The organism is Segatella asaccharophila, from assembly GCF_054687055.1.
In genome coordinates this window covers 1-57,671 of sequence record NZ_BAACAN010000016.1, presented here as the reverse complement: position 1 = coordinate 57,671, position 57,671 = coordinate 1, and the positions used below count along the sequence as shown (strand labels likewise).

Below are 57,671 nucleotides of genomic sequence, written 5' to 3'. Positions count from 1 at the left end.
GAGGTTTTGAAAGCCTCATCCTCATCAAACTGACTCTTAGGGTTTTCATCCAAAGAACAAGCGGAAAGACAGAAAACGGATGAAACCAAAGCTATACTTAATATTATATGTTTATTCATAGTTGCTTTACTTTTTAAATCCCAACACATTAGAAACGAACAGATACGTTAAAAGAGAACGTACGTGTAAGCGGATAGATCCGTTTATCGTCAACACCCAGAGTCCCATACGTTGTCGTACCCTCCGACTGTTGTATGAGAGAAGCAGAATTGATCATTGGGGTCAAGCCTTTATAGCCGGTAATCGTACAGACATTATTAACGGAGAAAGCAAGTCGGAGACTCTGCAGCCATTTGGCTTTCAATTGTTTTTTCGTAAAATTATAACCCAGCGTCAGATATTCAAAGTTCACATAGTCACCGTTTTCCAACCAGTAATCAGAAATCTGTATATCATGAATCCCCTTTGCAGGAGCATTGGCCAGAACATTGTAAGTCGGGAAATTGCTCATATTGCTATAAGTCATTCCTGTGCCATTATAGATTTTAAAGTCAAAAGCGCCATTGAACTGTGTGGTCAGATCCCAATTTTTATATTTAAAAGTAAAATTCCAGTTCAAGTATGTCTTTGGGATGGCATTGCCACAAACCTGCCGATCACCGGAATCGCCCGTATCAATTGTTCCATCATGATTCAAATCAGAAATGATATACTGCCCATTCTTGTCTATTCCTTCACAATGAGGAAGATAGAATACTCCAACAGGTTGGCCTACAATCAAATAGGCAACTCCATAATTCTGTGTCAGACCAGCAGCATTAACTCGTGAAACCATGATATGTTTGCTGGTTGTCAGTTTTTGTCCTTTATAGGTTCCATCCAGAGAGATCAACTTATTTCTCTGAAAGCTCAAGTTAGCACTAGAACTGAAAGTAAAATCTTTAGTACGTATAATATCACCATTCACGCCAAATTCCAAGCCGTCATTTGACATCTGCCCCATATTTGCCAATAAAGTATCATAAGTGAATGGTGGGACCGGGACGGTATAAGTATAGAGAAGATCTTTGGTCTTGGACTTATACCAGTCTATTGTTATATTCAAACGATCGTCGAAGGCCGAGAAATCCAGACCAGCATCAAAAGTATGTTTAACCTCCCATTTCAAATCCGGATTACTATTACTCTGAATGGCGAAAGTTGTTGTGTTCGTACCATTTATCGTAGAAACGCCATTAGGTCCGTAGAGAGAAAGAGAATTATAAGGCTCAATGGCGTCCTGGTTACCGGTAGTACCATATCCGGCACGGATTTTCAAGTTGTCAATCCATCGGATATTCCTCATGAAGGGTTCCTGAGAGAGAACCCACGCGACAGAGGCCGATGGGAACCAGCCCCATTTATGTCCTGCACCCAACTTGGAAGAACCGTCCGTGCGCAGGTTTGCCGTAACAATATAACGGTTTGCATACATATAATTGACACGAGCCATATAAGAACTTAACGTATAATCGGAAGCATTACTCTGATTATCTCCCCAGGCCACATTGGCACCAGCTTCCAGATTATTATATTTAAAATAATTGGTCTGATAGCCTTTGCTCTGCTCAGAATTCATAAATGTCCGATAAGTCTGCCCTTCCATCAATGCAAGGGCATCGATATGATGTTTGCCAAAATCCCTGGTAAAAGTCAGTTGGATATTCCCCATCAAGTCCTTATAGGTCATATTCTGAATATAAGCCCATCCATTTCCATTAAGTTGTCCTTGACGAATATCATTAGGAATATAGAACTTATGATCAAGGTCCAATTTCGTATAACTCCCGAAAGCGCTTAAAGAAAGCCCATTAATGATTCTCCACGTAACCTTACCATGAGTATTCAAGGATCCCACATTGTATTTGTCAACGATTTCCAACTGTCCCAGTGGGTTATAAATCTCATTGGCCAGCATATCCTCATCCCATTCTCCTGTCGTTGTGTTCCTATAGTTTGGATAAGTCGGATTATAGGCTGCGGCAGAATAAAACATTTTCTGCATATCATATTGAGGACGACCATCACGTTCACTGCCGAACACGCCAAGATCAAGCTTTAATCTATTGTTAAAAGCAAACTGTGTTGCATCCAGTTTGACGGTATAATTCTGCATCTGAGAATTCCTCAAAGCACCCTGTCGGTTTACATAACCAAGACTTGCGCGATAATTGCCATTGGCATTCCCCGAAGAAAAGGCCACATTCTGAGTCGTCGTGATACCTCCGGACCGCTCAACCTCATCCAGCCAGTTGGTATTTGCACCCAAGTCAGTAAAGGTTAATCCCAGATCCTTGGCTGTCTGCCGATAAGCGGCAGCATCCAGCATCTTGATATTCTTAAAGACAGAATTGACACCGAAAGTACCGTTATATGTAATATCCGAACGACCATTCTTGCCATGTGTTGTGGTAACTACAATCACACCGGCAGCTCCACGCGAACCATATTGAGCTGTTTCAGAAGCATCCTTCAAGATCGTCATACTCTCGATGTCTCCAGGCTGCAAGGCATTGAACAAGTTCATATCTGCATAAACCCCGTCAATGATAACCAGTGGCTCATTTCCACCAGAGAGAGAAGCAGTACCCCGGATACGGATGTTCGTAGTCCCCATAGGGTCACCTCCACTCTGACTAATCACAACGCCACTGACCTTACCTTTTAAGGCATCCGCGGCACTCGTCACCACACCTTTATTCATATCTTCTTGACCGACCCGTTCTACAGCACCGGACACGGTACGCTTTGTACCGACAGCATAGCCTACAACGACCACCTCATCAAGTTGTTTATTATCTATTGACAACGTCACATTCAGGTTTGTCCTGTCCCCGATCTGAACTTCCTTATTCATATAGCCGATATAAGAGAAAATTAATGTGGCGCCCTTATCTACATTCTTAAGAACGTATTTTCCATCCAGATCAGTAACGGTTCCAGAAGACTTATTCCCTTTTACCACAACACTTGCTCCGATAACAGGCTCTCCCGTATCATCTTTCACGATGCCGGAAATCATGTTTTGTGCAAAAGAAGGCACAGCCAGCATAGACAGAAAGCATATCATGTACACTTTCAGAAAATGTTTAGGGTTTATTAGTTTCATAAAGTTAGTTATTAAAAGAATTGTTGTTTAACTTGGTTTTAGATTCACTGCATAGGCAGTTGATCATCTATAAAGATTCCAAAAGGCATTAAAATCACTTATCCTATAAAGATACTGTCAAGCAATCATTTTGTTTCCATAAAAAGGATTCACTATCGAATATCAGAATCCTCAGTAATGAGAGAAAAAATGATGGTATCCTTTTATTCCAGATGACACCTCATTTTAGAACGTCAATGTCTTCCCATAATAAAGGGAAGTAACAAAATCACAATGTTTTCAAATCATTTCTTCATACGCATTTTTCAAGATCTTTGGTATTCTTTTACATTATTCAACACAAAATTATCTTTTCTCAATAAGATACAACACTTATTTTAAGTTAAAAGTATCCATTAATGAATGTAAACGGTTACACAATCATCCGATTTAAAAGATAAGACAAGGAATTTGTCCCCATCAAACAATATTGCCGGCAAGATCAGATAACAGGAATCATAACCTTAAAGAACAGGGAAGTCTTCCATGACAGTGGGAAAACCATTGATACAGCAAGGGAAAGCAGTCCGTTCCCTTGCTGCCTATGGTTATTAACTGATGTCAGGATAAGACAAATACTTTATTCGGCAAACAGCGATACGGCGAAGCCACCTCCCCTGACCTCCTTGAGTTTTAGAGTATCACCCTTTTTGACAATCCTATGTGTGATCGTATAAGCTTCAGGGTTTTTCTCGTAATCTGCATCCGGTGCATCCGCATAGATCGTGCACTTATATTTCCGGCCCTTATCCAGGAAATTGAGTTTAACGGTACACTTGTGCCCGTCCTGATCACATTTTCCACCAATGAACCAGTTGTTGCTGTTCTTTGCTTTTCTGGCTACTGTAATATATTTTGCAGGTTCAGCTTCCAGGTATTTGGAATCCGCCCAGTCCAAAGGCACATCACGAATAAACTGCAAAGCATCATCATACTTTGCATAATTTTCGGGCGTATCAGCCACCATCTGCAACGGACTGTACATCACCATATAAAGAGCCAGTTGCCCTACAAGAGTCGTATGGACATAATTCGGATTCTTGCTCCATGTACTCAACCGCGTCTCCAGGATTCCCGGCGTATAGTCCATCGGTCCCCCTTGCAGGCGAGTAAAGGGAAGAATAACCGTATGATAAGGAGCATTCCCGCCAAAAGCTTCATACTCTGTCCCTCTGGCGCTTTCATTTGCCACCAGGTTAGGATAGGTACGGCACAGACCCGTAGGCCGGACGGCCTCATGAGCATCTACCATAATATGATGCTTTGCAGCCTCCTTGACGCAATACAAATAATGATTATTGATAAACTGATCATAATGGTGGTCACCGCGAGGGATAATATCCCCGACATAACCACTCTTCACGGCATCATAACCATATTTATTCATCAGATTATATGCCGCATCCAGATGGCGTTCATAATTTCTTACCGAGGCACTGGTCTCATGGTGCATCATAAGTTTCACACCCTTCGAATGAGCATAATCATTCAATGCCTTAATATCAAAATCCGGATAAGGGGTCACAAAATCAAACACATTATCCTTGCTATGCCCGAACCAGTCTTCCCAGCCTTCGTCCCAGCCTTCCACGAGCACCTCATCAAGATGGTTCTTAGCAGCAAAATCGATGTATTTACGAACCTCAGCATTATTGGCCCCATGAGTACCATTCGGCTTGCACTTCGAATAATCCGTAACACCCAGCCGGACGGAAGGCAAATCATCAGTATAATTCCATGTTTTTTTACCCACGATCATTTCCCACCATACGCCACAGAATTTAATCGGGTGGATCCAGGAAGTATCTTTCAATTTACAAGGTTCATTCAAATTCAGGATCAGTTTGCAGGACAGCATATCCCGTGCATCATCACTGACCAGCACTGTACGCCAGGGAGTATTGAAAGGAGTCTGTATATATCCTTTCAGTCCCTGGGCATCAGGAGTCAGCCATGACTCGAAGATAAAATTCTTATCGTCAAGATTCAGGCTCATCGTCGGATAATTCACACAGGCAGCCTCATGGATATTAATATACAAACCATCATCCGTTTTCATTTGAAGAGCCGTCTGCACCCCTGTCGGCGAGAACGGAGTCTGAGAAGCATTTGGAGTAATGGCAGCTTTCATCCGGCTCCTGATCTGAGAGAGCCGGCAGATCTGAGTCTCATACTCCTCCGTATCATAATCACCGGGGATCCAGTAAGCCAGATGATCACCTGTCATAGCAAACTGAGTATGTTCCTCCTTGATGATAAAATAATTCAAGTCTTTCTGCTGAGGAAATTCATAACGAAGTCCCATCCCGTAATCATAGACGCGAAAACGGATCACGATATGCCGGTTACTTGACTGCTGATAGAGATCGACCGCCATTTCATTATAATGGTTACGAATAGTAGAAGTTTCTCCCCATACCGGCTTCCAGGTCTCGTCAAATGTCGAATCATGAACAGACGTCTCCGCAAAGCCATCCATAAGGCTCGTCTCATTCATTCCCTTTGAAGCATGTTTGTCCTTTGCCAGTTCCAGACCCAGATGACTTGGTTTGATGACGGTCTTATGCTTATAGAACATTTCATAAGTCGGGATTCCGTTACCAGTAAGTGAAAACTTCACTTGTACATTCCCGTTCGGTGATTTCACTGTCTGGGCACAGAGGCATGCCGGCAGTGAAATCAGAAGAACCATAATGGTCTTAATTATTTTTCTCATATCCTAATTTATAACTACTTTTATTATTTCTCAATCACTACCATAGTCCAGTATTTCAAGGAGGGAACCGTAAATACGACATGATCACCTTGCTGTTTGAACTGAAGTTGCTGAGGCGCCCCACCATAATAATCAGGAGAAGCTACCCATACCTTCTTGACCGAAGAGGCACGTACCCCGAGGGACAAAGGGTGGATGGTTTCCGGTTCGGGCATGGAACCATCGAGATCCCGCCAGCTTAAGCTATTTGCATTTACGAAGTTCAGAAGACTGATCACTTGCTTATTCTTCACTTCCTTACTATATGCCGTAACTGTTTCCAACCTAGGAGGCCAGTTGTTGATATAGATACTACTGTTCCCACTATATATCCCGTCATAATTCTGAGTACCTCCATCCCGAAGCAGATTCTCATAAGCCGTAAAGAAATCATAATAATGGACGATCGCTGTCTTCAAGGAATCACTCATCGTCAAATGGCTGTCCGGAAAATACTCATTATACAGCATGTGATCACCTAATTCCAGATGATCGGCTCCAATGGCAAACATCACAGCATCCGTCAGCAGGACACCAGGAGCATTAAATTCCGACTTCGTGCTATTATAGTCCATGTAAGCAGCATAGACCTGGCCGAGATTATTATTATAAGACTGATTGGTTTTCAGGATGGAAAGCAAGTCACTGAATTGGGACTCATCACTCCACAACTCAGAATACAGGAAGTCAACGTCACTCGTACCGGCAATCTGCTCCGATCCAAAGTTGGATACAGCATTCATCACGAGACTCTTATCGGGCTGACGGGTTTTCATCTTTTTAATGAAAGAAGCAAATCCCACGGGAAGATTCAATTTGCTGCCATAATAGTCATAAACTGTTCCCCGGTCTCCGACCTGGTCAATATGATAGCCATCGAAATCCAGACTGGCATACACATCATCATTCCGGCCAGCAATATAGTCCTGCCAGTCCTCATTTGCAGGATCCATCAGATAGATATTGCTTTTCCACCCCGTCGGCATTGAAAGTTTATCCATGGTAGCATGTCCTGCATCCGTATAAATATGCCACTTATCATTGACCCCATCTTCCGTGGCATCATCAAGTGCGCCATAGCAAAGATTATAGAACATCGATTTCATGCCATAAGTATGCTGGGTAGCAATATAGTCCTTAATAACACTGGTGTAAACAGTACGGTTAGCAATATCCGTATAGCTGTCCATCGGGTTGCCCCGTGTGCCCCCAAGAGGCCAGTGATGCTTATATTCCCAGTCATAAAATTGTATACCATTGATATGGCAACGGTTCAGGAAAGCCATCTCATCCTGAACGACCGCAGGAGTTTTACTGCCGTCGTATGTAGCTACAAAACCATAACGCGGATACTTGGCCCAGGTGCTGGACACATCAACGCCAATGGTTCCATAAACCGTTTCAGCAGAATCACCATCCTGTGTATAGACATCAGCCAGATAGCCTGTATGATCCGTCGAAGGAGCTGTCCAGGTCCACGTACTGCCATTCAAGGAGGCCGTACCAATGACATCGGCTCCGCAGCGATAGCGGACCTTTGCCCCGGAAGGGATTGCCCCGGCAGCCGTGAAGGTGATTTTATCACCTGGCCTGTAAAGCGCCTTGTCCGTATTCAAGTTCAGATTCAAGTCAGATGTAATATGGACTGCAGGCTGCAAAGTCTCTATATGGGAACTGTCAAAAACGGTATTATCACTGCTGCAAGACAGGCATAACAGTGGAAGGGCCATCAATATAGAAAACATTTTCATATTCATTATCATTAATTTTGTACTGTAAACTACTGTTTGACGATAGAAACCGTCTCCTCGAGTTGATTAAGCGTAATCTTATACGTTCCGGAAGTGGTAATTTTCCATTTCTGGTCAATGCCGGAAATATCCACATCCTTATATTCAGCTTTCAGATAATCATCACTTTTATCGATAAAGAGGGCCTTTTCCGTCTGCCCGGTGGGTTCAATGTCATTACCGTTACCGCACAGGAACCAGGCTCCCATCCAGTCACTCTGCTTATCACAGGAGAACTTCAATTCACCAGCATTAAGTGTCCCTGTCCAAGTGAAGATGTAAGGACTGTCTGTAGCTGTCATTGCCGTAGCATTGTCCAGATCCCACCCGCTGGGAGCAGCATCACCGACCAGGTAAATCATGCTATAAGGAGTAAACTCCCGCATCATCATGCGCTCTTTACCCGTCCTGATGTCCACGCAAATTTTATAGGCCTTACCCGTCTCACTGTTCGTAAGATTCCATTTATAATCTGGATCATACCCGGAAACCAACTGCATGGAAGTGTCTGTATAAGGAGCATTATCCTGAGTAGCCTTGTACATATTTTCCCAACTGTCTTTAGCAGTACCAAACTTGAACTCACCGCCCTGGTCAAAATAGTGTCCATAGCGGAAGAGGAAATTATCCAGTGGATCCTGGGACATATTCGCAAAGCTCCAATTCGTCATAGCACCCACAAAATAAAGATAGTCATAAGCAGGTTGATTACCTTCTTCCTGAGCAATAGTCACTGCACCAGTAAGGATATTTGCCGTCACTTTATAGTAATGATCCTCCGTAATCTGCCATTGGCCATCAGGCTGGTCATCGCTGGTACGCAACACCGCAAGTCCTTTATCATTCTCATTGTATGAAGGCAAGAACTTTCCAAGTGTTGTAATAAACTTCAGATTACCCGTTTTGAGAGTGCCTTCCCACGTAAAAATGCCGTTATCAGTACGTGTCATCGCCGTAGCATTATCTGCGCTCCACCCGTTGGGAGTTGCATCGCCGATAAAATAGAGAGTCGTGGTGACAGGTTGGTAAGGAGTCATCTTAAAGGTCAGAGAATCCGTCTGAACCTTATCTACTCCCGGCACAATAGCACTGATACGTGCGTCAATAGATGTTGGCAGACCGGCTGTCCCACCAAACTTATCAAGAACCAGATTATTGAGGTTCTCCTCATTAATGCTCCAGGTATATGCCTGAGCCTCATCACTCAAGGCTGTATAAGGGTCTGCAAAACCTGTACCAGCCTTGGCCAATTCCAGTTTATAATAGATTTTATTTCCCGTCCCTGCATTATTTCCTGTGGTCCAATCAAAGGTGATAGCAGTGCTGGCATGATTGATTTCATTCAATGTATCAACATCCTGACTGGCAGTCAGAGCGAGAGTATTCGAGCCCTTATCAAGTTGTTCGTAATCCTGGTCGGTACAGGCTGAAAGGGCAAAAATTCCCAGCAGTATCCCGACAAGACCAAAAATATATTTTTTCATGATGTGTCTTAATTTATTAATAACCTGGATTCTGTTTCATGAGAGGATTGGCGTCGATCTCTGTCTGAGGAATAGGGAACAATAGCCGATCCTTAGTCACATTCGTCTTTCCTATAGACTTGAGGAACTTTATGGCATAGTTGCCATGGTCCAGACGGATCATATCAAACCACCGGTATCCCTCAAATGCAAACTCCATACGGCGCTCATGGATGATCTTGTCCCGCATTTCCGACTGGTTAAGACCAGATACGGCATCCAGTCCAGCGCGTTTCCGTACAATATTAAGAGGTATTGCAGCCTGATCCGTCTCTCCCAGTTCGTTAAGGGCTTCAGCCTTCATCAGCAGCACATCGGCATAACGGTAGATGACAAAATTTGCCGGTGATGTGTTGTATTCAGGGGAAACACTCTTGGGTACCAGAAATTTCCTCACATTATAACCTGTATAGGAATACGAACTCTTGTACTCTTTCCCGTCAAAGTCAGGACATCCTGCATACAGGACCGTCAGGTCCTTACGCTTATCCCCTTCTTCCCACTGATCCATAAACTCCTGTGTGGGTTGGTTCCAGCCATAGCCGCCTGCCACGAAATCCGAATTACGCGGCCCCATAAAAGTGGACAGCCAACTGGACTGTGGATTATTCCCCCAGAAATCATATTCAGTGTCCCCACTGTATTGTACTTCAAAGATAGACTCTGGCCCATTATTGACCGTTGCATCAAAATTAGTAGTAAAATCACATTTGCTCAGATCATATCCCAAGGCCGTAACGGAATCACAAAGATTGACAACATGCTGATAGTATTCCGGATGATCCGGTGCCAGCGTCAGATAGATGTCTGCCATCATGGTCATCGCAGCATCCTTGGAAGCCCGGCCCACATTCTTGCTGTCATACTCACTCTTGGCTGGAAGAATATCTATCGCCTTCTGACAGTCCGAGCGAATCTGCCCATACACTTCATCTACGGAAGAACGGGCAATGGCTGTGGGTTCACCAGGATTATAAGGAGCCAGCCGGAGTGGAACCCCACCATAAAGACGCACGAGGATATAATAATAGTGGGCACGAAGGAAATAAGCCTCTCCCAGACAGCGTTTTTGCAGGGCATCCACCGTCTTCCCTTCAAGATCCTGGATCAGGATATTGCACTGACCGATACCTACCCAGGGGGATCGCCACATGTAAAGGGCCATACCGTTATCACTTCCTTCCGTAAAATTGGATGCCTGGACGGTCTCCAGGCCGTCAGTACCACCACCTGCACCGACAATACTATTCCCTGCCACAATATCCAGCGTCCACAGACGCTGATTGTACATATTTGAAGATTGGAGCGTTCTATAGCAACCATTCGCCATGGCTACTGCCACGGAATCGGTGACACTGGTTTCAGGATCTACCGTATTCTTTGGTTCCTTATCCAGAAAATTATCTCCACAAGAGGTAATAGTCAAGGCGGTCAGGAACACTATATTGAAAATCGATAACTTTTTCATGATTTCCTATTAGAAATTAATATTTAAACCAATATTGAATGTTCTGGAAACAGGATAATTGGACAAGTCAATGCCATTAATGCCTACTTCCGGGTCAAATCCGGAATAACCGGTAATCGTAGCCACGTTTTCACAGGAAAGGGTCATTCGTGCACTTTCTATGGAAAGAGTTCTCAGCCACAATGAAGGGAGATCATAAGAGAGTGAAATAGTTTTCAAGCGAAGATAAGAACCATTTTCGACAAACCGGTCTGAAACTCGATTGTTCCCGTTCGGATCACCATAGACTGCACGGGGCATAACATTGCTTGTGCCCTCACCATGCCAGCGTGAAAGGACATCTGTCAACTGATTATAAGCTGCTGACATTCCGGTAAGATCTATCTTATTGGCATTAAAAATCTTGTTCCCGGCAACTCCTTGCAAATAGATATTCAGTTCAAAGCCTTTCCAGGTCAGGATGTTGCTCATTGAAAACAGGTGACTGGGATTCGGATTGCCTATTACGGTGCGATCTTCATCATTGATTACCCCATCATGATTCAAATCCTTGAAACGAATGTCACCCGGTTCTGCCCCAGCCTGATAGGCATGGTCCTGAACTTCCTTCTCATTTTGAAAAATGCCGTCGGTGACATAACCATAGAACACATTGATAGGATAACCCTTCGCCAGCATAGTAACGTAAGAATTATTAATCTGGTTGACATAATAGGGTGTAGCACTATTCAGGTCGTTAATCTTATTCCGGTTATAGGTATAAGACAAGGACGTTTCCCAACCCAGGATTCCTTTCAGGTTGATGGTGTGCAAAGTCAGTTCTACTCCTTTATTGGTTACCTTTCCGGCATTGGTATAAGTTGTACTGGTATCTTCAAAACCGGAAGTAATGGGAATTGAAGCCTTGACGAGCATATCACTGGTTTTCTTGATATAAGCATCGAAGGTAAGGTTGACACGGGAATGGAACAGGGTTGCATCAAATCCGATATTTGTCTGAGCCACCTGCTCCCAATGGATGTTCGGATTGGCAAGAGTAGTAGAAATCAAGGCTGTCTGCTCATTTTCTGATGTACCCAAAGGATAGACACTGGTATTCCAGGTAGCCATATAACTGTAATTACTGACACTGGCCTGACTACCGGTAACGCCATATCCCATACGGATCTTCAAGTCATTCAGAAACTCATTCTGTTTATACCAGGGTTCTTCCGTGAGACGCCATGCCAAGGACAACGAGGGGAAAGTCCCCCAGCGGTGATTCCGTCCGAAACGGCTGGAGCCGTCCTTACGGATTGTTGCGGTTACTAAATACCGGTTACAGTAATCATAATTGGCCCGGGCCATATAAGAGAACAAGGCCCATTGTGTCTCGTTTCCACCAATGGAATACATTTTCTCGCCGTTGTCCATCTCATGGACATTCTCGAAAGCAAAGACATTTTTCTGCGCATTCAGGTAATCATCATCATTCCACTGTGCAGAGGTACCGGCCATCAGGGACAAGTGATGCTTCTCTGCAAAGGTATGATCATAGAGGAAATAATTATCCCACAGATATGTGAATGACTTATTATCACTCTTGTACCTGGAACTTTCTTCCACAGGGGTCGGCTTCCAGTCATAAGCGGGGGTCCAATTGTCTATATACCAGAATTTCGCATCCAGCCCTAAAGTACTCTTGAACTTTAACCCTTTTAAGAGGCTGACTTCCCCGGTAATGTTTCCCAGCAGATTATAACCATTAGTCTTGTCCTGATCTGTTTCCGTCGGTCCGACTGGGTTTCTTGTTGATCCATACCAGAGGGCATTCCCCTCAGGACCACTCCAGTTACCATCTGCATCTTTAAGGGAAAAGACGGGTAACGCACGATAAGTACTTCCCAGATCATAGCTGCCCTGCTTCTTCACATCTGCACTTAAAGTGAGGTTGTGCGTGAATTTCAGCCATTTCAACACCTGGGAATCACCATTAATCTGAAATGTATAGCGCCGATAACTGACACTTCTGACTGTTCCGGTCTGATTCAGATACCCTCCGGATATATAGTAATGGGCCTTATCCGATCCTCCGGAATAACTTAATGTATAATTCTGCATATATCCGGTACGGAAGACTTCATCGACCCAGTCTGTACCTTTTCCAAGCGAAGAAGGGTCAGTCCATAGAGGATTCTCTTCATAACCGGCTGCAGCCATCATCTCGTTGCTCAATGCCGCATATTGAGAAGCATTAAGCAGTGATGGCTTTTTCGTGGCATTCTGAAATGAACCGTTCATACTCAAAGAAAGTCTGCCTTCACCGGCTTTCCCTTTCTTTGTAGTGATCATAATTACGCCATTAGCTCCACGAGACCCGTAAATAGCTGTCGCGGATGCATCTTTCAACACATCCAGACGCTCCACATCAGCCATATTCAGATTATTCAGTCCCAGGTCTGTAGGAACTCCGTCTATGACCACAAGAGGATCACAATTATTGATAGAACCAAGTCCTCTGATTTTAATGGACACATTGTCACCGGGTTTGCCCGCATCCACGACTTGAAGACCGGCCACCTTACCTTGCAGGGCTTCACCGATATTCGAGACCGGCTGATCCCTCAGGCTCTTGCCATCAACTGATCCTATGGCACCTGTCAGGTCACTCTTCCGCATGGTTCCATAGCCAATTACCACTACTTCATTCAACTGTTTGCTCTTCTGGGCAAGGTTGATGGAAAGGGTCTGATTTCCATTGACTGCAACGTCTTTCGTATTATATCCTAAATAAGATATTGAAAGTGTACTGCTGGCAGGAACACTTATAGTGAAGTTGCCGTCTAGATCAGTGACTGCTGCATTTGTAGTACCTTTCTGGATAACGGATGCTCCAATGACAGGTTCTCCGGTTTCGTCCTTGACGATTCCATGAACCTTGATATTCTGGGCAAGAAGACTTAGAGGTATCAGAAAGCCGACTGTACAGAACAGAATTCTTTTCACAAATTGTTTGAAGATGTTCATAATAAAGATATGTTTACATATTTTTAGGTTTCGGTTACAAAATTAGTCCTTAATTCATCTGATTACCCTTGAAAGTAGAATAGAAGTAGAAAATAATATCTGATATAAAGTATAATCATTTGATTTATAATGATTTATTACAGCAATAAAAAAAATAGAAGTAGATAAAGGCAATTATATAATTTTTTCTTATATTTGCAGAAAACCTTTCAAAGAAATGAAAATAACCGTTTTATCCTTATTGCTCAACCTGCTGATCACCCTTCCGGTCATGGCTGTAAACCAGGAAAGTCTACCACATCTTGATGACATCCTCTCTCATCGGAAAGAATATGATAATGCCAAGGAACAGCATATCAGTATTCTCAAAGATTGTATCGTGAAATATAGTTCAAAGGAAGAAAGACTGAAAATTTACGAATTGCTGTATCAAGAATATTATGTCTACAAATTTGATTCCGCACAGTTATATGTAGACAAGGCTCTCTGCCTTTCAAGACAAATTCATAACCATTATCACACGGCACTGAACCTAATTTATAAGGCCCGACTTTTTTCTATCGGAGGACTCTACAGTGAAGCAGCCTCAATGCTGGACTCCATAGACATCAGCAATATTGATAAAGAACTGCGCTTTCAGTATTATACGACTTACTTCACCCTATATTCTTATCGAAGTGATTATTGTAATGACAAATATTATAAACCTTTATACCGTTCCCTTGCGGCGTCCTGCCTCCGCAAGGCGATGAAATACCTGACCCGTGATATGCCTGAATACAATTTTTATCACGGAGAATACTACATCTATGCAAAGCCTGACGACCGGCTGGCTCTCAAATATTATTTCAAGACTCTCCACGAACAAAAAAAAGCTTCACGCTATTATGCCATGGCTTGTTTTGCCATTGCCAACAACTACAAGAATCACAATGATCTTAGGCGATATGAAGATTATCTGATCAAAGCCAGTATCAGTGATGTCCTTTGCAGCACTCGTGAGAATCTCGCCTTACAAGAATTGGCCACACTTCTTTTCGAAGGGGGAAAAGACAATATTGCCCGTGCTGACAGATATATCAGTATAGCCCTTGAAGATGCGAAATTTTATAACAACCGACTCCGCATCCTGGAAATATCCCAAAAACTGCCCACTATTGTGTCTGCCTATGAGAACATGATAAAAACGAATAATAAGAAACTGAAATCAGCTCTCTTCCTGATTTCCCTGCTTATCATCATCAGCCTGGTATCCCTCACCTTCATCTTCCGTCAGAACAAGCAACTAACTTTAAGACGCAAACAACTGTCAGAGAACAACGATCAACTTACCCAACTTAATGCCCGCCTGAACATCCTCAATGCTGCATTGCTCGACACGAATCATAAACGGGAAGGATTGGCCAAACTTTACATTGACCTCTGTGCTAAATACATCGACAGATTAAACAAATACAAAAATCTGGTAAGACGCAAGATCAAGGCACATCAGGTAAATGAACTCCTCAGCAACATCTCTTCATCACGGCTGTCAGAAGAGGATGCTGCCACGTTCATAACCAGATTTGACAAAGCTTTTCTGGACCTTTATCCTACATTCATTGAAGAATTCAACAATCTCCTGGAGGTCCCTCAGACAGGAAAGACAAAACATCCTCATGCCATGACTCCGGAGCAACGTATCTATGCTCTTATCCGCTTAGGTGTAAAAGAAAGTTCAGAAATTGCTTCTCTGCTTTTCTATTCACCTCAAACTATTTATAATTACCGGTCTGCCGTTAAGGCTAAAGCCAAGAACAAAAACACATTTGAAGATGATGTAATAAACCTCTGCACCGTCATCAAATGAATCACCCTTATTCAGAACTCATATCTGCAATCACCTGCCGGTAATCTGCCAGCATCTTCGTCCTGCTGATATATCCCATCAGGCGATTATTAACGTCTATGACCGGTAGCTGTGCAGCATCTGTCGCATCAAATTCTCTCATCACTTCCCGCATGGACTCATTGTAGAGTAAACGGGCACTCGGCTGGATCATCAGTTGCCGTACAGTAAACTTGTTGTAAAGTTCTGTCCTGAAAATAATGTGACGGATTCTCGTAATATCAATAACCCCCAGCAACTTATCTCCATCATCAAGCACCGGAATAAAATTGTTATTGCTCCTGCTGATTTCCTGCACCAGTTCCCCCATTGACAGATCAGGACTCACGGGGTGATAGTCTTTTTCGATCAATTCATCCATGTTCATCAGTGTCAAAGCAGAATGGTCGGTATGGTGGGTCAAGAGTTTTCCTTCTCTTGCCAGACGAAGAGCATAGATGCTATTAGTCTCAAAAATATTTGTGGTCAGATAACTGCTGATACAGACAATCATTAATGGCATAAATAAATCATAACCTCGCGTAAGTTCAGCTATCAGGAAAATTCCGGTGAGAGGTGCATGCATGACGCCCGTCATCACACCAGCCATACCCAGTAAGGTATAATTATTTTCCGGAATGTAAACCCCAAATTGCTCCAGATTCCATAAACGGGAGAACAGGAATCCTCCGAAGCCGCCGACGAACAAAGCCGGAGCGAAAGTTCCGCCACAACCACCTGATCCGGTAGTGGCTGACGTGGCAAATGTCTTGCTGAAAGTAACCAGAGCGACATACAGTAATAGCAAACTCTGATGTCCGGCGAAGACACTGCCATTCATCACCTGCCCCCAGTCTGCCATCGAATGACCACTCAACAGGACATTAACGGCAGAATATCCTTCTCCATAAAGTGAGGGGAAGAAAAAGATGAGGCCACTCAGCGACACCCCTCCCAGAATCAGTTTGGCCAGCGGACGGTCAGACAACTTTGCAAACACTTTCTCACAAAACCCCAGCGAACGGATGAAATAAAGACTTATCAATCCACAACAGACCCCTAAAAGGATACAGGCAGGAATCCGTTGTACGCCCCATGCCGAGGATAACACAAAACTAAACAGAGGTTTCTGGCCTGTGAAGATATAGGAGAATACCGTAGCTGTAACACTTGAAATCAGGATAGGTAAAAGTGAAGCCATGGTCAGGTCCACCATCAGAATCTCCAGCGTGAAGACCAGACCGGCAATCGGGGCTTTAAAGATCGCGGAAATACCTGCGGAGGCTCCACAACCCACAAGTACCATCAGCGTCTTGTTATCCCGTTTGAAAAGTTGTCCAAGGTTCGAACCGATGGCTGAACCGGTGAGAACGATCGGGGCTTCCCCTCCTACTGATCCTCCAAAACCAATGGTAATACTGGAAGCGATCACACTTGTCCAGCAGTTATGAACTTTTAATCGGGAGCGTTTTGTTGCCAGAGCATAGAGAACACGGGTGATACCGTGAGAGATATTATCCCTCACGACATATTTCACGAACAGTACAGTCAAGGCTATGCCGACAATAGGAAAGATCAGATAAAGCCAATTTGATCCTCCTGTCTGGAATCCTTCTGTGAGAAGCAACTGTATCTGTCTGATGATCCAATGCAAGATAAAAGTAGCCACCGCAGCCAGAAAACCTACTACGAAGGAAAGAGCTACCATCATCTGCCGATCAGACAAATGCTGCTGAGTCCAGTCCACAATGTTTTCAAATAATGATCTTGGCTGTAAAACCTGCTTCACGACCATTGGTTATACCTTTTATTAAAAGACAAAACTAAAGTTAATCTTTTAGAGTTCAAAATTATTTACTTATGTTTGTTATCAACTCCGCAGAGTGTAAGGATCATTCTCCTTCCACTCTATTTTGCGACCTGCGAAAGTTGACGGTTGCCGTTGACGAAATCTGCTGCATTCATTCTCCGTTTGCCTGCCGGCTGCAACTCGAGTATTTCTACCCACAGGTCATTTCCTGCAGCATAAAGATGTTTGCCATCCACGAACAAACTCCCAGGTTGATCACCACTTACGGGAATATCCGTAAGCCTGGCCTGGAAGATTTTCATCATCTGGCCATCCACTGTCGTCCAGGCTCCAGGCACGGGAGACAATCCACGGACAAAATCATGGATGTGCTTTGCCGTCTGATGCCAGTCAATCCGACAGGTGTCCTTATGGATCTTCGGAGCAGCTTTTAGCGGTCCGACTGTTTTCAGCATCTCACTTTGAGGAATACTTTCGGCTTTTCCGTTACCACGCAAAATTTTCTGAATGGTTTCAAGAGCCGTCTCAGCACCAAGTTTTTCCAGTCCGTCGTAGACTTTTTCCACATTATCATCCACACCAATAGGAAGATGTTTCTGAAGGATGATACGGCCTGTATCAATTTTCTTGTCGATGAAGAAAGTGGTAACCCCTGTTTCTGTCTCTCCATTGATGACGGCCCAGTTTATTGGCGCAGCGCCACGGTACTGAGGTAATAGAGCGGCATGGACATTGAAAGTGCCATATTCGGGCATCGCCCACACCTCTTCCGGAAGCATACGAAAAGCCACCACGATCTGCAGATTGGCATTGAAAGCAGCCAGCTGACCCAGGAACTCCGGGTTTTTCAACTTCTCTGGCTGCAGGACAGGAAGATGATGAGCCTCGGCATAAACTTTTACAGCTGGCGCCTGAAGCCGGTCCTGATGCCGTCCCACGGGCCTGTCCGGACCAGTTACCACCGCAACGACCGGATAACCTTCTTCCACAAGACTTTGCAGCGTCCCTACTGCAAATTCCGGTGTCCCCATAAAGACAATACGTAAGTCTTTCTTATCCATATAAATCCTTGTCTCCTGTATATTTAATCGGATTATTTTCTGATAATACAGACCTTTCCGTCTTCTGAGAGTTTGATGATGCTGCTTGGTGTATGTGGCTTATGCTCCTGGCGACGGCTTTCACAGACATAATCTACGGTCTGGAGAAGATCTGGATCAATATCACAATAGTTGGCAGCGGCAGGTTGCCCGCTGATATTCGCACTCGTACTCACGATAGGTTTCTCCATCCTGTAACACAGCGCATGAGAGAAGGCCTCTTTCGTGATCCTCATAGCGATGGAGCCATCATCAGCAATCAGATTAGCAGCCAGATTGACAGCATTGTCCAGAATCACGGTGGTCGGCTTCCCCCCCTCCGCGATAGTATCAAAAAGATCCCATGCCACAGCAGGTATATTCCTGATATAACGCTGTAGTCTGTCATCACTGTCCACCAGGCAAATCAGAGCCTTCGAATCATCACGATGCTTGATGGCATACACCTTGGCTACGGCATCCGCATTGGTTGCATCACAACCTATCCCCCAGACTGTATCCGTCGGATAGAGAATCACACCGCCCTTGCGCATACATTCTACAGCATTCTTAATATCGTCTTCCTGTTTCATCTTTTTATACTTCTTTATGCTAACAAAAATAATCTTTACACCTGGCTCCTAAAAATAAATTCGCACAAAGATAATTGATTTTTCGTTAAACTCAAAATTTTGAGCCACCTTTTGTGTTCTCACTCAAGATAAAAAAAGGAAAGGAGAAATAAAAAGAAAGAAGTCCAGAGGTGGCGGAAACCAACTCTCAACTTCTTTCCATATCGATCAATCAATCATTCAGTTATACATTTCCCGGGGGCATCCGCACAGCTCTTATTTTTTTGCATCTTCTGTTCCTGCCAACACACCCAATATAGCAGAAATGACGGTGACAACAATTTTCAAGACAAGTTTTAATTCCGTAAGTTGCATTTTCTTTTATCTTTTTTAATCATTCAAACTGCATGTAACGATAAAGGTGCGGGCCTTTCAGCCCGGCACCAGTAGAAGAGAGATCAGTGGTCATTCATCACGCGGCAGGAGTAGCCGTACCACCCTTCTTTACAGGTTTGGCATACCCTTTCATCTCCTGATATTTACAACCATCCAGCAAGGGGTCAATATACTTCTTGTTGGAAATCGTATATACAGGATGGAAGATCACATGAGCAGACTGGATATTTTTCTGGGCAGAGAAGTCCTTTACCACAGCCACACACTCTTGCTCTTAATGCCGACCCTGAAAGATCCAAGACGGTCAATTTTGATACAGTGGCCGTCAAGCAGCCCATTCCGTAATCTCATCAACCAAAGCTGATATTACGGCCAGAATATCCGGAAGGGTGACCGTACAACGTTTCTGAATATGGCTGGCCAAATCATCCGTATTCAAGACACCGACAATGATCGGACGTGCATACCATCTTCCATCCACTGCCGGAATTTTTTTGTTTTGTGCTTGACAAAGTTTGTAAGTTACTGCCATAATAAATTAAGGTTTTAAAGGTTAAACAATATGTGAAATGATCAGTGCACTGTTCTCTTTTTCATCCGTCCGACCTTCAGCAACTTCTATGTTCTGAGGGATCGGTTCCATTGACAGTCGCAAAAATACGGCGGGATAAACCCGTTGTCAACCTTCTCTGTTAAAGTTCTTGCACAAGTCCTTTGATAAGTCTGATTGAGAGGAAAGGCTAACCTATTGAAAGAACGGATAGATTCAAAAAAAGGGCCTTCGCTGATTCTTGATCAGCCGAAGGTCCTGATTACCGGTAACGTTCTCTAATATCCTGTGATGAAGACTGGAGCGGGGAAAGAGATTTCTCCCTTCTATTCTTTGAATAAGAGGCGTTCTCCTAAAGTTTGAGCCAGTTGCTCATAATGGCCTTTCCCTGGGGGGTCAGCACACTTTCAGGGTGAAACTGGATACCATGGATAGCGTATAACTTATGCTTCAATCCCATGATATTCCCATCATCACTCTCAGCCGTAATTTCAAGACAGTCAGGGAACCCCTGGCGGTCTACCACCCAACTGTGATAGCGTCCCACCTCTATCCTGCGTGGCAGCCCTTCAAATATCGGGTCATTGCCAAGCAGTGTGCAGGGTGTCGCCACTCCGTGATAGACTTCTTTAAGATTGACGAGTTGGCCTCCAAAAGCTTCTGCTATGGCCTGGTGGCCGAGACATACCCCCAGCATGGGTTTCTTTCCCGCATAGGCAGTGATGACCTTCAGCAGCAAACCGGCTTCGGAAGGAATACCCGGTCCGGGACTGAGGATGATCTTATCAAAAGGTTCCAGTTGGTCCAGAGCGAACTGGTCATTTCTCCATACCGTACACTCAGCCCCCAGTTCCTTTACCAGATGGGCCAGATTATAGGTAAAGGAATCATAATTATCAATAATAACTACTTTCATTTTTCTAACGAATAAAAGACTTTATCCGATACCGGATCATGCAAGAATCAGGTTAACGGATAAAGAATCAGCAATTTACAATTTTTCCGCAATATGGATCGCTTTGACTAAGGCTGCAAGTTTGTTATTGCTCTCATTAAGTTCGTATTGATCGTTACTCTTTGCCACGATACCACTGCCAGCCTGGAACCAGAGTTCATTATTACGACTGATAAACGTACGGATCACGATCGCCTGGTTCAAGTCTCCGTTAAGTCCGATATATCCGATACATCCTCCGTATGCGCCACGGTTATGCGGTTCCAGTTCACTGATAATCTGCATAGCGCGCACCTTCGGTGCTCCACTAAGTGTTCCTGCGGGAAAAGTATCGAAAAACTCCCGGATAGAATCTGCTTTCTTTTCAAGTATGCCACTCACGCGGCTCACCAGATGAATGACATGACTATAATACTGCAGGTCCTTATAGAAATCAACCTTCACCCGATGACAATTACGAGACAGGTCATTCCTGGCCAGATCGACCAGCATGACATGCTCAGCATTCTCCTTAGGATCCGTCCGCAGGAATTCGGCTGCCTGATGGTCTTTTTCCGGATCACCCGTACGTCTCGTCGTTCCGGCAATAGGGTCAATATAAGCCATGTTCCCTTCCACACGGTTATGGGTCTCAGGTGAAGAGCCGAATATCCGGAACCCTCCGAAATCGAAATAAAACAGATAAGGTGAAGGGTTGACGGATCTCAAAGCCCGATAGAGTTTAAAATCATCCCCTTCATATTTCTGGCAGAAACGACGTGAGATCACGATCTGGAAGACATCTCCGCGCAGACAGTGAGCCACACAACGGCGGATATTCGCTTTATGCTGCTCATCCGTCAGCGTACTGTAATATTCACCCACCGGATGAAAGTCGTATGGTTTCACAGAAGCCTTATTGATCCCTCTCATGAGTTGTCCGAGACGCACCTTTCCTTCGTCAGCAGGCTTATTCTCCTCCACCAGGGCTATCATCTCCATCTGATTATTAAAATGATCGAAAACGATGACGTTCTCATAAAAGATATAAAGGATGTCAGGTGCGTCATTCTTCATCATCGTCGTATCCTTGACAGGGATATTCTCGAAATAGCGTACCGCATTGAAAGCCGTATACCCATACACGCCACAGAAATGACTGCCCTCACCTTCAACCTTGATACATCCCAGGAAATCATCGAAAGCCTTGGCGATTGTCTCTTTAGGCAGATCTTTTAACGTACGTGCGTTCTCAGCAGCTTTCTTTTCCCTATCCTTTTCCTCCGGTTCCGGGCCATCATATCCAGGAATTCCCCGTACTTCCTTCGTGCCATCCGGAAAAGTCATCTCTACCCGGCCGTGACCGACCGCAATGCTCGCTACAGGATGAATGCCGATGAAAGAGCGACTGTTCTCCCGGCCATGATAGTCGGAACTCTCCATGAGTGCAGACTGTGGATAAAGATCCCGCAAACGCATATATACGGCTACCGGCGTATAGAGATCTGCCAGAATGGTATGTGTCACCGTATGATAATGAAAAGTCTTCATATATTGTATCATCAAAAATTAGAGATCATTTCCGTTAAAAATTTCCATATTCCTTTGCCATGGCCTTGTTCTTCAGGTAGGTCTCGACATCCTTGTCACCACGACCGCTCACGGTGAGCACGACCACGTCATCCGGCTTGAAGGTCAGTTTTTTCAAGGTTGCCAGAGCATGGGCACTCTCAATGGCCGGGATAATGCCTTCCATACGGGTCAGTTCATACCCTGCATAGATAGCCTCATCATCATTGATGGCAAGCACCTTTTCCCGGCCCTTCTTTGCCAGGTCAGCATGCATAGGACCGATACCCGGATAGTCCAGACCTGCACTGATCGTAAAAGCCTCTTCTATCTGACCGTCATCCGTCTGCATCACGAGTGTACGAGCCCCGTGGATGATCCCTTCACTGCCACAGTGGATCGTTGCTGCCGTATAGGGGGTGTCTACTCCCTTGCCCCCCGCTTCGGCAAGCACGATCTTCACGCGGTCGTCATCAATATAATGATAGATGGTGCCGGCAGCATTCGACCCACCTCCGATGCAGGCAATCAGATAGTCCGGATAATCCCGGCCGATCTTCTCCTGCAACTGCCATTTGATCTCCTCACTGATGACGCTCTGCATCTTTGCCACAATATCAGGATACGGATGTGGGCCCATCGTAGAGCCTACCAGATAATAGGTATCTTCGGGATTGCAGCACCAGTCACGGATAGCGGCAGAACAGGCATCACTCAGGGTCATGTTCCCTGTAGTCACGGGATGTACCTGGGCTCCGAGCATCTTCATCCTCTCCACATTCGTATGCTGACGCTCTACATCTGTCTTCCCCATGAAAATCTCACACTTCATGTTCATCAGGGCACAGACCGTGGCCGTGGCTACGCCATGCTGTCCGGCACCGGTCTCAGCGATCACACGCGTCTTCCCCATCTTACGAGCCAGGAGAATCTGGCCGACCGTATTATTGATCTTATGAGCCCCAGTATGGTTAAGGTCCTCACGCTTGAGGTAAAGTTGGCAACCATATTTCTCACTCATGCGTCTGGCATAATAAAGAGGTGAAGGGCGTCCTACGTAGTCTTTCAGCAGGACTTCATATTCTTTCTTGAATTCCTCACTCTCCATAATGGGCCGGTAGGCTTTCTGCAGATCGGTCACACACTTATACAGGATCTCCGGCACATAGGCTCCTCCGAATCTGCCGAAGAAACCATTCTCATCAACTTGATATTTCTTTACCATAATCGTCTTCTTTATTAATGTTTCAAAGCATCATATAACTGATCCATTGCCTGGTCCGGATCACCGGTATCATTGAGCAGGGTCACGAATTTGGACCCGATGATTGCACCGGCGGCATTGTTCTGCGCACTTTCCAGAGTCTGTTTATTGCTGATACCGAATCCGATCATGCGGGGATTCTTCAGGTCCATCATATTGATCCGGTTGAAATAAGCCAGTTTGGCATCTCCGAAACTACTCTGGGCTCCGGTGATGCTCGCACTGGAAACCATATAGATGAACCCTTCAGTATGGTCATCAATGAAACGGATCCGATCTGTACTGGTCTCCGGAGAAATCATCATGATGACCCGTACATCATACCGGTCAGCGATCGGTTTGACATCTTCCATATAATCCTTGAATGGTAGATCCGGGATAATGCAGCCGCTGACACCACATTCCACACAACTCTTGAAAAAATTCTCGAAACCATAATGCATGATAACGTTGAGGTATCCCATCATGACCAGGGGTATCTTTACCTGATCCTTGATGGCTTTCAACTGCCCGAAGAGTTTTTTCAGTGTCATTCCATTCTTCAAGGCTACCGTCCCTGCTGACTGAATGACAGGACCATCGGCGAGCGGATCACTGAAGGGTATCCCCACTTCTATCATGTCGATGCCCCGGCGTTGCAAGGTCAGGATGACCTCTCCGGTCATATCCAGTTTCGGGCAACCGGCACAGAAATACAAGGAGAGCAATTTCCGGTCTCCTCTGTCTTGAAACAATTTATTAATCCTGTTCATATTTCTTAGATTTTAAAATTCACATTCTTTCCCCTGACCACTCGTCGGGGTTCCTCCGGGCTGACGATGATCAACCTCGGATATGACGGATGAAAGCACGTAACTTCTCCACGTCCTTTAAAGCCGGAGAGATTTCAAAACGGCTGTTCAGATCAATGCCGGCAAGTCTCGGATGACTGAAAGACTTGACTCTTGCGACATCATCTGGTCCTATCCCTCCACTGAGGAAAAAAGGGGTATCTCCATCATAACGGTCCAAAACAGACCAGTCAAACTGTTTGCCGCTTCCTCCGGCAGTAGGACATCGTGTATCAAAAAGGAAACTGTCGACCGCTCCTTCATAGGCCTTATAACGGTCTACATTTGACGGTTCCTTGATGGACAAAGCCTTGATGATCTTCACACCAGGACAGATGTCCGGATCAAGGGTAAGCCTCAGGTTCTCACAAAACTCACGTGTCTCTTTTCCATGCAACTGGATAACGTGGAGGCCATAGTAATAAGCAGCAGTAATGATATTTTGAGGCATCTCATCGACGAATACCCCTACCTTCTCAGGCATCCTGCAGGTCCCGCCCATAGTCTTAAGCTGCATCCTCTCCGCGAACCCCGGGTCCTCCAGTACATACCGCGGACTTTTCGGAAAAAAGACGAATCCCATAAGATCAATATCCAACTGGGCCACGGCGCGGATATTCTCCGCATCACGCATGCCACAAACTTTTATTTTTAATTTATTCATCCGACCTTCTGATTAAAGACACCCCTGTCCATTCAACACTGTGCGATAAAATCTCCTAATGCCCTTCCGGGGTCAGCCTCTTTCATGAAGCATTCTCCCATCAGGAAACCGTTGAAACCAATCTCACGGAGACGCCTAACGGTTCCGGCATCCTGGATGCCACTCTCACTGATTTTACAACCTTGGACAGGAAGATGCTTCACCAGTTTGAAACTATTCTTCACGTCCGTATGGAACGTTCCGAGGTGGCGATTGTTGATCCCATACATATCCGGCTCCAGATCGACATAGTCAAAATCCTGTTTCCGGTGCATCTCCAGCAACACCTCCAGTCCCAGTTCATGAGCAGTATGCAGCAATGTCCTGCATTCCTCTTTTTTCAGGTCAGCAGCAATAAGCAATACCGCAGAAGCGCCACAGAGACGCGCCTGGAAGAGTTGGTATTCATCCACGATAAAATTTTTATAAAGGATGGGAATGGTCACTCCTACGGCCCTGGCCTGACGGATAAACTCATCATCCCCCCCGAAATATTCCATATCGGTGAGAACACTCAATGCCGATGCCCCGTTATTCTGATAGGCAATCGTCACCTCTGCCGGCTTCGCATCACGGTGGATCCAGCCCTTACTGGGGGACTTACGCTTGAACTCACTGATGATCCCGGTTTTCGACTCCATCAATGCCCTTCGCATGGAAGTGGCAGGACCGGCATATTTCTCTATTTCCGGCATCCTCTGCTCCACCATATTATAAAGGTTCACCGGGGTCACAAATTTCTTGAATTCCTCCACTTCCTGCCGCTTATGTACCACGATCTCTTCTAAAATATCACTCATATCTCAAGAGTTGAAAATGATCACTGATTGAGTTCTTTAAACTTCCGGAAGGCGGCAAGAGCCTTGCCGCTCTCAATACTGTCACGGGCAATCTCTATGCACTCGGCAATGCCCTTCTTCCCTCTCTCCAGGGTCTGGATACCAAAGGCAGCATTGATGATGACCACATTCTTCTGCCCTGGCAGGGCCTTGTTTTCCAGGACATGATCAAAGATCTGAGCAGCCTCTTCCTGCGTTGCACCTGCAACCAGTTCTTCAGGTTTGGTCAGTTCAAAACCGAAATCAGCAGGCTTGAACACTTTCTCATAGTGATTGGTGGCAACCTTGAAATCACCGGTCAGACTGATTTCATCGTAGTTATCGATACTGTTAACAATGGCAAAATCTATCCCCAACTTCTGGTAAACCTGCTGGTAAAGGCGCATCTGATCCAGATTAGCCACTCCCAGGACCTGGCATTTCGGCTGACTCGGATTCACAAGTGGACCGAGCAGATTGAATACTGTCGGAAATTGCAGAGCCTTACGCAGCGGACCCACAAATTTCATAGCCTTGGCAAAGAGTTGGGCATGAAGGTAGACGATCCCTGCCTCCTTCAGACTCCGGTTGAGTTTGCCGCTGTCAGCCGTAAAGACGATTCCATGATTTTTGATCACATTAGAAGCGCCACTCACAGAAGTAGCCGCGAAGTTACCATGTTTGGCCACCTTATATCCTGCACCGGCAATGACGAAACAAGATGTTGTAGAGATATTAAATGTATTTTTCTGGTCTCCCCCTGTACCGACCACATCCACATAGCGGTCACAATCCAGTTTGACGGGAACACCTGTGGCCAGGATGCCATCCCGGAAGCCGAGCAGTTCATCTACACTCACCCCACGCATCTGCAGCCCGGTGAGCAAAGCGGCTATCTGGACTTCAGGATAGGTTCCTTTGGTGATGCCGATAATAATGTTCTTGGTCTCCTCACGAGTCAGCTCCTCGTGATTGAGCATCTTGCTTAAAATGTCTTTCATTTCCATTGTACAGTTCTCCATTATTTTGATGATTAATATTTTTTTCCACTCATCCCAGAAATCTTTCATTTTATCCCTCCTGAACTGCCTTCCCGTTCTTTATGCTTTCCGGAGAAGGCCAGAAACGAAAAAAGGCCTGTCGTAAGAACGACAGGCCTTTTTTATTTCTTGGAAGATTTCCACACGGCGACTCGACTCACGACTGATTTGATCTTGAGTTACGCCACCACCATGCTAAAGATAGAATAGACTTCTTCATTTTCTTCCTGTTTTTCTGATTTTGCCATTTCGTTCCACTTGTCATCTTCATGATCCCGCTTCACTCTATGGACTGACTTTATTGTCTGCAAATATATTACTTTTATTTCACACCGCCAACAATTTGGAAGAAAAATTACCAATAAATATAACTTTTTTCATATTATCATGCCTTCCGGTTACAGTTCACCTTATTATATATGACTTTCATAAACCCGTTGTCTCCCCTTTCTCCCTGCTGGCGCTTTCCATTTCTGTCGTTCATGCCTGTCCCCGGCACTTAATCTTTCTCCCAGGATAATAATGTTCCGTTCACTCCCGTTTAATACATATAGTACATGAATGAAAGGAAATGCTTATGAAAACGTCAATACCCGAAGATGCCCTGAAAGAACAGCAAGAAGGGCCAAATCCTTCCGAAAAGACATTAAACCTGATCCGGCAAATCGCCTATACTTATCATCGGATCAGTTTAAACGGCCGGAATGTGATTTCCTGTCTAAACTGAGCTAACCTGTTATTCCCAAAGAAGAAATGAAATGAAAACAATGGTATCTCCCTCCCTTCTCTCAGCAAACTTTCTCAACCTGAAAGGGGAAGTAGAAATGATTAACCGCAGTGAGGCTGACTGGCTGCACATGGATGTCATGGACGGTGTCTTCGTGCCGAATATCTCTTTCGGATTCCCTGTCATCAAGGCAGTAAGCAGCATCTGCAGAAAACCCCTTGACGTACATTACATGATCGTGCATCCAGAGCATTATATCCAGCAGACTGCTGACGCCGGCGCAATGATGATGAATGTACATTATGAAGCCTGCACACACCTGAGCCGCATCGTCCAGCAGATTCATACTGCCGGAATGAAAGCTGGCGTGACACTGAACCCGGCTACGCCTGTGGAAATGCTCGAAGATATTGTCGGAGATGTGGACATGGTTCTTCTCATGGGAGTCAACCCGGGATTCGGAGGACAGAAATTCATCGGAAACACCCTGAAGAAAGTTGTCAGGCTAAAACACTTGATCGAAATGTCTAATAGTCATGCTCTCATAGAAGTTGACGGTGGAGTCTCGGCTGCAACAGCTCCCTTGCTGGTCAATTCGGGAGTGAATATCCTCGTCAGCGGGAGCTATATATTCAGGAATGCTGATCCTGCCCGCATCATTCACAACCTGAAAGCACTAAGACCGGATACTGAAAAAGAATTTTAATCCGGCAGATCACATCGGTAAAACGACAGCACATTTCACGATAGAACCGGTATGTAACCTGATGGATCACTTCAGCTGGAGTTCCAGATGGTGCTCTCTGATCATCTTCCTCAGATTTACCAGAGCATATCGCATGCGCCCCAGACTGGTATTGATGCTGACATTCGTAAGGATAGAGATCTGCTTGAAAGTCAGTTTCTGATAATAGCGCAAGAAGACCACCTCCCGTTGGGAAGGGGGCAGGAGTTCAATCATGCTTCTGATGTCATGCATCACCTGATGATGAACCATATCATTCTCTATGTTGTCGGAAACCATCGTGTCCCCCACGAAATTGGAAAAATCATACCCTCCCGGCGTTTCTACGATCTTCCGCGTCTTCTTCCTGCGGTACCAGTCTATGATCACGTTATGTGCAATCCTTATGCACCAGGCACCAAACTTTCCCGAGGATGAATATTTACCCTCATGCAACTTCCGGATCACCTTGACAAAAGTTTCCTGAAAAACATCATTTGCAATGTCCTGGTCTCCTACTAACAGCAGAATATAGGAGAAAAGATTCGACTGATTGCGTGAAAGCAACAAATCGAAAGCTCTATTATTTCCTGCAATGTAAGACATCGCCAGCTCTTCGTCACTCATGTCTTCGAGGTTCTTCATCGTTGATTGGCTTTGGTCCAACGTTAATATGACTTTAGATTTTCTTTTCTCAATGGATTGGTCTTCAGATACCAAGATATTACTGCAAATATAGGAGTTTTTTCCATTTTGACCAAATTTCAAACGGATATTTTGAAGATTTACAAAGATCCCGCGTGGTTGCCTCTTCTCTCTTTCACGATTGAAAGAATCATCGTTTTCAATGCAGGCTGTAGTCATATCCGTCCGTAATCCCCAGGAATCCCATATAGAGTCCCCTGTACCCAAACACCATCAGAACCTTGCCATAGTTTTCAGGATGGTCCACCAGGTTCACGTCACTCTTGATATATTTGCCTTTCAGGGCCACAGCGATCATCTTATCGGTATCTTTCTCTCCAGGACAACTGGCCAGAAGTACGGAGGTCTTCCCCGTGAAGTTGCCCGGCGAGAGATATACCCGTTTTTTATAAGCACAACCCACAATGTACCCATGCACATAGACACCACCGTTGATCTTGCACTTAATAAACTGGTTCACGGTGACCGTATCACCGGTCTGAAAGGTAGTCTGGTCACCGCCTGAAGACGGCTCACTTCCACCATTCTCATCAGGGTCCTTAGGGACAACCACCGTAGTGTCTGTCGTCCCGCCCGGCACATTCGTGGTATCTGGAGGATCCACTTCTGCCGTATCGTTTTTTTCAGACCGGTCTTTATCAGAAAGATTCGGTTTCTCACAAGATGAAAGGAGGAGAACGCTGATCAGACAGCATCCCCATAAAACTGGTGTTTTCATAGATTTATAAAATTATTATCAGATGGTCACAGCATCAACCGATGAGGCAGAAACAATTTTTGTCCCTTGATGAGCCGCATCGTTTTTATAGTATTGTACAGCAAAGATAAGAAATGTTTTTTATATCACCAATATTTATGACAAAAAAGGGGAACCTTGACGCCTGATTCAGGACGGTATAGTCATGGGGAAGCAATATGAACCATTTTGGGGTACCATAATGCACCATTTTTGGGGGTCAAAATGCACCATATCGGTCACAATTGGCTATCGTCGTGAGAATCAGTGACTATGATTCTTTCTTATCGTTAAAAAAACAACAATATTATTTGAACCAAAAAAGGAGGTTGGCGCAGGGTGCAGCCAACCTCGAATAACGATTTCGCTAAAATTCGCGAAATCTAAAAAACGTATGACAAATATAATTGTTATCTCCTGTACTTCCAAATATTTTTGTTTAAAAGTGATCATTTTCTCATTATTCATCCATTTTTTTAAAATTATTTTGTATATTTGGGCCAAGATGAAAGGGTTTACCTTTAAACTAACAAACTACTAAAGACGAATTCCGGACAAGTCAGTCCTCTGAAAAAAAAGATGCGCTATGCTCCTCCGGTAAGATCTGAAAACATTTACAAATCATGAAGCACATCAAGATTCTGTTACTATGTGCCGTGCTGCTTCCGTTGTACGTGCACGCCCAGGCATGGGATGAAAATGAATACCGGCAGATTGAACATCAGATTCATCTCCCGGCAATTCCTTCACGCAGCCTCTCTATTACTGCTTTCGGTGCCAGGACAGATGCCCCGGCTGCCATCAATCAGAAAGCCATCAACAAGGCCATCAGCCTGATTGCGGCTAGAGGTGGCGGACGGGTAGTCGTCCCTGAAGGGATCTGGAATACGGGGGCAGTCCGACTCAGAAGTCATGTGAATCTGGTCATTGAGAAGGGGGCTACCCTCCATTTTGCCTTCGACCCCGGACTTTACCCTCTGGTCCTGACCTCCTGGGAAGGCCTCGCCTGCTGGAATTACAGTCCTTGCATCTATGCTTTCCAGGCAACGGACGTAGCCATTACCGGCAATGGAACGATCGACGGGGGCGGGAGCAATCAGACCTGGTGGCAATGGACGGGAAATCCCAGATTCGGCTATCAACCAGGAATCACTCGAGAGAACCAGCGAGCGGGCTCACGGGCTCGACTTGAGAAGATGGGAGAGGATGACATCCCCGTCAATCAACGTAAATTCGGTATGGGACAAGGACTACGGCCTCAACTGATCCATTTCAACCGTTGTGAACGGGTTCTTATCCAGGGTGTCCAACTCCTCAACTCTCCCTTCTGGGTCATCCATCCCCTCCTCAGCAAGAGCATTACCGTGGACGGGGTGCGGGTCTATAATGACGGCCCTAACGGGGATGGCTGTGACCCTGAGGCGTGTGACGGCGTGCTCATACAGAACTGTTTCTTTCATACCGGAGATGACTGTATTGCTATCAAGAGCGGACGTAATAATGACGGACGGTTGTGGGGACAGCCTTCCCGGAACATCATCATCCGGAATTGTAAAATGGCCGACGGACATGGCGGCATCGTCATCGGCAGTGAGGTCTCCGGTGGCTGCGAAAATGTGTATGCAGAAAACTGCCAGATGGACTCTCCGCATCTGCAACGGGTGCTGCGTATCAAGACCAACAACTGCCGGGGAGGGGTAATCCAGAATATTCATCTGAGAAATATTACTGTCGGACAATGCCAGGAGGCGGTGATGAGAATCAACCTCAACTATGAACCGGATGAAAACTGCTATCGTGGTTTTGAGCCGGTGGTCCGTCATATCAGTATGGAGAAGGTCACTTGCGGGAAAAGCGAATACGGTATCCTGGTCAACGGCCTGGACAGCATCGTCAATGTTTATGATGTCCTCGTCAGGAACTGCCGCTTCGACGGCGTGACACAAGACCCGGTCAGGATCACGGGAAAGACCCGGAATATCCACTTCGATCACCTCTTCATCAACAATTCACTCATTCTGAACACAGGGGAAGTGCCTTACCGGCACTACAGCGAATGGATGACTTACTCTGAAATGAAGCGCACTCCTCATCCTTCTCTCCTGGATTTCTCCACAAAACCCAAATGGAGTTATGTCATGGGCATTGAACAGGAAGGGATGCTGGATACTTACCTCCGATATGGAGGAGACTCCATCATCCATTACCTTAAAGAATATCCTGAAAAGATGATTGACCATAAGGGAAGGGTGACAGGTTATGTGTACAAAGATTTTAACCTTGACAATGTCAGGACAGCAGAATATATCCTGCGCATGCAGGATCTCTTCCCCCGCAAGGGCAATGCCATAGCCTTGAAAACATTTTTCAAACAACTCCAGCATCAGCCCCGGACACCTGACGGGGTGTTCTGGCATAAGGCGATTTATGCCAACCAGGTATGGCTGGACGGGATCTTCATGGGACTGCCTTTCTACACAGCCTACGCTCATGACTACCTGAGCAGGGGGAAGGCTGCAAAGATCTATGCCGATGCTATCCATCAGATACTGGTCACCGGCAAGCGCACTTATGATCCGGAGACCGGCCTGTGGAAACATGCCTGGGATTCTACCCATAGCCAGTTCTGGGCTAACAAACAGAATGGACAGAGCCAGCATACCTGGGCACGGGCGCTGGGATGGTACGCCATGGCGCTGACGGAATGTCTCGGACAGATACCACCGGAGTTTCCTCGCCGTGACTCCGTCGTCACCATGTACCGACAGGTCATGGATGCCGTAATGCGCTGTCAGGATCCCACAACGGGTCTCTGGTATGATGTCATGGATGTGAAAGCTCCTGACAATTATCTGGAGGCAACGGCCTCTTGCATGTTCGCCTATACACTCCTGAAAGGTTTCCGCGAAGGCTATCTGCCGGAAAAAGCCCGTATTGCCGGCAGAAAAGCATATCAGGGTATTCTCCGCCATTTCATACGAGTAAACCCGGACAAGACTCTTTCTCTGACCTCCTGTTGCGCAGTCAGCGGACTAGGCCCAGGACCCGGACCATACGTCAGGAAGCCTGACTACAGGCGTGACGGGAGTTTTAAATATTATATGAGCGAACCCGTCCGGGATAATGACGCGAAAGGTATCGGACCCTTCCTTTGGGCGAGTCTGGAGATGGAAAGACTCCTCGCATCAAACCATGAACCTGCTCTCTAACTATAATACATCTTTTCGATCGTTTCATCAAAGTCTTTCTGGGGAAGGGAGGAACTGTGCCGTATCTTTGACCGGTAATTGTAGATCGTCTGCGGTGAATAATGGAGGAAATCGGCAATGCTGGTACTATCGGTTACTCCCAGGGAGATCAAGGCATAGATGCGCAACTCTATGCTGAGCGTATTCGGCCCGGAAGTCTGGACCTGCTTATCCGGGTCCAGATACTGATTGAACCTTTTCACAAAATCAGGGTGAAGATTCAGGAATGCCGTATCAAACTGATGATAGAAATTCCCGAAACAATTCTCTGCATTCGAACTTTCATCCAGTTTTTTGATGGCAACTTTCAACTTTCCAGCAACAAGCAGATTAAAAATTTTTTTTCTGAATCTGGCTTCTTCTGAAATATATCTGGAAATCAACAGATAATCATTCAGGAAATTGGCATTCCTTTTTTTCAATTCCTCTTCCAGCCGCATATTTGCCTCTTTAGTATGTTGCTTCACCCTGAGGTCTCGTTCAATCATCATCCGTTGCTTCACATTGGAATGTAGAATCTGCTTCAATAAAACAGACTTTCGCTTATTCTTAGTATAAAGGAAGCCGAATTGAACGCAAACGATGACCATCGCGACCAACAGGAATATCAGGATCATTACTAATAGATATATCCTGCCTTGCAACCGGTCATTAAAATTTTTGGAAGCCATCGTTTGTGCCCGGAGGATATAGGTACTGCGGGCCACATCCCCATAAGATTCAAAATTCTCCGTACAAGCCATCGCATACAAATAAGCCCTGTTCAAATCTCCTCTCACCTGAGGAACACTCATCAGGAACAACAAGGCAGGTGCATCCCTGTTGGCCTTGCATATATCGCTTATCGCTGAACGGATCAGATAATAACAGCAAAGCTCAGATTTCTTCTGGTCCCGATAGACTTTGGCCAGAGCCATTTCAAGCATTGCCGCCTGTATAGAAGGCTTTGGAGCTGTTTTCAACTGTGATAAAAGTTTGCCAGTCACCTCATGGCGGGTCATCAAGGCTTCATAGTAATCATAAATCCAACAATCCTCTGGAATATACCGACTATAGGTGTTCCAGCAATCCTGCAGCCTGGCTCTGACTTCCTCTGTATCCGGAGATGCTTTTTCCAATAGCATCCGCAGGGTAAACTCAAAGTCAGCGATCGCATATTTCTGCTGTAACTGTGGTGGCAGCCTTCCTATTGGGGCACAGTTTTTCATTTCCTGATCTGCTTTCAGATACATGCCTTGCAGGATCAGAGCCATGACCTTATCCAACCTAGCCTGTAACGCCAGATTCCCCCATCCCTGTCTGCGGGATATTTCCTCATACTTGTCTGCATACACGATAGCAGAATCTGCATTAAACTTCTGATACTCATCATACAGGCGCTTATAGATGACACATCTGTCATTGTCCAGGGTACAGCCCTCAAGCGATTCTTTGAGATTGAAAATTTCCTGTTTTTTCCTTACCATATAGAAATTCCGGTTATGCACGATCTGGTCTAACCGACTGAAGTCAGTCTGTAGATCAGTTTTCACCAACCGGGAAGAGACACCAAACAAACAGATAGGAAACAGCAACAGAAACAGTCCGACAAATCGCTTCTTTTTCATGATTTATAGTAATTTTCAATCTGAAAGCTATCCCTCCAAGAGCAGCTGATTACCTTTTACGGAATCCTGAGGATATAACCTTCAAAGCATATAACTTGCACCCCATAGAGTACACATTCCTTCAATCCCCTTTCTCTAAGACCCAAAACAGGATTGTCTTTTAAGAAAAAACTGGTACGACATCAATCCATAGTATTTTTTGAAATTTAAAGATTAGATTACCAGTTGCTAAAATACGAAATAACTGACTAACCCCAAAACCTCATTAATAATAATTCAAATAAAAGTTTCATTTTTATCGATGATTTAATAAAAATTCTACTTTGCTATGGAACTTACAATAACTAACCGCAAAATACGGCAAGAAAAGACTGTCATGCCCTTTCCATCTGGAACTTCGCTTTTCTATGTCCGCCAGGAATTCCTTGACCATCATCTGGATTTTTGTTCTTATTATCCTCTTTCTCACTTTGATAACCTATTATTTAGTAATTCTTTCTACCTCTGCTTTTTCTTTCTATCAGGATCATCCGGAGTTTCCGGTTATCCTGTTGTGGATCCAAGGCCTCACGCCACACTCTTCCCAGCCTGATCCTTTACCGCTTCAGGATCTGTTGCAGATCAGCAGCCAGTTCTTTGGGAGAGCAATCCTTCAGGACCACACGTTTGTTTTTGTCCAGTAGATAAAGGGTCGGCAACGCTTGTATGAAATAGAGTGACCTGCCAATGATCTCCCCTCCCGGACTCATGACATCAATCCATTGGACAGGCATCTGCCCGTGCCCGGCCTTCCACGCTGCAGCATCAGCATCTGGATCAACTGCCATGACCGTCACCCTCGGGTCAGCCAGCCCTCTCAGATGTTCCAGTTGATGAGTCGCAATATGACAGTTGGTACAGTCTGGATCATTGAAATACAACAGGATGTAATCTCCTTTCGTACCATAGAGGGTGCCTTTCCTACCCTTCCTGTCTATAAAGACGAAATCAGTGGCCTGGTGCCCGACTCTGTTCTTCAGCAAATTCTCCCGTTGGAACTCCAGCCTGTTCCTGTTTTCTGAAAGGTCAGGATATTGCAGCCGGCACTGCAGAAAGGAGAGGTACAGTTCCCCGTTGCGCATGGGGGATTCAGGATCGAAAAGGTAATGCTCCAGTTGTCCGGAGAAATACTCCCGTGATGCTGGTGGAGCTTTCATAACATCAGACATGAACTTCCGGATCGCCGGTGCGGCAGCCAGAGAGTCCAGACGCCCGAGTAAATCCAGAAAATTCACAAGACCCTGTTCCGTCACCTCCGGACAATGGACCAGTAAGGTATCTGAAAAATCATACCTGTCCCAATAGTGCTCTGACAGATAGGCCGTACGCTCAGGAATGGAACGTAACGCACCCGGAATCGATGGATAAGGGAAATGCCGGGCCTGCACCTTCGAGGTATCTCCAGGCACGATATACTCCTGCCGCGCTGAGACAGACAGACTGACCAGCAAACAGGACAACAATGATAACATGATCTTTTTCAAACAGCAACGATTCATAAATCAACACTAAACGAACCTGACTCAGGACATCAATAAGTGAACGTCAGTTCTTTGGTTTCGAAGTCAGCAGCACGGATATATAATGTCCCGGTGCTCCCTGCCGTATTCGCCCTGACCGTCTCGAACTTCAGGGTATGTGTCCCTTTGGTCGTGGCCCAAAAAGTATACCAGAAATTCCAGGACTGACCGATGTCTGACGTGGATTCCACGGAAACGCCGAGTTGGTTGTCTGTCGTAGCATTCAGATCATTGGTGGCAAACATGACCTTCAAAGGCATGAGGGCCGTCGGATAGTTATCCGGAATGGTAAAGGTCAGCGTGACTGTCTGCCCCGCCGATGTGCCGACACCGGATGACGGAGAAAGAGAGAGGTTGCCAAATTGGTAATTATCCACCGAGACAACATGGATCTTACGGATCAGCCCATTCTTATCCTTGATATACAGCGTCCCGAATTGAGGGGTACCGTTCACCGCATTCAGTTTTATGGTTATCTGCCCGTCTCCCGTGCTCGGATCATAGGAGGTCACCGAGCATTCCTGCTGATCGGCGATTCCGCCATTGACGAGCCACCCCGCTTGAAAAGAACTGATCGAAATACCAGTCCCGGACGAGACATAATTGAAATCTATAGTCTGCACGCCACTGGAATGAAAGATCTGGGTGGTGCCATTGGTAATGGTCAGCGTACTGCCATTGTCAGAAACGCCTGGAATGATGTCCTCAATATACAGGAAAGGATTATTGGACGCATTCCCGTTCAGCGCGTCAGAAAAGGAGTCGTACCCCAGTTCCGGCGCAAGTTTGTTAACCACGATATTATACTGGTGATTCCTGATGACCGGAATCGGGTTATAATCCCCGTCAAGCAACAGAATCTTATGGTATTTCACTGTCGCGTCCGTGTAGGTGACCTTCAGGATCACGACCAGAGGACTGTTTGAACTGTTAGGATTTTCAAAGACATACTGGGCTGTGCCGGGAGCACTTACTTCTTCCGGATCAGGAAACAGAGACTGGTCCACTGGCTTAGTGATAAAATCCACTCCTCTCGCATCATCGTATGTAAAAGGAGAACTCAGGTCAGTTTGATCAAAGGGTGCCACTGTACCCTTCTCCAGTCCGTGACACACGGCAGACTGGACCGAGGTAATGTCCGAAGCCTTGCTTTCCACGGTGATCATCGCGCGGTCACGGAGCAGGTACACCACATTCGTGCCGGCATCCAGGAATCCCGCCATCTCGTCTGGGGTAGAAAAACGCTTGTAGCCCCAATAGGTCATCCGCTGATCTCCGGTTGCTGAGGTCAAGGCGGAAACGACGGTGTTCTCATTCACTCCCATGCTCTGCGTATCATTGAACGAGGAGAAATCACCATTCGCGATGAAATGGATCCGGCAGGTCGTCGAAGGTACCGTCCCCGTCAGCGTTCCTCCGGACGGTGTTCCCTGGGAAGAGGTGAATGTCACTGCCCTGCGACCGACAAAGTACCCGTCCTTGTCAAAGCACAGCAACTGGAAGTCATTGATGCCCTCCTCCACTGATGTGCTGCCTGCACGTGTATTTTCTGTCCACGCCGGTACGGACACCCTTAGATTCACCCGCATCTCCTTGCCATGCCATGAGGAGTCCTGACCGTCATCATCCGTACAGGCAGCCAGGGTCACAAGAAAGATGCTAAACAGTATATTGATCCATCCAATTTTTTTCATACCCATTACTTTTTATCGGCATCTAAAGCCTTTACTTCCTCCGGAGTTAAGTCCCGTACACAACGCACATAATTCCCAAGATCACCGTGAGGAAAGATAACTGGTGCAGTCCCGTCAGCGGCAAAATAGTTGCTTCCGGTCAGTACGGGTTTCATCACGGTATTGTTCCCCGTCTGATACTCCTTGATAATACCCAGCTCTTCAGCGGTAGGCAAACGCCACCCGTCGTATTTTTTACCTGAGGTATCCACCTCGCGGTAAACCTGGCAATGTGTGGCCGCCGCCTCTCCATCATTACCAAAACTTGTAACAGCACCCAACTGTGACGCGATCATAAACGCCGGGGAAACAACATTGTCCTGTGACAATCCATGGCTGTCCATTCTCGGATGAGAAATGGTATAGGTATCGCTGGTGCTGGTGACCTCTATCACATACATGCAGCGATTGTCAAGATAACCATACCACCGGCCTTTCTGTGCCGTATAACCTCCCCAACTACTACTTTCTGTAATTGGATAGATGCCATTGTCATACACCTTAGCCTCAAAATGAGAGTCATTGCAAATTCTCTTCTGAGAATGTGGGGTCTGATCTGTCTGCCAGTCCACCCAATTGTTATCTGTCTTCGTGGAATACCAGCCATTAATAAACTGGATGTACTCCAGCGGGTACTGCCTGACATACACCTGCTGTGACTTCCCGTCAGCATTGCTGATGGTAAACTTGATATACCGGATACCCTTGTTATCTGGAAGATCGGACTTGATGGTGACCGTCCCCTTCTTAAGGTCGGCAGACGGAGTCACGGATAGGCCATAGTTGCCATACTGTGAAGAAGGAATGGTCTGCTTATTGCCGTCCGCATCATAATAATACACCTCATCTATACTGACAGTGACATCAGAGGAGGAATAATAGCGCACTTCAGTATCCGTCGTAAGATACTGCATGACAACATCGACCGGGCTCACCGTCAAATAATTTATCTTATCCGCATTCACGTCTATGTCATCTACTGTCCAGGGGATGACACTGTAGTTCACAGGACCGAAATCTTTATCTGTCAGTTCCGTTGAACTGCCGAGCGTACCTATGGAAGCATTAATCATATAGATATAGTTCCGGTCTATTTTCGTTACCTTGACCGGCTGCAGGGGGATACGGTAGTAATTTCCATCATACGCCTTCCCGGAGGTCTTATCCGTAACCGGCAGGTTCACCAGGAGAGAAGGGGCATGGTCTGAAGACTGACTGCTCCAGTCATCCGCATACGTATAAGTGGTGATTGATCCGGTGCCGTCAGCCGCAAACTGCCCGGACCGTAGCGTTCCGGTGGTCTTTTCTTCCGGAACGACGGCATCACCGCCGTCAATGGCTGCCGTATTATCCGTATAGTTCACAAACTTCCACGTGCAGGCATTCGACTGCAAACTGTAAGCCTGGAGCATGTCAGGGGTCAGACTCACAGACACTTTGATTTTGGCGGCGGCACGCTTCAAACTGATATTTACCGTCTCATCCTCGCTGACAGGAGTGGAAGGGGTCCAGTCTGCCTCTCCGTCCATGAGGAATGTCTTGTCGGATGAATATTCGGACGAGCCTGCTGCACTGCCCGCAGCATACAACTTGTAAATATCTTGATCCGTCTGCGACAGGGCCTTCAGACCGGTGACCGTACTGATCGCGGACAATCCGCCGCCGGTATAGTTAGCAAGGGCATAAACCTGATACCTGCCGGAACTGCTGAACTGATTCCGCCATGAGGGATCGGAATCCAGGGTAACCTTATTCCCCGGTGTCACCGCATCATAATGGCCATAGAAGAGTCTGGAAGTCCCGTCCTGATTGAAGATGTAGACATCAAGCGTCTTCAGTTGGTCCTCGTTCAGGGTCCCGTCAGAAGCCGTACCGTCGGCGGCTCTCGTAGAAGACGACACCTGGGTATTGGCAATGCTGACCTCCATGGTCAGTCCATGCCCCACAGCAGTCTCCACATCATCCGTCATGCAGGATGACAGGAATGCCGTCAGACCTGCAGAAAGTATCACACCGGATAAATATCTTAATTTCATCATCTACACATTATTAGTTGTTTGTGGCCAGTCCATTATACACAGATTTGGAAACCAGGCCATACTGTATATCCGTCTCACTGCCCGGCAGTTTTCCGAAGCCAGAATTAAACGGGATCTTGCCCGCAGCGGATTCATTATAACCCGGAATCGTCAGATACAGGTCCGCCTGATAGTTTCGGTTAGGATCCGTAAGGTCTATGTCCCGCTTGGGAACGAAATAGAAAGTGACCGGTCCCTGACCACCCACTCCCGTCAGTTGGTCACTGACAAGAGAAGAGGCGACGCCATTGTTTACGGTAACAAATCCGAAATCAGGATTATCGCTCTGGAGGATCCACTGCTGGCCCTCAGGCGAGGAGACTGTCAGGGTGAGTTGGTTGGCATATCCCGTCGGGTTATCCTTATCGTAAGCCACGGCCACCCTGCCCCCCTCATCTTCCTTATAAGGTCCGCGGGCCAGTTGGGTCTCGATATGGGCAGAGAAGTCGAAAGTCCCGCCATCCGTCCAGTCCATCACGGCAGGAACGGCATAGAGTTGTCCTCCCTTGAAATAAGCATAGACCACCAGCTCATGGTTTCTCAACAATTGTCCGTTCAGGTCAAAGGTCAGCGATTTCTCCGGCGCTGACACACCTGTGCGGTAAAAGAGGGTGCACGATAAGGTCTTATCCGTTTCCTTCAGATAGGACGACGCTGCCAGGGAAGCGCCGGCAGTCAACCGGTCCTTATAGCTTTGGGCATCCTCACCACTCTCACGGAGGAGAGGACTGTCTGCCTCTCTGATGGCGGTAAAGGGTGTCTGGGAGGAGATACCCGGATAGGTTATCCCGGCCGTCTCATAACCGTCAGCATCTACGATATGGGCAGCGCCCGGATCGGGTATGACCTCTGAATAGTCTGCGGATGCGGGAAAGACACAAGCCTGATCAGGAAAGGTGTTCCCACCTATAGAGATTCCTGTGATGGCAGGTGTGCCCATACCCGTACGCTTGGTAACGAAGAAATCCACCTTCGCCACGGCCCGCAGCAGAGGGACCTGCACGGTCTCCTGCCCGTCCTTGAACCGGGAGACACTCACCTTCTTTACAATCCGGGAGACCAGCAACCCTTTTGACGGCACGTCGGCCATCGCCGGAGCTGCCGCGAATGCCAGTGCCTCCAATTGACCTCGCGTCTCATCACCGGTAAGTGTGCCGAGGCTGCCCAGACTCTCCGCATTGGCCAGGATGTAGAGATCACAGTCGGCAACCGTCCTGGGCACTTTAATCTCTGTGGACAGTCGTCCGGAATTGTCCTGGTAGCGGTGGGCATCACTGATCTCTACATCCGACAGGGGTGTAGCAGTGGGATCAGTGGCCTTACTGTCAAACACCCAGACCCGTATGGTATGGAAAGCCGACTCGGCTGCCGAACCGGCTGCCTGATCACCTGCCGCACGACTGCTGCGCACGACTGCCTGTACCGGTGAAAAATCCACCTTGATATAATTCGTGTTTCCTTCCGTCTCTCGCTGCAGCCCGGCATCTGAAGAACAGGATGAGACCCCAAAAAGGAGTGACATCAGAGCCGGCAAGAGCTCAAGGGTATATTTAAACGGATGATTTCTCATAATCTTCGCTGTTTTTACAGATGAACATCATTCAACGAAACGACCCAGCCGTTCACGACAATCCTGCCGGTCATGAACACGTCACCCTGCACGAAGAAGGTCAGGTTATAATAGTCCTGTCTGTCGAGATATTCCTGGTCACTCCATTCTGCACGATGCTCACCGATGCCCTGCAAAGAGAGGAACCAGGTGAGGTTCAGGTTTAGGAGGACCTTGCCTTTCTTCTTATCGGTGATGATCAGACGGGGACTGGCATCACCCAACAGCCGCGAGGTATTCAGGTCAGCCACGACAGCCCGTGCCACTGGCTCCTCTGTGCCAGAAGCCGTGGAATCTGAGACGGTCTTCAGGCTGTACGGCGTATAGGTGACGGAATCCGGCTGATAGCGGTCTCCTTTGTAGTCCAGCCATCCCGCGGAACCTTTGATCATGAATCCGAAATCATCTGCTGACAGATCAGCCATTCCGGCGTATGGCATGAGGATCACCCTGAACTTCTTGGTCAGTTTCATCAGACTGATCGTGACGGTCTGCGGATTCCCGGAATAGTCTATATCCAGCATCCCGTCATACAGGGCTGCCAGATCCGTATTGCAGGTATTGTCTGCATTACGGTTCAGGCGGACATTCAGGTCCTTCAGCGTAGAAACGCCTGTCTTCAGTTGTGGAAAGGCGAAATCCTTACTTTCGTCTACTCCCTGCCGGTCACGGGCCAGGCAGACCAGCGTGTACTTGCCTGCCTTCAATCCGGTGATCTTCATGGCATAGCCTGTTCCGAAATGGTCCCGGGAGTCCTCAACCGTCTTGACCAGAAGGCCGTTATGGTCAAAGATCCATACTTTCACGCTATTCACCTCTTCAGGAAAGGCATCAGCGCCCTTGATATTATAAGTGTACTGGAAACGTACGGACAACCCGCAGTTATCCTGGTCGTCATTAATGCAGGACGACATACCCATCAGTACCACCGCAAGCAGGATACCCAGTAATCCATTACGCCCAAAAGCCTTTCGTTTCATATCGTTTGATTGATGATGTATAATCTTATATATAGTGTCGCCTCCTGGCAAAGGACAACGGAAGAACTCCTCCTTGCCTTCTCAAGAGACTGATCTCTTTCTTCCTCAATGACGGTATCACCACCGTCTTTATCTCCCTGCTGCCTATCTTCTGATGGATTAAAGGGCGCTCCCCTAAATAAAAAGGGAGATTAACATCATAAGGAAGCGCCCAAAAACACGAATCAAAATCCAGAGCAGAAATTCTGCTCCGTTTCTCTTTTATTGTAAATTAATGTCTGTAGAACTGAGAACCCATGGGTTAACAGATACCTGAACCTGCATATAATAGTCTTTCTGATCCACAGGAGTGTCCGGGCCACCGGGATTCCATCCACCAGGAATATCATTGCCGATCCTCAAAAGGGAAGCCACGTGAAGGTCATAAACCGTATTGCGCAAAACAGCATAGATATGACTGTCAGTACCTGTAACAGCAGTTGGATCCTTATAATTCTGATCCTTGATAAAATAAGTATAGTACATGATACCGTTTCTGAACACTTCGATATTATACTTCGCACGGAAATCAGATACGGACTGCTCGGTTGCAGTTCCGGTCCCATTTTTATTAGTAAGCAGGTCCTTTGCCGTTTGAAGATCTGTAGCAGCAGCACCCGTACCGAAGACATTCGGATAGGTGGATTGAATCGCACTCAATGTTGCGAAATACTGGCCATTGTAACCATAGAAACAATTGCTTCCTGCCAGCCCATCACTACCATTAACGGTTACCTGGTATTTATAGATCAGACCTGTGGTATTCGTTACCTTGTCATCACTGTTTTTCACTTCCGTATTATTTTCCAGACAGTAGACAGGAGCTTTAGCTGTTGTGAACGGGATCTGACCATCAGAGGTATTGTCTTTCACCGTTGTATAAGAACCTGCGGTTGCTCCGGATGTAACGGTTGCATAAGTACCAAACTGTCCGTAAAAGGTATTAGGTGACGGAGTATTCAGGACATAAGGTGCTACCGTTCCGGACCATGCCTGCTGCAAATACGTAGACTGAGTTCCGTTCAGGATGACATAACCGTCCATGCTGATGCCAGAGATAAAACTGGCCTGCTTGCCGGTGATCCCACTGATGTCAAGATTACTGCCGGATGCACTGCCGTCCTGTGCTTGGACCTTGGCTGTCAGACGATCCAATTTGATCGGTTTAATCGTTGTTCCATCGGCATTCACTCTTGCCGGATTCGATTTTGAGTCATTCGTAGAAGTAATGGTCACCTTGCCACTTGCATCAGCATTAGGTGTATTATTAGGTGTATTCGACTCATTAAACATGGTGAAATTACCATCTGTAGCTGATTTATAGAAGTCCGTAGCATCAGAGTTGGTCGTTTTCAGGACCTTTGTGGCAACCCAGGTTTTCCCCATAGCAATATCACTTACCGTCTTGTTGGCAACCACATAAACATCATATTCTGTACCCAGTTGCACACCAGTCCCCACTCCCGTCACAGGTATAGGAGTAGTCGTATATGTCGGATCAGTTGCTGTATTTGAAATCAACTGTGCAGCAGCCACATCCGTAGAAAAGACAACTGCCTTCGAACTAGGATCAACAAGATACAAAGCCAGATTATTGATCTTACTCTCATCAGAAGTAGCATTCTGATGCTGATCTCCGGTAGTCCTTGAGCCCGGGATCTCGCTTCCTGAGACAGCCAGGGTAATATACGCATCCCCTTTTGCAAGACTCTTGCTCCCATTTCCTGCCGTGTCCTCATTGCTACACGATGCGAAAATGCTTGTTACAAGCATTCCCAGCACTAAAATTTTACTTACTTTCATCATTGAAAAATTAGAATTAAACAAATTATATACTCTCTATTATTCTATTATTGATTTTTTAATAACTCTTGCAGGTTATATCCTGCCGCATCAAGCCCGGCAGCAGCAGACTTCTTAAAATAATACTTTGCCTTTTCCGCATCACCTTTCCTGACAGCCAGGATGCCCCGGGCATTCTCTGCCTCAGGAGAGTCTCCTGTCCTGGACAGGAACCGCTCGGCACTGACGGTGTCACCACGACTCAATGCCGCATTTGCCGCATTCAGATTGGCCAGTTTGCTGTCCGGATACATCCGTACAGCCACATCGAAGACCTGGTTGAAGTCCTCACTGCCGGGGCGGTAACTCTGGGCCACCCTGTACATCTCGATCAGGGAGAGTTTTTGAGGATGGGTCCTGACGATGCTGCGAGCTTCCTCAAGGTTAAATTTCCGGATGGAATAGTTTACCGTGTAATCGGTACGCCGCAATTCCGGGTAGACACTGTCCACGAGTATCCGATAAGATCGCGGATAACACTTTTTCAGGTACCCTTCCTTATCGTCCGGGGCACGGCGACTGTCTATGGCGGACAGTACCTCCTCCCGCTGTGGGAGAGTGCCTCGGTCTACATACTCCCTGACTCCCTGCCAGTCCTCCGCAGTCCAGTCCACCTGAAACAGGTCTTTCGGAAAATGATACTGACGGCAAAGCCAGGAAACCAGTGCCTGCGTGCGCCTGCGGGAAAGCACCAGATTGCGGTGGTAGGCTCCGTCCGGGGAGGCATAGCCATGCAGGGTGATTCCGGTAATCTTCATGTCAGGGTCATCCTGGATCGCTTCTATGGTCCGGCGGATCTTCCCCAGTTCCACAGGATTGTTCTCATAGCCGGGAACGACCACGGAACTGCTGACGGCAAAGTTCAGCCTGGCACTGCCGGCCTGCATCCGCCTTTTGACATCTTCTTCGCCCGGCTGGATATAGGCATACCTGAAATTCCACGCCTCGGGAGCAAAGGCCAGACTGCGGAGCGACTGCAGCGGCCTGGAAGACAGCAGGGTCTGGGTGCACCCGCAAAGCCCCTCCCCCATAGTCAGCTCCGACTGGCACATCCAGTTCTTGAAGGGTACCACATAACTGTAGTGGACCGTCTGCCGCTTTCCATTCCTTCTCCTGACCACCAATGCCGGATCCGGCGTTGCCGTCTGCCTGGTGCGCTGGTAGTAGATATACCGGTCCTTCCCCATAATCTCAGCCGCTGGCAGTTTCAAGGTATCAGCAGGATTTTTGAACATCGGCGTAAACACCAGCCCGCGGTTTGCAGGAAGGTGCAGGTTGCTCAGGTCCATATCCAGGTCCAGCAAGACATCCTTCCCCTCCTTCCGGACAGAAGTATTCATCACGTTCACTTTCGTGTCTTGCAGCATCTGTGCATCAACGACTGTGGGTAAGGCCAGAACTGTCAGGACGGCCACCAGGAATTGTATATTCATTTTCTTCATGCCCTTTTGGTTCAAAAAACATAAATAAGATTCAGGGCCGCCTTTGTCGGTCCTACATAATGATGAGACTTGTTACTCTCTAATTTGCTGCCACAGGTAGTACAGTCGTACTTATCATACCGGGTATAGACATATCCGGCAGCCAACTCGGCCTCGATGTTCCAGTGGCGTGACAACATCCACGAATAACCATAACCGGCACCACCACCAACCATCCAGCCGGCGTAACGGGCATCCTTCAACTTGGAGAACGGGGTCCCTAAAAAGGTGAAGTCAGCATTCACATTCCCGACATTGTACTGACCGCCTAACAGGTGCGCAGCCCAGAAGGAACCACGCATCTTGTCGCAGTTCCAGTAACGCACCTCAGGTTGTACCAACCAGTGCTTCCATTTCCGATTATGGGAAAAGGTCCACGGATTATAGTTCCCGGAGACGTCCAGCGTCCACTTCCTGGACAGGTCCGTCTCTACTCCTAAACTGAACGTAGCGGTAGCATCATAAAGGATGTTTGTCTTGACTGCTACTTCCTGAGCCTTTATGCCCGTTGTGATAAGAAGTAAACCTATAACTAACAGAAGAAATCTTTTCATACTATTCTCTATTTTATTTCCTGTTCATTTCGAAATTCTACAACGACTCCTATCTCTCTGTCTGACCCTTCCATATCTGAGTCCGTCGGCATAGCTCAATACGGCTCTGACATTTCTGCTCCGGACGGACAAGAATGGCCTGCACATAACTCTCCCCTCCTAACTGGAACAGGCAATTGATAAACTCGATGATGAATAATTTTTAAGTACATTCTGATCAAATAAGATTAAATACAGCAAGTCTTGACCTTAAAAGGATAATGGCATCATCAACATACGCCCCTTCTTTTTCTGATGCCCATCCATTGTCATTATAACTCTCTCCTTTCCTGAATAAAATCATTCCTGCTCATTATTCATTCTGCATTTTTCCATAAATTTTATTTTTATGTCTGAACTTCTCATGATTACACTCTACGATAAAGTTATTTCCAGGTGCATACCCATTTTTTCACAATGGTATCTTTCCAATTTTTCTCGATGCAAAGTTACTGTTTATAGACATCGTCCCACTTCTACGTAAAAAAATAAAGTAAGCCTCGAATAAACGTAAATGACTGATAATCAGCATATATTCATTTATAAAAGTAAGAATAAAGTAAATTCATGCAACTACTGAAGAAACTTTTCCGGCTTATTATCAAACTGGAGAAATCTCAATTTTCATAAAACTGGGCGAGTATACATTAAATTGCGCTAACTAAACTTAATATAATTAAATATCCTACGTTTGTTTATAAAATAATTGCAACATACAAAAGTTTCTATTACTTTTGCACCTCGAAATGATAATTAGTTCAAAACTAAAATGTAAGTAGGTTGATACATATACATTTTATGAGTACTGATTATTGTTTTTGTAAATTTATTAATGGTTAAATATAAAAAATGATGGAAAAGATGAAGTATGAGGCCCCCCGTGTGGAGTGCCTCAAAGTGGATGTGGAGAGCCTGATGGCCTCCACAAGTATGACCGCAAAACCTGGGAGTAATAACAACACTGGTGGCAGCAGCCCAGGAGATTGGACTGAAAACAACGACAATAGTGGAAGTGATACCTGGGGAAATACTACCAGTAATCCTTAAAAGAAGTATGGAGGTTTATTATTTTTTTGAATCAAGCCATACAAAAAGGGAGAATGATCTGATGAAGGATTTATTACATGAATCTTCGTCCATTGACTATCTCAAGAGAGAAAGAATAATTTAAATGTTTTATAAATTTGAACGATTATTCAAGATGATTTAACAATTAAGCAGAATCTGTCAGATAAATTAGAGGGAATAATCTATAAAAAAATGCTAATGGCAGATCCTTGTAAAACAAGACAAACAATTAGAGAAAGATATAATTATGAAAAAAATATATGTATTCCTGATAGGAATCCTGGTCTTAGGACTGGCATCCTGTTCTACAGATGATAGCACCACAAATGCCACAAAATCAGCGCAAGTAGCACTGAATGCGTCCATAAACACAGGCAACACAGGCAGCACTCGTGTTACAGAATCGGATAAGGATAATGTCTTCACCACAGCGTGGGGAACGGGAGATGCTTTATCCGTCTCATTTGCTGATGACACTTCTAACCCTATGTCATTAAATTGGAAAGCAAGCAATGATTTCATCGGTGAGGTTACGGATACGCAAGCTCAACAATTTGCAAAGGGCGATTCCATCTACGGATTCAACTATAATACAAACAGCAATATTACCCTATCTGGCAGTCCTTTCTCAGTCTCCGTTGACTTCACAGGGCAGAATGGGGCTTGTGACAATATTGCCAAATATGACCTAATGTATGGAAAGGGAGATCCTTCGAAGATTGTATCTTTCAATCATCAGATCTGTGTCTTGAGACTTGATTTCAATGACACCCAACTCTCCGGAACGATCACGGATGCAAGTTTTTCTTTCACCAGTTCAAATAACCAATCGTTGTTCGCAAACAAGGCAGACTATACGTTCAATTCCACAACACATAACGCAGACCTGTCGGCCACAGATGCCAACTCTCTGACACTATCCAACCCTTCAATTGCAATAACAAATGGTCAAGCGAGTGTCTACCTGGCTGTACCTGCCAGAACAAGCGTCAGTGGCACCCTCGTTATAAAATTAACTTGTACAAGTGGTACTTATACAAAGAACATTACTTTAACCGACAAGAATTTCCCTTCTGCTACTGTTCAGACAAAGACAATTACAAGTCTGGAGAAGGGCATCAGCGTCGGAGATTATGTCTATAGTGATGGGACATGGGGCAGCAATGAAAAAGATTCAAATGGTAATGAGGCTATTGGTGTCTTAATCTCTGATAGTCTGAGCCAAGAGGAAAAAGATGCCGGTGCCACACATGGATATGTCATGTCATTAACAGAGGTTAAACCAAACAACATTTGGGGGCCTAAAGAAGGTGCTGCCGCTCTGCCAAGTCCTCTCAAAAATTACAAATTAGGAGAAGATACACAAGATTTCAACAGTGGCTATGATGGTACTTACAAAGATTTACATTTAGGAACAGATTCCGATTATCCCGCATGGGAAGCAGCTTATAACTATAACACTACATACCCTCTAACCAATTTCCCAAAAGCAACTGGTTGGTATTTGCCAACTGCAGGCCAGTGGTCTAAGGCATTAAAAGTTTCTGAAATTATTAGTTCTATTTCTAAAACCGATCAATATAACAATCCTATCAACGCTGGTTACTATAACGGATATTGGACCTCTACAACCATCTACGAAACAGGAGACAATGATCTCGGTAATGCTGCCATAGGTTTTTATCAGTCACAACCTACATTATATAAAAGTGGAAAAGACGATAAAACAAAGAGTGTCAGAGCTGTGTTTGCATTCTGATTTTCAAATACTAAATAGAATAAATATTAAATAGTTCCATCAATTAAAGACCTTATCACTGTCTTTATTGCTTTTGCAATATCCGACAGAGGTAAGGTCTTTTTTATGAGATGCTTTGAGTTACGTCAATTACGGACAGGAAAATGATGCATTATTCCAACCTAAGGCATCACTGGAATAAAAATTTACTTTTACATCAATGATTGGAGACAATCCGGCAGGACGATGTTCTCACAATTCACCTTTTCAAGTTGTTCCCGCCCTTCTCGGGTCAGATTGAAACGCATACTGCGCTTATCTTCCTTACAGATTTTTCGACTGATCAGTCCCTTCTTTTCCAGGGAGGCAATCACCTTGGAAGCATTGGAATGAGACAGACTCATCTGTTCAGAGATCTCGTTAGCTGTCGGGTTCTCATATTTTGACAACAAACAAAGCAGCATTGTCTCATTGAGATTCAGCCCGAAGGTCTGCATCATCTGATCTTCAAGTACGGATAATGCCTTATAAATTTTTCTAAGTTTACAAATACAGTGATGGTCCATGATTCTAAAAACGAGTTAAGCGGACTACCGGGTAAAACCGACAGTCCGCACGTTACAATCTATTCCTTATAAAAACGTCAACCTACTTCAATAATTGTTTCTGAATAATATTTTCAAACTGATTTTTCATCATCGCTCCTACTGACATATTCGGTTCTCCCTTCTTCGGGATGAAAAGAATTGTAGGGATGGACTGCACATTAAAGGCAGCTGCCACATCCTGTTGCTGATCAATATCAACCTTATAAAAGTCGATCTTCCCTGCATATTCGACCGCTAATTGATCCATGATCGGTGCCGTGGCCTTGCACGGTCCGCACCAGGTAGCATAGAAGTCTACGATAGCCGGTTTGTCCCCCTCAAATTTCCAGTCGTTTGGATGCTGGTCAAAGTCCATTACTTTCTTCTTAAACTCATCCGATGTCAATTCTATTGGTTTCATATTCTGTTTCTCCTTATGATTATTTGACTGACGGGCTACTTCTGCCCGTTGTTGATCTTTCACTCCTGCTGATCCGGATTGCTCCTGCCCCTTCTTGCCTGTTGCAGATCCACAACTCCAGATAAAAGTCACCAGTGCCACCATTATCATGGCTACGCCGAATGTATGATTCTTTTTTATGTTCATCCTATATAAAGTTCAAAATCGCCATCATTTCATTAGAAATATTTTCCAATGGAAATATGCAGCAAAGATAAGGGAAATATTTTTATTCGGCAAATATTTTCGTGGAAAGTTTTCAATCTATAACAGATATTAACCTGCCTGTGCTTCTCTTAACACCGATTTACCCCACTCAACAGGAATAACCACTTACCTCCCTCAACAAGTCACAAAGATTTAAACGGGAGTTTAGTATTCGTACAAGGATCAAGATGGCCACTGTTTGAACTTCACACTGCTGATTCAGCCAACTACTTTATCCTTCTCTCCTAATATATTATTTAAACAGTTCCATTGAACGACGATGCATCAAAATCCGGATCAGTTCAATGTTTGTATGATGTGTACCACGTCCCAAACCTAAGGCGTATGCACCATTCCTTAACAGAATTAAGTTACCAAAAGCAGATTCTGGAAACTCCCGGAATCTAGGAACAAACAGAGCTTTTCCAGCCTGAAGGGTCTTAAGTCCTGCATCGAGGCTGCCCCCTGTCTTTCCTGCCTCAATTACCAGCATCATATCACTCAACCCTATAATGGTTTTATTCCGTGCCATAGCATGACTGACCATCCATCTGGCATGAGGGGTAAACTCACTTACAACCAGGACACGATTCCAGTCCCAGAGTTCTCGTAATTCGGGACGGATACGAAAGTTACTTATCCCTTCAGGCAAAACGACAATAGAAGTTGCACCATTTCTGAGAGCTGCCTCAAGAGCTATCAAGTCGACACCTTTGGCATAACCAGAAACCACACAGACATCATCTTGTGCTAATTGCTTAACGCAATCTCCTGCTATCCATATCCCTCTCTCTGAAACTTTTCGAGAACCACTGAAACCTATTTTTTCTTTTTTCAACAAATTCACGTTACCCATGAATGACAACACAGTTGGTGAGTTATGCCGAAGCGAAGTACGCAACATACTTGGATAAAGCAGATCATCAAGCACAGAGATATAACCTATCCGTTCATTACTATCCTGATAAAGTTCGAAAGGATCTTCAAATTCTTTCTTCTCCTGTGGTTTCAAAGCACAATAGAGAGATGCTTCAAATTCTTTCGAATTCTCTATGGATGGTTTTAAGGACCACAATAATTTGTTGGCCTTTGCCGGACCATATCCCTTTATTCTTAAAAGACGATAGGTAATTTTAATATTTTCATCACTGGACCAATCCATATTCTACATCATTTAATCATTACTCAAGGCCTTAACTAGAGCTAAACCATAAACATGTCGGGCACCAGCCTGCTTTAATTTCATTGCCACAAACTGCATGGTGGTTCCTGATTGATAAAGATCATCCATAAGTAATACCGTCTTATTCTTTAAATCAATACCCGTTGAAATCTTTAATCCAGATCGATTTAGGATGTCTAATTTCTGAATCGAATTTTCAGCTTCTTTTAATTGTTTCTGCTTACTGATCCAAGAAATTCCAGCAGAAATATCCTTAAATCCAAAACCAGTAAGTTGGGATACTATTTGCTTCATAAAAGTATGACTAGTAGGCACACAACAGATATAATCGGCCTCTTTTAAGTAAGGTAACTGTTCCAACCACTTTTGTGTTTCAGACACAAGCAGATTAAAATATCTACAGGTATCCGATCCTTGCGGATGATATTTCACTTGATACTCAGCTTCGCCTAATTCTGTCCTCTCATTCGCGTTTCCAATATTCATGGATAATGCAAGAGATATGTCCAGACAATCACGTAAGAAAACCAGATTCTTACATTTTTCCAAAGTCTCCTTATATTTATCTAACTGATCTTTATCCTCATCTTTAAAATAACGACAATAATTGTCATAGTTTTTAGAAGGAAAGGCAATCGGAATACCCAAATCCTTGCTTAGCAACAATTCAATGGATTCCGTAAAAGGAATATCAAACCACCACTTGGCAAAAGTTTCCCTATCCTTATTTGGCCGAAGTGCATTTTGCTGTATCCATGCAAAATTAATCCGTTTAGTTTTCCTGTCTGCGAGAAAATCCTTAATAGACTCCATTGTTATGGATTTACACGGAATTTTTGAAAATTTTGGTATCATGTCACAGCATCTTATAAGGTTATTTTTCCTCTTCGCTCAGATACAAAGATAACCATAATCCTTAATAATATCACTAAAAAAAAACAGATTTATATATTTTTATCTTCGCAAACTCCAAAAACGACTATTCTACCAATATTTCCCTAAATTTATAACCGATGAACATCATCACTCATAAGAACTGAACAGGAGCGCATCTACTATTTAACAAATCAAATCCGTCAGATTCCCCATTAAATTCTCCATTTAATTCGGCTAAAGTCAAGATATGCTATCACACTCCTCTTTAATCAAGTTAAAGAAGAACTGCTGAATAGAAATCCAATTAGTAATGAGCTGATTTTCACGATCAAGGCCAATTGTCACATAGATGGTGCATTAAGATCATCTTAATGGTGCATAGAGAGGGCCCCAATGGTGCATAGAGATCGTCTTAATGGTGCATACAGGTCATCACGATGCTGCATCAAGATCATTCCGATGCTGCATTTTGCTGAATAAGTTATCTTGAGTTTGCCTTTCTCCATCAGGTCAATTCCAGATAGATTGCTCTCTATCAGTTTCTTGAAAACAGAATCATCAAATTGGCAAAACAGGAAAAAAAATTGTTTTTTATTTCAATAGACTTAGGATCTTAGAAAAATTATCTATATTTGTAGATAAAACCGGAAATATGATATTGGAATGGGTCAGTAAACGGACGAATGATTTTATTGCACAGATGCCCAAATCCTTGCGTAAGCAATATGGTCAGTTTTTTACCAGTCTGACCACCGCACGTTTCATGGCTTCACTTTTCACCCTGCCCAAGAAGAAAGAGTTGAATATCCTTGATGCAGGAGCAGGTTCGGGCATCTTAAGCTTTATTAGAAAGAATCGCAGAAATGCCCGACCACATGATATACCTGAACGGAGACAGGTTCCTGGGGCCACGGCAGTAAGCCATTTATTTTACCAGGACTGATGCAAAAGAAGAGAATGCCGTGTTGCCTTACCCTTCTTATCCTTTTTCACAATAGTTTCTGGACTTGCCATCATCATTAAGAAACCAATGAATATTTATAGATATTCCTTTGATTAACACAGACTAATTCGTTTAAACTTAGTTAATTCCGTTCTTCTTGCTGAACATTCATGAGTATTTATTCAAAATATTTTTATACCTTTGACGAAATACATATAATAAACGGACCATGATTTTTTACGACCGTGAACAAACAAAGATTAATAATGATAAACACCTTTGTCCTCAGACCAACTGTAAGTTGTTCCTACTCGCAATACTCATTTTACCCTTTCTGGCGTCCCCAAGTTTCTTAAAAGCCCAGAACACCTTCAGAATCAAGGGGCGGGTAATGGTCACGGCAGATGAGCAAACAGGAGGAAACGCAAAGTCAGCCCTACAGGACGCAGACATCTCATTGCTCCGGGCTGACTCTTCGTTCATTGCAGGTATGTCAAGCGGTCCCAAGGGAGAATTTGAATTCTCGAACATTAAAAAAGGCAACTACCTTTTAAAACTATCCTCCATCGGCTATGAACAAATATGGATTACGCTAAAAGGCCTGCACAAGGATCTGGACCTGGGTGACGTGGAACTTCACCAGAATGCCACCCTGCTCAAGGGCGTCACTGTACATGGACAGCCGATCCTCCGCAAGATAGACCGGATGGTCGTCTTTCCTACGGAAGATGCCGTAAGGCACTCCCACGATCCTTACGACCTGCTATGGAATATGATGGTTCCCCATATCAGGGTAGATGTGGTAGGCAAGTCCATCTCTGCCGACAACGGAGGGAGCGTGCAACTGAGGATTAACGGGGTAAAGGCGTCTGCGGAAGAATTCATGGCGATACCTTCCAGGGAAATCGTCAGGATAGACGTAATTGACAATCCCGGATTGAAGTACGGGGATAACAACGTAGGGGCTGTAATCGATGTCATCGTAAAAAGAAAAACGACAGGAGGACTGGTCAGCCTCTATACGAACGGCTCTCCTGATGTTATGCATGAACACGAATTAGACAACAACGTTGGCATCAAACTGAACCATAAGAAATCACAGTTCGGACTCTATTATAACAACTATTTCAGAAGATGGAACCAAAGGAACAGCAATACCGATGAGACCTTCCATTTAGGAGACAAGACCATTGAGCGTCTTCAGGAAGGCCTGGACTACCGATATAGTCATGTGGACCAGAAACTCAGTCTGATATATAATTACTCCGAACCGGACAAATACCTCTTGAATATTGCTTTTTATAACAGGTTTTATCACAGGCCCAACGACAATCAAACCAACAGGCTCTATTCAAGAGGAAGTGAGAACTACAGTTATTCAGAAACGCTATCCAGCGATAAGTCTTACACTCCTTCCCTAGACGTGTTTTTCAATAAACAGATTGACAAGAGCCAGACTTTCCAAGTGGATATTGTAGGCACTCTGATCAACGACAAGACACATCGTCTCTATAGAGAATACACGGAGAAGGATGCAGACCTGGCCCATATTCTGACAGATGTGGAAGCACGAAAACAATCCGTATGGGGAGAGGCCATTTATGAAAAGACCTTCAAGCCGTTTATTCTAAGTGCCGGCATAAGACACTATCAGATGCATGCAAGAAACGCCTATTCCGGTCAGAATCCAGTAGTCTCCTCCATGAACCAGGCTAACAGTTCTGTGTTCTCGGACTTAAGGGGTAATCTCAAACCGTTTTCCTATATGGTCAGTATGGGAATGACACGCTCCTATTTCAAGGACGGTGACATCCATCATACCTATTATATCTTCACCCCCACCCTGCGTCTGGGGATGTCTCCACATAAATACGGCTGGCTGGGATACACATTAAGCGTAAGTCCCTCCGTACCCTCACTGGGATCACTGACCAACGTGGAACAGGCGATAGATACGATCCAGTTGTCCAAAGGAAATCCAAACCTGAAAACGTACCGGGTTTATGACCACACGTTGAATTATACTTTCAACAATTACAAAATCATGACCGTATTCCGTGTGAACTATTCCTATCAGCCCGACCCGATCATGGAATACTATTATGTACAAGACGGCAAACTGGTCTGCACCGAATCAAACCAGAAGTCATACAGGTCTTTCAAGGCTGTCCTTTTCTTTGATCCGGAGAACATACGCTTAGGCAGGGATCTGAAATTCTCAGGAGAGTACTATGTAGGATTCCGACGATTCTGGTCTGACGGACTGACGTACAGGCATACCTACAGTAAATTTAATTTCGGACTGACCACTCTGCTCACCTATAAAGATTTAACGTTCTACGAAAGGTTCATGACTCCAGAAAACTCTCTTTTCGGTGAAACGATAGCAAAATCACCTTATTCGGCAGAAACAGGTCTGATTTATACCCATAAACAGTTGCAGTTACGAGTCCAGGTATTATATCCCTTTACGAATTTCCGCCGAAGTACGGAGCGAGTCAGTGCGATAGCACCCAGCCAGTCGACCTACTATCTGACACAGTTGAAGAATTTGTTCAGTGTCACCTTTGCCTATCATTTTGAATTCGGGAAAAAGTTTAAGGAAAGAACTACGCAAACGAAATACAGAGATACTGATTCAGGCGTGCTGAACCAGAACAAATAATTATTTTACTTTTAAGATTATCCCTTTAGCCCTCACCCTTCTTACCCTTTTCCGTAATAAAATCATTCGGCAGGACGTGAAAGGCTTTCTTGAAGCATTTCGAGAAATACTTGGGGGTATTGAAACCAACCTTACCAGAAAGTTCCTTAACGGAAATATTCGGATGGTCTCTCAATATCTGGCAAGCCCTTTTCAAACGGATACTCGTAATAAACTCCACAATGCTCTGACCCGTCAGGGCGCGGAGTTTATTATAAAGAGAAGAGGCCCCCATAGCCATATCACTTGCAAAAGTCTCACGGTTATAGGCAGGGTCATCAAGATGACCCTTGACACAATCAATCGCCTTCCGGATAAAATCTTCATCAGGATTGGTATAATGCGATCTGTCCGGTTGCAAGTCCGTTTGGGCTTCAAAACGTTCCCGTACACGTTGCCTGTTTGCAATTATCGCATCAATATGTATTTCCAGATCCTTCATTTTGAACGGTTTGGTCAGATAGTCGTCAGCACCGGAGTTATAGCCGATATTCTGATCCTCCTCGCTCGTCTTGGCAGTGAGGAGAATGACTGGCAACTGTGCGAAGTTCTTGTCGCGTTTGATATTCTTGGTCAGTTCGATACCGTCCATCACCGGCATCATCACGTCCGATACCACCAGGTCCAGTTCATCCTTCCGGATGATGTTCCAGGCCTGCAGGCCGTTCCTGGCCGTCAGGATCTGGTACCGTCCGGACAGGACGGTCTTCATGATGGAGAGCAACTCGGAGTTGTCTTCCACCAGCAGGACCTTATAACCGTCCTCCGGTCCTTTCTCCTCAGGAAGGGACACAGGAGGAACCGTTTCCGTAGAATTCTCGTCCGGGGCAATGGCTGCCGGTGCCGTGACGCCTGGCACCCTCCCCGGTCCCATCACCCTGACCGGCCCCTTCTTGTCCGTCTCCATGCTACTGTAGTCCTCCTTCCTGACCGGCAGGAAAACGGTAAAGACAGTACCCTTTCCCTCCGTGCTCCGGCAGTCGATGCGGCCATGGTGGAGCAGTACCAGGTCATGGGTCAGCGAGAGGCCTATGCCCGTCCCGAAGGTCCCCATCCTGCGGTAATCACCGTCAAGGAACCGTG

Annotated in this window: 44 protein-coding genes (1 of these 44 running past the window's edge); 8 read left to right on the top strand and 36 right to left on the bottom strand. The window is 45.4% G+C overall.

Annotated features, from left to right (window positions below; all coding sequences use genetic code 11):
* The 7 genes from ACYRYG_RS09665 to ACYRYG_RS09635 form a co-directional block, all read right to left on the bottom strand.
* Nucleotides 1-119, bottom strand: partial view of a RagB/SusD family nutrient uptake outer membrane protein gene (locus tag ACYRYG_RS09665; RefSeq protein ID WP_293419060.1) — the beginning only. The gene continues 1,615 nt to the left of window position 1, outside the view; the window shows 119 of its 1,734 coding nt (coding positions 1-119); the start codon lies at nt 117-119; its stop codon lies off the left edge, out of view.
* Between the two features lie 29 nt (nt 120-148).
* Nucleotides 149-3,109, bottom strand: coding sequence for a SusC/RagA family TonB-linked outer membrane protein (locus ACYRYG_RS09660; RefSeq protein WP_293419090.1), 2,961 nt, complete (start codon nt 3,107-3,109; stop codon nt 149-151).
* Nucleotides 3,110-3,767: 658 nt separating this feature from the next.
* Entirely contained in the window at nt 3,768-5,903 is a 2,136-nt protein-coding gene (locus tag ACYRYG_RS09655; RefSeq protein ID WP_293441950.1) for a glycoside hydrolase family 97 protein, read from the bottom strand.
* 23 nt (nt 5,904-5,926) lie between these two features.
* The gene (locus ACYRYG_RS09650; protein WP_293428409.1) at nt 5,927-7,693 is read right to left on the bottom strand and encodes an endo-dextranase; all 1,767 of its coding nucleotides are present in this window, start codon (nt 7,691-7,693) and stop codon (nt 5,927-5,929) included.
* 29 nt (nt 7,694-7,722) lie between these two features.
* Nucleotides 7,723-9,216, bottom strand: coding sequence for a SusF/SusE family carbohydrate-binding protein (locus ACYRYG_RS09645; protein ID WP_293441953.1), 1,494 nt, complete (start codon nt 9,214-9,216; stop codon nt 7,723-7,725).
* A gap of 16 nt (nt 9,217-9,232) precedes the next feature.
* Nucleotides 9,233-10,723: a RagB/SusD family nutrient uptake outer membrane protein gene (locus ACYRYG_RS09640; RefSeq protein WP_293441956.1), complete on the bottom strand. Its 1,491-nt coding sequence runs from the start codon at nt 10,721-10,723 to the stop codon at nt 9,233-9,235.
* A gap of 9 nt (nt 10,724-10,732) precedes the next feature.
* Nucleotides 10,733-13,729 carry a SusC/RagA family TonB-linked outer membrane protein gene (locus ACYRYG_RS09635; RefSeq protein ID WP_293441959.1) on the bottom strand — a complete coding sequence of 999 codons (2,997 nt, stop codon included), beginning with the start codon at nt 13,727-13,729 and terminating at the stop codon, nt 10,733-10,735.
* 217 nt (nt 13,730-13,946) lie between these two features.
* Here ACYRYG_RS09635 and ACYRYG_RS09630 point away from each other — a divergent pair, with 217 nt between their 5' ends.
* Nucleotides 13,947-15,578, top strand: coding sequence for a DUF6377 domain-containing protein (locus tag ACYRYG_RS09630; protein ID WP_293419007.1), 1,632 nt, complete (start codon nt 13,947-13,949; stop codon nt 15,576-15,578).
* A gap of 7 nt (nt 15,579-15,585) precedes the next feature.
* Here ACYRYG_RS09630 and ACYRYG_RS09625 read toward each other — a convergent pair whose 3' ends face one another.
* The 13 genes from ACYRYG_RS09625 to trpD all read right to left on the bottom strand — a co-directional run bounded on the left by ACYRYG_RS09625 (nt 15,586) and on the right by trpD (nt 27,128).
* Complete coding sequence (locus ACYRYG_RS09625; RefSeq protein ID WP_293423764.1) at nt 15,586-17,391, bottom strand: chloride channel protein; 1,806 nt, start codon at nt 17,389-17,391, stop codon at nt 15,586-15,588.
* 113 nt (nt 17,392-17,504) lie between these two features.
* Nucleotides 17,505-18,467 (bottom strand): methionyl-tRNA formyltransferase, encoded by a 963-nt coding sequence (fmt, locus tag ACYRYG_RS09620; protein WP_293419001.1) that lies wholly within the window; start codon nt 18,465-18,467, stop codon nt 17,505-17,507.
* A gap of 32 nt (nt 18,468-18,499) precedes the next feature.
* Complete coding sequence (locus ACYRYG_RS09615; RefSeq protein ID WP_293418998.1) at nt 18,500-19,078, bottom strand: L-threonylcarbamoyladenylate synthase; 579 nt, start codon at nt 19,076-19,078, stop codon at nt 18,500-18,502.
* A gap of 255 nt (nt 19,079-19,333) precedes the next feature.
* Entirely contained in the window at nt 19,334-19,432 is a 99-nt protein-coding gene (locus ACYRYG_RS09610) for a DUF6486 family protein (RefSeq protein ID WP_460198059.1), read from the bottom strand.
* Between the two features lie 97 nt (nt 19,433-19,529).
* Nucleotides 19,530-19,715, bottom strand: coding sequence for a hypothetical protein (locus tag ACYRYG_RS09605; protein ID WP_294730471.1), 186 nt, complete (start codon nt 19,713-19,715; stop codon nt 19,530-19,532).
* A 63-nt stretch (nt 19,716-19,778) separates the two neighbouring features.
* The gene (locus ACYRYG_RS09600; protein ID WP_293418992.1) at nt 19,779-19,985 is read right to left on the bottom strand and encodes an HU family DNA-binding protein; all 207 of its coding nucleotides are present in this window, start codon (nt 19,983-19,985) and stop codon (nt 19,779-19,781) included.
* A gap of 370 nt (nt 19,986-20,355) precedes the next feature.
* Nucleotides 20,356-20,919: an anthranilate synthase component II gene (locus tag ACYRYG_RS09595; RefSeq protein ID WP_293418989.1), complete on the bottom strand. Its 564-nt coding sequence runs from the start codon at nt 20,917-20,919 to the stop codon at nt 20,356-20,358.
* A 75-nt stretch (nt 20,920-20,994) separates the two neighbouring features.
* Nucleotides 20,995-22,488, bottom strand: coding sequence for an anthranilate synthase component I family protein (locus tag ACYRYG_RS09590; RefSeq protein ID WP_293423770.1), 1,494 nt, complete (start codon nt 22,486-22,488; stop codon nt 20,995-20,997).
* 34 nt (nt 22,489-22,522) lie between these two features.
* Complete coding sequence (gene trpB, locus ACYRYG_RS09585) at nt 22,523-23,731, bottom strand: tryptophan synthase subunit beta (RefSeq protein ID WP_293423772.1); 1,209 nt, start codon at nt 23,729-23,731, stop codon at nt 22,523-22,525.
* A gap of 14 nt (nt 23,732-23,745) precedes the next feature.
* Nucleotides 23,746-24,522 (bottom strand): tryptophan synthase subunit alpha, encoded by a 777-nt coding sequence (gene trpA, locus ACYRYG_RS09580; protein ID WP_293418980.1) that lies wholly within the window; start codon nt 24,520-24,522, stop codon nt 23,746-23,748.
* A gap of 70 nt (nt 24,523-24,592) precedes the next feature.
* Nucleotides 24,593-25,264 carry a phosphoribosylanthranilate isomerase gene (locus ACYRYG_RS09575; protein WP_293418977.1) on the bottom strand — a complete coding sequence of 224 codons (672 nt, stop codon included), beginning with the start codon at nt 25,262-25,264 and terminating at the stop codon, nt 24,593-24,595.
* Nucleotides 25,265-25,296: 32 nt separating this feature from the next.
* Complete coding sequence (trpC, locus tag ACYRYG_RS09570; protein ID WP_293431079.1) at nt 25,297-26,103, bottom strand: indole-3-glycerol phosphate synthase TrpC; 807 nt, start codon at nt 26,101-26,103, stop codon at nt 25,297-25,299.
* A gap of 20 nt (nt 26,104-26,123) precedes the next feature.
* A complete protein-coding gene (gene trpD / locus ACYRYG_RS09565) occupies nt 26,124-27,128 on the bottom strand; it encodes an anthranilate phosphoribosyltransferase (protein WP_293418971.1) in 1,005 nt (334 codons plus the stop codon).
* A gap of 610 nt (nt 27,129-27,738) precedes the next feature.
* On the opposite strand from trpD, the gene ACYRYG_RS09560 reads away from it, so the two are divergent.
* Both ACYRYG_RS09560 and rpe read left to right on the top strand, forming a co-directional pair.
* Nucleotides 27,739-27,888 (top strand): hypothetical protein, encoded by a 150-nt coding sequence (locus ACYRYG_RS09560; protein ID WP_293423776.1) that lies wholly within the window; start codon nt 27,739-27,741, stop codon nt 27,886-27,888.
* 31 nt (nt 27,889-27,919) lie between these two features.
* Entirely contained in the window at nt 27,920-28,594 is a 675-nt protein-coding gene (gene rpe, locus ACYRYG_RS09555) for a ribulose-phosphate 3-epimerase (protein ID WP_293441965.1), read from the top strand.
* Nucleotides 28,595-28,660: 66 nt separating this feature from the next.
* Here the strand turns inward: rpe and ACYRYG_RS09550 are convergent, their stop codons facing one another.
* Together ACYRYG_RS09550 and ACYRYG_RS09545 are read right to left on the bottom strand one after the other, a co-directional pair.
* On the bottom strand, nt 28,661-29,257 hold the full coding sequence (locus ACYRYG_RS09550) for an RNA polymerase sigma factor (protein WP_293419119.1): 597 nt from the start codon (nt 29,255-29,257) through the stop codon (nt 28,661-28,663).
* Between the two features lie 199 nt (nt 29,258-29,456).
* Nucleotides 29,457-30,035, bottom strand: a complete 579-nt coding sequence (locus tag ACYRYG_RS09545; protein ID WP_293419116.1) for a DUF6359 domain-containing protein — start codon at nt 30,033-30,035, stop codon at nt 29,457-29,459.
* Nucleotides 30,036-30,676: 641 nt separating this feature from the next.
* On the opposite strand from ACYRYG_RS09545, the gene ACYRYG_RS09540 reads away from it, so the two are divergent.
* Complete coding sequence (locus ACYRYG_RS09540; RefSeq protein WP_293441967.1) at nt 30,677-33,262, top strand: glycoside hydrolase family 88 protein; 2,586 nt, start codon at nt 30,677-30,679, stop codon at nt 33,260-33,262.
* On the opposite strand, the gene ACYRYG_RS09535 is transcribed toward ACYRYG_RS09540, so the two are convergent.
* The 9 genes from ACYRYG_RS09535 to ACYRYG_RS09495 form a co-directional block, all read right to left on the bottom strand.
* Nucleotides 33,259-34,908, bottom strand: a complete 1,650-nt coding sequence (locus ACYRYG_RS09535) for a DUF6377 domain-containing protein (protein ID WP_293441969.1) — start codon at nt 34,906-34,908, stop codon at nt 33,259-33,261. The genes ACYRYG_RS09540 and ACYRYG_RS09535 overlap by 4 nt on opposite strands.
* Before the next feature lie 596 nt (nt 34,909-35,504).
* Nucleotides 35,505-36,431 (bottom strand): DUF5106 domain-containing protein, encoded by a 927-nt coding sequence (locus ACYRYG_RS09530; RefSeq protein ID WP_298673412.1) that lies wholly within the window; start codon nt 36,429-36,431, stop codon nt 35,505-35,507.
* Between the two features lie 47 nt (nt 36,432-36,478).
* Nucleotides 36,479-38,161 (bottom strand): fimbrial protein, encoded by a 1,683-nt coding sequence (locus tag ACYRYG_RS09525; protein WP_293425614.1) that lies wholly within the window; start codon nt 38,159-38,161, stop codon nt 36,479-36,481.
* 5 nt (nt 38,162-38,166) lie between these two features.
* Nucleotides 38,167-40,239 (bottom strand): fimbrial tip adhesin FimD, encoded by a 2,073-nt coding sequence (fimD, locus tag ACYRYG_RS09520; protein WP_293419102.1) that lies wholly within the window; start codon nt 40,237-40,239, stop codon nt 38,167-38,169.
* 10 nt (nt 40,240-40,249) lie between these two features.
* Nucleotides 40,250-41,848, bottom strand: coding sequence for a hypothetical protein (locus ACYRYG_RS09515; protein ID WP_293441973.1), 1,599 nt, complete (start codon nt 41,846-41,848; stop codon nt 40,250-40,252).
* 14 nt (nt 41,849-41,862) lie between these two features.
* A complete protein-coding gene (locus ACYRYG_RS09510; protein WP_293441976.1) occupies nt 41,863-42,867 on the bottom strand; it encodes a FimB/Mfa2 family fimbrial subunit in 1,005 nt (334 codons plus the stop codon).
* A gap of 261 nt (nt 42,868-43,128) precedes the next feature.
* Nucleotides 43,129-44,709: an Mfa1 family fimbria major subunit gene (locus tag ACYRYG_RS09505; protein WP_460198058.1), complete on the bottom strand. Its 1,581-nt coding sequence runs from the start codon at nt 44,707-44,709 to the stop codon at nt 43,129-43,131.
* 47 nt (nt 44,710-44,756) lie between these two features.
* A complete protein-coding gene (locus ACYRYG_RS09500; protein ID WP_460198057.1) occupies nt 44,757-46,190 on the bottom strand; it encodes a DUF3868 domain-containing protein in 1,434 nt (477 codons plus the stop codon).
* Between the two features lie 11 nt (nt 46,191-46,201).
* On the bottom strand, nt 46,202-46,783 hold the full coding sequence (locus ACYRYG_RS09495; RefSeq protein WP_293427353.1) for a DUF3575 domain-containing protein: 582 nt from the start codon (nt 46,781-46,783) through the stop codon (nt 46,202-46,204).
* An 891-nt stretch (nt 46,784-47,674) separates the two neighbouring features.
* Here ACYRYG_RS09495 and ACYRYG_RS09490 point away from each other — a divergent pair.
* Both ACYRYG_RS09490 and ACYRYG_RS09485 read left to right on the top strand, forming a co-directional pair.
* Nucleotides 47,675-47,869 carry a hypothetical protein gene (locus ACYRYG_RS09490; RefSeq protein ID WP_460198056.1) on the top strand — a complete coding sequence of 65 codons (195 nt, stop codon included), beginning with the start codon at nt 47,675-47,677 and terminating at the stop codon, nt 47,867-47,869.
* Between the two features lie 268 nt (nt 47,870-48,137).
* The gene (locus ACYRYG_RS09485) at nt 48,138-49,649 is read left to right on the top strand and encodes a hypothetical protein (protein ID WP_293441991.1); all 1,512 of its coding nucleotides are present in this window, start codon (nt 48,138-48,140) and stop codon (nt 49,647-49,649) included.
* 191 nt (nt 49,650-49,840) lie between these two features.
* Here ACYRYG_RS09485 and ACYRYG_RS09480 read toward each other — a convergent pair whose 3' ends face one another.
* The 4 genes from ACYRYG_RS09480 to ACYRYG_RS09465 form a co-directional block, all read right to left on the bottom strand.
* Nucleotides 49,841-50,194: a MarR family transcriptional regulator gene (locus ACYRYG_RS09480; RefSeq protein WP_293423804.1), complete on the bottom strand. Its 354-nt coding sequence runs from the start codon at nt 50,192-50,194 to the stop codon at nt 49,841-49,843.
* A gap of 82 nt (nt 50,195-50,276) precedes the next feature.
* Entirely contained in the window at nt 50,277-50,822 is a 546-nt protein-coding gene (gene trxA, locus ACYRYG_RS09475; protein WP_460198055.1) for a thioredoxin, read from the bottom strand.
* A gap of 313 nt (nt 50,823-51,135) precedes the next feature.
* Nucleotides 51,136-52,044, bottom strand: coding sequence for a DNA-processing protein DprA (locus ACYRYG_RS09470; RefSeq protein WP_293423806.1), 909 nt, complete (start codon nt 52,042-52,044; stop codon nt 51,136-51,138).
* A gap of 12 nt (nt 52,045-52,056) precedes the next feature.
* Complete coding sequence (locus ACYRYG_RS09465; RefSeq protein ID WP_293425758.1) at nt 52,057-52,920, bottom strand: hypothetical protein; 864 nt, start codon at nt 52,918-52,920, stop codon at nt 52,057-52,059.
* Nucleotides 52,921-53,593: 673 nt separating this feature from the next.
* Here ACYRYG_RS09465 and ACYRYG_RS09460 point away from each other — a divergent pair.
* Nucleotides 53,594-53,884 carry a DNA methyltransferase family protein gene (locus tag ACYRYG_RS09460; RefSeq protein WP_293441994.1) on the top strand — a complete coding sequence of 97 codons (291 nt, stop codon included), beginning with the start codon at nt 53,594-53,596 and terminating at the stop codon, nt 53,882-53,884.
* A 229-nt stretch (nt 53,885-54,113) separates the two neighbouring features.
* A complete protein-coding gene (locus ACYRYG_RS09455; protein WP_293441998.1) occupies nt 54,114-56,549 on the top strand; it encodes a peptidase associated domain and porin domain-containing protein in 2,436 nt (811 codons plus the stop codon).
* 25 nt (nt 56,550-56,574) lie between these two features.
* On the opposite strand, the gene ACYRYG_RS09450 is transcribed toward ACYRYG_RS09455, so the two are convergent.
* Nucleotides 56,575-57,671 (bottom strand): response regulator (locus tag ACYRYG_RS09450; protein ID WP_460198054.1); only part of this gene is annotated, 1,097 nt, incomplete at its 5' end.

What these genes read in the sequence shown, in the direction of transcription:
- ACYRYG_RS09660 (WP_293419090.1), bottom strand. Translation starts at nt 3,109, where the DNA reads ATGATATGCTTTCTGTCTATGCTGGCTGTGCCTTCTTTTGCACAAAAC.
- ACYRYG_RS09655 (WP_293441950.1), bottom strand. Translation starts at nt 5,903, where the DNA reads ATGAGAAAAATAATTAAGACCATTATGGTTCTTCTGATTTCACTGCCG.
- ACYRYG_RS09650 (WP_293428409.1), bottom strand. Translation starts at nt 7,693, where the DNA reads ATGAAAATGTTTTCTATATTGATGGCCCTTCCACTGTTATGCCTGTCT.
- ACYRYG_RS09645 (WP_293441953.1), bottom strand. Translation starts at nt 9,216, where the DNA reads ATGAAAAAATATATTTTTGGTCTTGTCGGGATACTGCTGGGAATTTTT.
- ACYRYG_RS09640 (WP_293441956.1), bottom strand. Translation starts at nt 10,723, where the DNA reads ATGAAAAAGTTATCGATTTTCAATATAGTGTTCCTGACCGCCTTGACT.
- ACYRYG_RS09635 (WP_293441959.1), bottom strand. Translation starts at nt 13,729, where the DNA reads ATGAACATCTTCAAACAATTTGTGAAAAGAATTCTGTTCTGTACAGTC.
- ACYRYG_RS09630 (WP_293419007.1), top strand. Translation starts at nt 13,947, where the DNA reads ATGAAAATAACCGTTTTATCCTTATTGCTCAACCTGCTGATCACCCTT.
- ACYRYG_RS09625 (WP_293423764.1), bottom strand. Translation starts at nt 17,391, where the DNA reads ATGGTCGTGAAGCAGGTTTTACAGCCAAGATCATTATTTGAAAACATT.
- fmt (WP_293419001.1), bottom strand. Translation starts at nt 18,467, where the DNA reads ATGGATAAGAAAGACTTACGTATTGTCTTTATGGGGACACCGGAATTT.
- ACYRYG_RS09615 (WP_293418998.1), bottom strand. Translation starts at nt 19,078, where the DNA reads ATGAAACAGGAAGACGATATTAAGAATGCTGTAGAATGTATGCGCAAG.
- ACYRYG_RS09610 (WP_460198059.1), bottom strand. Translation starts at nt 19,432, where the DNA reads ATGCAACTTACGGAATTAAAACTTGTCTTGAAAATTGTTGTCACCGTC.
- ACYRYG_RS09600 (WP_293418992.1), bottom strand. Translation starts at nt 19,985, where the DNA reads ATGGCAGTAACTTACAAACTTTGTCAAGCACAAAACAAAAAAATTCCG.
- ACYRYG_RS09595 (WP_293418989.1), bottom strand. Translation starts at nt 20,919, where the DNA reads ATGAAAGTAGTTATTATTGATAATTATGATTCCTTTACCTATAATCTG.
- ACYRYG_RS09590 (WP_293423770.1), bottom strand. Translation starts at nt 22,488, where the DNA reads ATGAAGACTTTTCATTATCATACGGTGACACATACCATTCTGGCAGAT.
- trpB (WP_293423772.1), bottom strand. Translation starts at nt 23,731, where the DNA reads ATGGTAAAGAAATATCAAGTTGATGAGAATGGTTTCTTCGGCAGATTC.
- trpA (WP_293418980.1), bottom strand. Translation starts at nt 24,522, where the DNA reads ATGAACAGGATTAATAAATTGTTTCAAGACAGAGGAGACCGGAAATTG.
- ACYRYG_RS09575 (WP_293418977.1), bottom strand. Translation starts at nt 25,264, where the DNA reads ATGAATAAATTAAAAATAAAAGTTTGTGGCATGCGTGATGCGGAGAAT.
- trpC (WP_293431079.1), bottom strand. Translation starts at nt 26,103, where the DNA reads ATGAGTGATATTTTAGAAGAGATCGTGGTACATAAGCGGCAGGAAGTG.
- trpD (WP_293418971.1), bottom strand. Translation starts at nt 27,128, where the DNA reads ATGGAAATGAAAGACATTTTAAGCAAGATGCTCAATCACGAGGAGCTG.
- ACYRYG_RS09560 (WP_293423776.1), top strand. Translation starts at nt 27,739, where the DNA reads ATGAAAACGTCAATACCCGAAGATGCCCTGAAAGAACAGCAAGAAGGG.
- rpe (WP_293441965.1), top strand. Translation starts at nt 27,920, where the DNA reads ATGAAAACAATGGTATCTCCCTCCCTTCTCTCAGCAAACTTTCTCAAC.
- ACYRYG_RS09550 (WP_293419119.1), bottom strand. Translation starts at nt 29,257, where the DNA reads ATGAAGAACCTCGAAGACATGAGTGACGAAGAGCTGGCGATGTCTTAC.
- ACYRYG_RS09545 (WP_293419116.1), bottom strand. Translation starts at nt 30,035, where the DNA reads ATGAAAACACCAGTTTTATGGGGATGCTGTCTGATCAGCGTTCTCCTC.
- ACYRYG_RS09540 (WP_293441967.1), top strand. Translation starts at nt 30,677, where the DNA reads ATGAAGCACATCAAGATTCTGTTACTATGTGCCGTGCTGCTTCCGTTG.
- ACYRYG_RS09535 (WP_293441969.1), bottom strand. Translation starts at nt 34,908, where the DNA reads ATGAAAAAGAAGCGATTTGTCGGACTGTTTCTGTTGCTGTTTCCTATC.
- ACYRYG_RS09525 (WP_293425614.1), bottom strand. Translation starts at nt 38,161, where the DNA reads ATGAAAAAAATTGGATGGATCAATATACTGTTTAGCATCTTTCTTGTG.
- fimD (WP_293419102.1), bottom strand. Translation starts at nt 40,239, where the DNA reads ATGATGAAATTAAGATATTTATCCGGTGTGATACTTTCTGCAGGTCTG.
- ACYRYG_RS09515 (WP_293441973.1), bottom strand. Translation starts at nt 41,848, where the DNA reads ATGAGAAATCATCCGTTTAAATATACCCTTGAGCTCTTGCCGGCTCTG.
- ACYRYG_RS09510 (WP_293441976.1), bottom strand. Translation starts at nt 42,867, where the DNA reads ATGAAACGAAAGGCTTTTGGGCGTAATGGATTACTGGGTATCCTGCTT.
- ACYRYG_RS09505 (WP_460198058.1), bottom strand. Translation starts at nt 44,709, where the DNA reads ATGAAAGTAAGTAAAATTTTAGTGCTGGGAATGCTTGTAACAAGCATT.
- ACYRYG_RS09500 (WP_460198057.1), bottom strand. Translation starts at nt 46,190, where the DNA reads ATGAAGAAAATGAATATACAATTCCTGGTGGCCGTCCTGACAGTTCTG.
- ACYRYG_RS09495 (WP_293427353.1), bottom strand. Translation starts at nt 46,783, where the DNA reads ATGAAAAGATTTCTTCTGTTAGTTATAGGTTTACTTCTTATCACAACG.
- ACYRYG_RS09490 (WP_460198056.1), top strand. Translation starts at nt 47,675, where the DNA reads ATGGAAAAGATGAAGTATGAGGCCCCCCGTGTGGAGTGCCTCAAAGTG.
- ACYRYG_RS09485 (WP_293441991.1), top strand. Translation starts at nt 48,138, where the DNA reads ATGAAAAAAATATATGTATTCCTGATAGGAATCCTGGTCTTAGGACTG.
- ACYRYG_RS09480 (WP_293423804.1), bottom strand. Translation starts at nt 50,194, where the DNA reads ATGGACCATCACTGTATTTGTAAACTTAGAAAAATTTATAAGGCATTA.
- trxA (WP_460198055.1), bottom strand. Translation starts at nt 50,822, where the DNA reads ATGAACATAAAAAAGAATCATACATTCGGCGTAGCCATGATAATGGTG.
- ACYRYG_RS09470 (WP_293423806.1), bottom strand. Translation starts at nt 52,044, where the DNA reads ATGGATTGGTCCAGTGATGAAAATATTAAAATTACCTATCGTCTTTTA.
- ACYRYG_RS09465 (WP_293425758.1), bottom strand. Translation starts at nt 52,920, where the DNA reads ATGATACCAAAATTTTCAAAAATTCCGTGTAAATCCATAACAATGGAG.
- ACYRYG_RS09460 (WP_293441994.1), top strand. Translation starts at nt 53,594, where the DNA reads ATGATATTGGAATGGGTCAGTAAACGGACGAATGATTTTATTGCACAG.
- ACYRYG_RS09455 (WP_293441998.1), top strand. Translation starts at nt 54,114, where the DNA reads ATGATTTTTTACGACCGTGAACAAACAAAGATTAATAATGATAAACAC.